This is a genomic window from Blautia sp. aa_0143 (assembly GCF_004167315.1).
GTDB classification, from domain to species: domain Bacteria; phylum Bacillota; class Clostridia; order Lachnospirales; family Lachnospiraceae; genus Blautia_A; species Blautia_A fusiformis.
Map to the genome: position 1 here is coordinate 1 of NZ_RCXU01000025.1, position 55352 is coordinate 55352.

At 44.5% G+C, this 55352-nt stretch carries 48 protein-coding genes, 5 tRNA genes and 1 riboswitch; of the genes, 40 read left to right on the forward strand and 13 right to left on the reverse strand.

Going from position 1 to position 55352, the window contains the following annotated elements; translation table 11 throughout:
• Positions 1-2 precede the first annotated feature (2 nt).
• From EAI83_RS12740 to EAI83_RS12750, 3 genes are all read left to right on the forward strand, one after another.
• Positions 3-75: transfer RNA gene (locus EAI83_RS12740), tRNA-Gly, on the forward strand.
• A gap of 35 nt (positions 76-110) precedes the next feature.
• Positions 111-181: transfer RNA gene (locus EAI83_RS12745), tRNA-Gly, on the forward strand.
• A 3-nt stretch (positions 182-184) separates the two neighbouring features.
• Positions 185-257: transfer RNA gene (locus EAI83_RS12750), tRNA-Gly, on the forward strand.
• A gap of 105 nt (positions 258-362) precedes the next feature.
• Here the strand turns inward: EAI83_RS12750 and EAI83_RS12755 are convergent.
• Both EAI83_RS12755 and EAI83_RS12760 read right to left on the reverse strand, forming a co-directional pair.
• Positions 363-578 carry a DUF378 domain-containing protein gene (locus tag EAI83_RS12755; RefSeq protein WP_015524323.1) on the reverse strand — a complete coding sequence of 72 codons (216 nt, stop codon included), beginning with the start codon at positions 576-578 and terminating at the stop codon, positions 363-365.
• Positions 579-789: 211 nt separating this feature from the next.
• Positions 790-1953, reverse strand: coding sequence for a DUF5067 domain-containing protein (locus EAI83_RS12760; protein WP_242872605.1), 1164 nt, complete (start codon positions 1951-1953; stop codon positions 790-792).
• 240 nt (positions 1954-2193) lie between these two features.
• Here EAI83_RS12760 and EAI83_RS12765 point away from each other — a divergent pair, with 240 nt between their 5' ends.
• The 3 genes from EAI83_RS12765 to EAI83_RS12775 all read left to right on the forward strand — a co-directional run bounded on the left by EAI83_RS12765 (position 2194) and on the right by EAI83_RS12775 (position 5240).
• A complete protein-coding gene (locus tag EAI83_RS12765) occupies positions 2194-3132 on the forward strand; it encodes an alpha/beta fold hydrolase (protein WP_092071513.1) in 939 nt (312 codons plus the stop codon).
• A 97-nt stretch (positions 3133-3229) separates the two neighbouring features.
• Positions 3230-4774 (forward strand): 4-alpha-glucanotransferase, encoded by a 1545-nt coding sequence (malQ, locus tag EAI83_RS12770; protein WP_092071385.1) that lies wholly within the window; start codon positions 3230-3232, stop codon positions 4772-4774.
• Between the two features lie 37 nt (positions 4775-4811).
• On the forward strand, positions 4812-5240 hold the full coding sequence (locus tag EAI83_RS12775) for a hypothetical protein (protein WP_092071388.1): 429 nt from the start codon (positions 4812-4814) through the stop codon (positions 5238-5240).
• 129 nt (positions 5241-5369) lie between these two features.
• On the opposite strand, the gene EAI83_RS12780 is transcribed toward EAI83_RS12775, so the two are convergent.
• The gene (locus tag EAI83_RS12780) at positions 5370-5900 is read right to left on the reverse strand and encodes a VanZ family protein (RefSeq protein ID WP_092071392.1); all 531 of its coding nucleotides are present in this window, start codon (positions 5898-5900) and stop codon (positions 5370-5372) included.
• A gap of 224 nt (positions 5901-6124) precedes the next feature.
• Here EAI83_RS12780 and thyA point away from each other — a divergent pair, with 224 nt between their 5' ends.
• Together thyA and EAI83_RS12790 are read left to right on the forward strand one after the other, a co-directional pair.
• A complete protein-coding gene (gene thyA / locus EAI83_RS12785) occupies positions 6125-6973 on the forward strand; it encodes a thymidylate synthase (protein WP_092071400.1) in 849 nt (282 codons plus the stop codon).
• Positions 6974-6996: 23 nt separating this feature from the next.
• Positions 6997-7491 carry a dihydrofolate reductase gene (locus tag EAI83_RS12790; protein WP_015524334.1) on the forward strand — a complete coding sequence of 165 codons (495 nt, stop codon included), beginning with the start codon at positions 6997-6999 and terminating at the stop codon, positions 7489-7491.
• Between the two features lie 147 nt (positions 7492-7638).
• On the opposite strand, the gene EAI83_RS12795 is transcribed toward EAI83_RS12790, so the two are convergent.
• Positions 7639-8664, reverse strand: a complete 1026-nt coding sequence (locus EAI83_RS12795) for a branched-chain amino acid aminotransferase (RefSeq protein ID WP_059085425.1) — start codon at positions 8662-8664, stop codon at positions 7639-7641.
• A gap of 149 nt (positions 8665-8813) precedes the next feature.
• Between EAI83_RS12795 and EAI83_RS12800 the strand changes: the two genes are divergently transcribed.
• From EAI83_RS12800 to EAI83_RS12825, 6 genes are all read left to right on the forward strand, one after another.
• The gene (locus tag EAI83_RS12800) at positions 8814-10049 is read left to right on the forward strand and encodes a 5-bromo-4-chloroindolyl phosphate hydrolysis family protein (RefSeq protein ID WP_129975631.1); all 1236 of its coding nucleotides are present in this window, start codon (positions 8814-8816) and stop codon (positions 10047-10049) included.
• Between the two features lie 71 nt (positions 10050-10120).
• A complete protein-coding gene (locus tag EAI83_RS12805) occupies positions 10121-11269 on the forward strand; it encodes a toxic anion resistance protein (protein ID WP_059085427.1) in 1149 nt (382 codons plus the stop codon).
• 84 nt (positions 11270-11353) lie between these two features.
• The gene (gene ispG / locus EAI83_RS12810; RefSeq protein WP_129975633.1) at positions 11354-12418 is read left to right on the forward strand and encodes a flavodoxin-dependent (E)-4-hydroxy-3-methylbut-2-enyl-diphosphate synthase; all 1065 of its coding nucleotides are present in this window, start codon (positions 11354-11356) and stop codon (positions 12416-12418) included.
• The gene (locus EAI83_RS12815; protein ID WP_129975635.1) at positions 12418-16911 is read left to right on the forward strand and encodes a PolC-type DNA polymerase III; all 4494 of its coding nucleotides are present in this window, start codon (positions 12418-12420) and stop codon (positions 16909-16911) included. The genes ispG and EAI83_RS12815 overlap by 1 nt, the downstream gene beginning before the upstream one ends.
• Positions 16912-17009: 98 nt before the next feature.
• Complete coding sequence (locus tag EAI83_RS12820) at positions 17010-18968, forward strand: fructose-1,6-bisphosphatase (protein WP_129975637.1); 1959 nt, start codon at positions 17010-17012, stop codon at positions 18966-18968.
• A gap of 60 nt (positions 18969-19028) precedes the next feature.
• Positions 19029-19787 (forward strand): hypothetical protein, encoded by a 759-nt coding sequence (locus EAI83_RS12825; RefSeq protein WP_110103452.1) that lies wholly within the window; start codon positions 19029-19031, stop codon positions 19785-19787.
• A gap of 105 nt (positions 19788-19892) precedes the next feature.
• Here EAI83_RS12825 and EAI83_RS12830 read toward each other — a convergent pair whose 3' ends face one another.
• Entirely contained in the window at positions 19893-20108 is a 216-nt protein-coding gene (locus tag EAI83_RS12830) for a helix-turn-helix domain-containing protein (RefSeq protein ID WP_015524345.1), read from the reverse strand.
• A 220-nt stretch (positions 20109-20328) separates the two neighbouring features.
• Here EAI83_RS12830 and EAI83_RS12835 point away from each other — a divergent pair, with 220 nt between their 5' ends.
• The 11 genes from EAI83_RS12835 to EAI83_RS12885 all read left to right on the forward strand — a co-directional run bounded on the left by EAI83_RS12835 (position 20329) and on the right by EAI83_RS12885 (position 33280).
• Positions 20329-21864 carry a YifB family Mg chelatase-like AAA ATPase gene (locus EAI83_RS12835; protein ID WP_243113497.1) on the forward strand — a complete coding sequence of 512 codons (1536 nt, stop codon included), beginning with the start codon at positions 20329-20331 and terminating at the stop codon, positions 21862-21864.
• Between the two features lie 25 nt (positions 21865-21889).
• On the forward strand, positions 21890-22777 hold the full coding sequence (gene dprA / locus EAI83_RS12840) for a DNA-processing protein DprA (protein ID WP_110103465.1): 888 nt from the start codon (positions 21890-21892) through the stop codon (positions 22775-22777).
• Between the two features lie 75 nt (positions 22778-22852).
• Complete coding sequence (gene topA, locus EAI83_RS12845; protein ID WP_021651815.1) at positions 22853-24925, forward strand: type I DNA topoisomerase; 2073 nt, start codon at positions 22853-22855, stop codon at positions 24923-24925.
• Positions 24926-25071: 146 nt separating this feature from the next.
• Positions 25072-25857, forward strand: coding sequence for a GTP-sensing pleiotropic transcriptional regulator CodY (gene codY, locus EAI83_RS12850; RefSeq protein ID WP_015524350.1), 786 nt, complete (start codon positions 25072-25074; stop codon positions 25855-25857).
• Between the two features lie 297 nt (positions 25858-26154).
• On the forward strand, positions 26155-26439 hold the full coding sequence (gene groES / locus EAI83_RS12855) for a co-chaperone GroES (RefSeq protein ID WP_021651813.1): 285 nt from the start codon (positions 26155-26157) through the stop codon (positions 26437-26439).
• A gap of 47 nt (positions 26440-26486) precedes the next feature.
• Positions 26487-28106 (forward strand): chaperonin GroEL, encoded by a 1620-nt coding sequence (gene groL, locus EAI83_RS12860; RefSeq protein ID WP_021975898.1) that lies wholly within the window; start codon positions 26487-26489, stop codon positions 28104-28106.
• Positions 28107-28223: 117 nt separating this feature from the next.
• Positions 28224-28727, forward strand: a complete 504-nt coding sequence (locus EAI83_RS12865; RefSeq protein ID WP_021975899.1) for a DUF6106 family protein — start codon at positions 28224-28226, stop codon at positions 28725-28727.
• Positions 28728-28794: 67 nt separating this feature from the next.
• On the forward strand, positions 28795-30249 hold the full coding sequence (guaB, locus tag EAI83_RS12870; RefSeq protein ID WP_021975900.1) for an IMP dehydrogenase: 1455 nt from the start codon (positions 28795-28797) through the stop codon (positions 30247-30249).
• Between the two features lie 112 nt (positions 30250-30361).
• Positions 30362-31078, forward strand: a complete 717-nt coding sequence (locus EAI83_RS12875) for a peptidoglycan recognition protein family protein (RefSeq protein WP_243113499.1) — start codon at positions 30362-30364, stop codon at positions 31076-31078.
• Between the two features lie 97 nt (positions 31079-31175).
• A riboswitch (ZMP/ZTP riboswitch) is annotated at positions 31176-31257 on the forward strand.
• Positions 31258-31343: 86 nt separating this feature from the next.
• A complete protein-coding gene (locus EAI83_RS12880; RefSeq protein ID WP_015524355.1) occupies positions 31344-32057 on the forward strand; it encodes an IMP cyclohydrolase in 714 nt (237 codons plus the stop codon).
• 38 nt (positions 32058-32095) lie between these two features.
• Entirely contained in the window at positions 32096-33280 is a 1185-nt protein-coding gene (locus tag EAI83_RS12885; protein ID WP_015524356.1) for a phosphoribosylaminoimidazolecarboxamide formyltransferase, read from the forward strand.
• Positions 33281-33444: 164 nt separating this feature from the next.
• On the opposite strand, the gene EAI83_RS12890 is transcribed toward EAI83_RS12885, so the two are convergent.
• Both EAI83_RS12890 and EAI83_RS12895 read right to left on the reverse strand, forming a co-directional pair.
• Positions 33445-33517 (reverse strand) — tRNA-Gly (locus EAI83_RS12890).
• A gap of 166 nt (positions 33518-33683) precedes the next feature.
• A complete protein-coding gene (locus EAI83_RS12895) occupies positions 33684-34373 on the reverse strand; it encodes a lysozyme family protein (protein WP_044961647.1) in 690 nt (229 codons plus the stop codon).
• 162 nt (positions 34374-34535) lie between these two features.
• Here EAI83_RS12895 and EAI83_RS12900 point away from each other — a divergent pair, with 162 nt between their 5' ends.
• Positions 34536-35615, forward strand: a complete 1080-nt coding sequence (locus EAI83_RS12900) for a 3D domain-containing protein (protein ID WP_044961645.1) — start codon at positions 34536-34538, stop codon at positions 35613-35615.
• 104 nt (positions 35616-35719) lie between these two features.
• Here EAI83_RS12900 and EAI83_RS12905 read toward each other — a convergent pair.
• Both EAI83_RS12905 and EAI83_RS12910 read right to left on the reverse strand, forming a co-directional pair.
• Positions 35720-35792: transfer RNA gene (locus EAI83_RS12905), tRNA-Phe, on the reverse strand.
• 130 nt (positions 35793-35922) lie between these two features.
• The gene (locus EAI83_RS12910) at positions 35923-37107 is read right to left on the reverse strand and encodes an iron-containing alcohol dehydrogenase (protein ID WP_015524359.1); all 1185 of its coding nucleotides are present in this window, start codon (positions 37105-37107) and stop codon (positions 35923-35925) included.
• 312 nt (positions 37108-37419) lie between these two features.
• Here EAI83_RS12910 and EAI83_RS12915 point away from each other — a divergent pair, with 312 nt between their 5' ends.
• From EAI83_RS12915 to EAI83_RS12925, 3 genes are all read left to right on the forward strand, one after another.
• Positions 37420-38322, forward strand: coding sequence for an NAD(P)/FAD-dependent oxidoreductase (locus tag EAI83_RS12915; protein WP_021651805.1), 903 nt, complete (start codon positions 37420-37422; stop codon positions 38320-38322).
• A 49-nt stretch (positions 38323-38371) separates the two neighbouring features.
• Positions 38372-38671, forward strand: coding sequence for a thioredoxin (gene trxA / locus EAI83_RS12920; RefSeq protein ID WP_021651804.1), 300 nt, complete (start codon positions 38372-38374; stop codon positions 38669-38671).
• Between the two features lie 102 nt (positions 38672-38773).
• Positions 38774-40597, forward strand: coding sequence for a DUF6020 family protein (locus EAI83_RS12925; protein ID WP_129975639.1), 1824 nt, complete (start codon positions 38774-38776; stop codon positions 40595-40597).
• Here the strand turns inward: EAI83_RS12925 and EAI83_RS12930 are convergent.
• Positions 40594-41274: a Crp/Fnr family transcriptional regulator gene (locus EAI83_RS12930; RefSeq protein WP_022426649.1), complete on the reverse strand. Its 681-nt coding sequence runs from the start codon at positions 41272-41274 to the stop codon at positions 40594-40596. The genes EAI83_RS12925 and EAI83_RS12930 overlap by 4 nt on opposite strands.
• 376 nt (positions 41275-41650) lie before the next feature.
• Between EAI83_RS12930 and EAI83_RS12935 the strand changes: the two genes are divergently transcribed.
• The 3 genes from EAI83_RS12935 (at position 41651) to trmL (ending at position 44623) form a co-directional block, all read left to right on the forward strand.
• Positions 41651-43336, forward strand: coding sequence for a B12-binding domain-containing radical SAM protein (locus EAI83_RS12935; protein WP_022426650.1), 1686 nt, complete (start codon positions 41651-41653; stop codon positions 43334-43336).
• A 104-nt stretch (positions 43337-43440) separates the two neighbouring features.
• Positions 43441-44052: an AIR synthase-related protein gene (locus EAI83_RS12940; RefSeq protein WP_022426652.1), complete on the forward strand. Its 612-nt coding sequence runs from the start codon at positions 43441-43443 to the stop codon at positions 44050-44052.
• A gap of 70 nt (positions 44053-44122) precedes the next feature.
• The gene (gene trmL, locus EAI83_RS12945; protein WP_015524365.1) at positions 44123-44623 is read left to right on the forward strand and encodes a tRNA (uridine(34)/cytosine(34)/5-carboxymethylaminomethyluridine(34)-2'-O)-methyltransferase TrmL; all 501 of its coding nucleotides are present in this window, start codon (positions 44123-44125) and stop codon (positions 44621-44623) included.
• Positions 44624-44724: 101 nt separating this feature from the next.
• On the opposite strand, the gene EAI83_RS12950 is transcribed toward trmL, so the two are convergent.
• The 3 genes from EAI83_RS12950 to EAI83_RS12960 are packed head-to-tail and all read right to left on the reverse strand — an operon-like array spanning position 44725 to position 49229.
• Complete coding sequence (locus EAI83_RS12950; protein WP_022426653.1) at positions 44725-46134, reverse strand: sensor histidine kinase; 1410 nt, start codon at positions 46132-46134, stop codon at positions 44725-44727.
• Positions 46131-46832 (reverse strand): response regulator transcription factor, encoded by a 702-nt coding sequence (locus EAI83_RS12955; RefSeq protein WP_022426654.1) that lies wholly within the window; start codon positions 46830-46832, stop codon positions 46131-46133. Before EAI83_RS12955 ends, EAI83_RS12950 begins: the two co-directional genes overlap by 4 nt.
• Positions 46833-46847: 15 nt before the next feature.
• The gene (locus tag EAI83_RS12960; protein WP_129975641.1) at positions 46848-49229 is read right to left on the reverse strand and encodes an endonuclease MutS2; all 2382 of its coding nucleotides are present in this window, start codon (positions 49227-49229) and stop codon (positions 46848-46850) included.
• 307 nt (positions 49230-49536) lie between these two features.
• On the opposite strand from EAI83_RS12960, the gene EAI83_RS12965 reads away from it, so the two are divergent.
• The 8 genes from EAI83_RS12965 to EAI83_RS12995 all read left to right on the forward strand — a co-directional run bounded on the left by EAI83_RS12965 (position 49537) and on the right by EAI83_RS12995 (position 55277).
• Positions 49537-50484: a 3'-5' exoribonuclease YhaM family protein gene (locus tag EAI83_RS12965; RefSeq protein ID WP_022426377.1), complete on the forward strand. Its 948-nt coding sequence runs from the start codon at positions 49537-49539 to the stop codon at positions 50482-50484.
• 3 nt (positions 50485-50487) lie between these two features.
• On the forward strand, positions 50488-51858 hold the full coding sequence (rlmD, locus tag EAI83_RS12970; RefSeq protein ID WP_129975644.1) for a 23S rRNA (uracil(1939)-C(5))-methyltransferase RlmD: 1371 nt from the start codon (positions 50488-50490) through the stop codon (positions 51856-51858).
• A 246-nt stretch (positions 51859-52104) separates the two neighbouring features.
• Positions 52105-52380, forward strand: a complete 276-nt coding sequence (locus tag EAI83_RS12975) for a helix-turn-helix domain-containing protein (protein ID WP_334295243.1) — start codon at positions 52105-52107, stop codon at positions 52378-52380.
• A gap of 44 nt (positions 52381-52424) precedes the next feature.
• The gene (locus tag EAI83_RS17300; protein WP_161206374.1) at positions 52425-52592 is read left to right on the forward strand and encodes a hypothetical protein; all 168 of its coding nucleotides are present in this window, start codon (positions 52425-52427) and stop codon (positions 52590-52592) included.
• 8 nt (positions 52593-52600) lie between these two features.
• The gene (locus tag EAI83_RS12980) at positions 52601-53257 is read left to right on the forward strand and encodes a type I restriction endonuclease (protein WP_129975646.1); all 657 of its coding nucleotides are present in this window, start codon (positions 52601-52603) and stop codon (positions 53255-53257) included.
• Between the two features lie 12 nt (positions 53258-53269).
• Positions 53270-53851 carry a hypothetical protein gene (locus EAI83_RS12985; protein ID WP_173723178.1) on the forward strand — a complete coding sequence of 194 codons (582 nt, stop codon included), beginning with the start codon at positions 53270-53272 and terminating at the stop codon, positions 53849-53851.
• Between the two features lie 287 nt (positions 53852-54138).
• Positions 54139-54867 carry a hypothetical protein gene (locus tag EAI83_RS12990; RefSeq protein ID WP_129975648.1) on the forward strand — a complete coding sequence of 243 codons (729 nt, stop codon included), beginning with the start codon at positions 54139-54141 and terminating at the stop codon, positions 54865-54867.
• Positions 54864-55277, forward strand: a complete 414-nt coding sequence (locus EAI83_RS12995) for a hypothetical protein (protein ID WP_243113500.1) — start codon at positions 54864-54866, stop codon at positions 55275-55277. Before EAI83_RS12990 ends, EAI83_RS12995 begins: the two co-directional genes overlap by 4 nt.
• Positions 55278-55352 lie beyond the last annotated feature (75 nt).

The following is a 55352-nucleotide window of genomic DNA, read 5'->3' on the forward strand; positions in this document are numbered from 1 at the left end:
ATGCGATAGTGGCGTAGTTGGTAACGCGCGACCTTGCCAAGGTCGAGACCGCGGGTTCGAGCCCCGTCTATCGCTCTCATCGAAGGATGAAGATTTATAATTTCATAACTGCGGGTGTAGTTCAATGGTAGAACACCAGCCTTCCAAGCTGGATACGTGGGTTCGATTCCCATCACCCGCTTGTGCGATAGTGGCGTAGTTGGTAACGCGCGACCTTGCCAAGGTCGAGACCGCGGGTTCGAGCCCCGTCTATCGCTCTTCGGAACTCTGAGGATGATCAGAGTTCTTTTTTGTTGCGAAAAAATCCTCTGCTTTATTTTTATGCAGCAGAGGATTTTTCGCGTTATGTGTTACTGCGTAGCTTATTCAGTTGTTTCACCCTGATCGATCAGAGTATAGAAGGTCAGAAGATAAAGCCCGCATAAGCCTACAAGTCCGTAGATGATCCGGGAGAGCCAGCTCATGCTTCCGAACAGGAATGCTACCAGATTAAAATTAAAGAAGCCGATCAGACCCCAGTTTATGGCACCGACCACAGCAATGGTCAGGGTGAAGTACTGCAGACATTTATTTGACATAAGTCACCATCCTTTCGTTATACATGAAATAGTTTTTCATAGAATCGAAAAAATATACACAGGAATGAGAAAAAGAAAAACGGAAATTTCTGCCAGCCATGAAAAAATCATGAAGGAGAAATTTCCGTTTTCCTTTCATATGCAAGATAAAATGTAAATTTCCGGTTTATCGAATTTGGATCGTAAATATCCGCCAGGCGATTCCGATATCTTACTTCAGCTTCAGAATCTGAGAGGTTGTCTGTCCGCCGCTTACATTCAGAGTTTCTTTGCCCTGAAGCGTTACATCACTGGTAGTATCCTTCAGAAGAAATACCTGGCATACAGTGACGGTTTTTCCGGGATCAATGGTGCTCATGTAGTTATCTACAGCATCATCGCTGGCTTCCGGATAAGTTCCTTCCAGAACTTCTCCGTTCTGGGAAGCCTGTAGGGTGAAGTCTACAAATGCACTGGACTGGGAATCACCGGAGTTTGTATAGTCGTAGTAGATCATCAGACAGGGATTTCCGCCGTAGTCCTTGGAAATCGCAAACTGTTTGAAACGGACGGAGAATTTGTCAGTTGTAATATCAATGGATGCACTTGTGCCCTCAGCAGAAGCCGTGCTGTCTGGGGTGGAAGAATCCTCTGCAGCGGCAGAACTGCTATCTGTGCTGTCATCCGTAAGCTGGGATGATATTTCGTCTTTTACGCTTTTGAAGTTTGCACACATAACCTTGACTGTGGTGTCATCCAGAGAAACGATCTTCCAGTCGCTGCCGATTTTGATCAGAGGATAGGTAATATCGATCTCACTGTATTTCTCATCAGCTGTGGAAGCATTTTCGGCAAGAAGTGCAGCGAGCATTTCCTGGATATCATCCTGTGTCATTTCCTTTCCGGCATAGGCTGCGACAGCAACCTTACGGGTGTATTCCTGAATAGTTGCTGCATAGATATTGGTTCCGTCAATATATTTCATGTGAACCGTTATCCTGGCAGTTCCGTTCTGGATGTCAAATTTGTTTTTGGTGATCTTGTAGGTCATTTTTTTGTTGACGGTAGTGAAGAAATCTGTGTAAGCAGAATCACGGATATCTGCATCATCCAGAGCACTGAGATCATGACTCTGGAGAAGGTTCTCCATTGTGGTAAAATCCATGTTCTGCATGCCTGTGAGAAATTCTTCTGTGGCTTCTACCGGTTTATGGCGCTGCATCATATACCAGGCGGTTCCGCCGGCTGTGGCAGCGATCAGAAGGATGATCAGACAGATCACGAGAGGCTTTTTGCTTTTTTTCTTTCTGTGGGGAGTGTCGCCTTCAAAATCATTGGAGATCAATGATCTGGAGAGCTCATCGTCATAAAAATCATTATTGTCTTCTGTATTCATTATTCCTCCTTACAATAAGTCATTCTGGTTTTCGGGTGGGTAAGTCAGAGGATATCTGTTTGCATTTGCGGGCAAACAGCATCACCCTATGTTACCGTAACGATTATATCATAGGTTTACTGTTTGAGAAACCCCCTGTGTTATGATATACTGGAAGACACAGAAAAAGTGGTTGAGTACAGGTGACAAAGCGGAATGCGAATGCCCGCTTTATGCAGCAGAAAAGGTGAGGTGAAATATATGTTACGGACAATTCAGTATTCATTTCCTTCAAAAGCAGACGGATTGGAAATTTCCTGCTTAGCAGTAGTGCCGGAGTTGGAACGTAATGAGAAATACCGTGGGATCATACAGATCGTTCACGGAATGAGTGAGTACAAGGAACGCTACATTCCTTTTATGGAATATATGGCAGAGCGAAAATATATAAGTGTGATCCATGATCACCGTGGCCATGGGAAAAGCGTACGCAGTAAAGAGGATCTTGGGTATATGTACGGTGGTGGGGCGGATGCCATGCTGCAGGATATCCATACGGTGAACTGCTTGATCAAGGATCATTTCCCGGGTATTCCGCTGATCCTTTTCGGACACAGCATGGGCTCTCTGGCAGTTCGTGCCTATGCAGCTCATCATGACAGCTGTATGGATATGCTGATCGTCTGCGGCTCACCCAGCTATAATGTATTTCGTCCGGTCGGAGTAGCTCTGGCAAAAGCGGGAAAGACTGTTTTCGGGCCTAAACACAGTGCGGGTCTGATCGAGATGATGTCTTTTGGAAGCTATGCAATGCACTTTAAAAAAGAAAAAAACCGTTTTTCCTGGATTTGCTCTGATCCGCAGGTTGTGCAGGATTATTCGGATTCAGAATACTGTGGATTTACATTTACGGATGATGCATATCTGGCACTTTTTGACCTGATGAAAAGAGCCTATGATGTGAAGCACTGGAAGTGTACAAAGCCGGAAATGCCGGTGCTGTTTATCAGTGGGGCGGAGGATCCCTGCATGGGAAATGTGAGACAGTTTGCGAAGGCTGTCCGTGCTATGCGTTGTGCAGGATACCGGGATGTCCGGGGAAAATTATATCCGGGAATGCGCCACGAGATCCTGAATGAGAAAGACAGGGAAAAGGTTTATCATGATATATTTACATATATCTGCAAAAAAGGACTTTGAACGCTCTGTGACAGAGTGATATAATAAAAATCTGAGTGCTCCTGCAGACATCTGTGAGAGGGCGCAACTACTGAGAAAACAGGAGGATTCGTAAATTATGAGAGCAAGTGGGATTTTACTTCCAGTGTCCAGTCTGCCATCGAAATATGGGATCGGATGCTTTTCTGAGGAAGCATATGAGTTTGTAGACCAGCTGGCAAGAGCAGGACAGAAATACTGGCAGATTCTTCCTCTCGGACCTACCGGATATGGAGATTCACCATACCAGTCTTTTTCTACCTTTGCGGGAAATCCGTATTTTATTGATCTGGAGGCTTTTGTAAAAGAGGGATATCTGGATAAAAGTGATTGCGAGGACTGTGACTGGGGTACAAACGAGAGCTATGTGGATTATGAGAAGATTTATAATTCCAGATTTCGGCTTTTGAGAAAAGCCTTTGAAAATTATGACTGTGAGACAGATCAGGAGTACCGGAAGTTTGTAAAAGAAAATGCTGCCTGGCTGGAAGATTACAGCCTGTATATGGCAATCAAGGACAGCCTGAATGGGATCAGCTGGATCGAATGGCCTACGGAACTCAAAAACAGAGAAAAAGCTGCATTGGCTGAAGAAAGAGAGAAGCTTGCAAAAGAAGTGGGATTTTACTGTTTCCAGCAGTTCTGCTTTTTTAAACAGTGGACAGCACTGAAAGCTTATGCAAATGCTAAGGGAGTGGAGATGATCGGAGATATCCCGATCTACGTTGCGTTTGACAGTGCGGATGCCTGGGCACAGCCGGAATTGTTCCAGTTTGATAAGGAAAATATTCCGATCGGCGTTGCTGGATGTCCGCCGGATGCTTTTTCCGCTACGGGGCAGCTCTGGGGAAATCCGCTTTATGACTGGGAATATCACAAGAAAACAGGCTATGCATGGTGGACACGCCGAATGGCAAATTGTATGAAGCTTTATGATGTGGTAAGGATCGACCATTTCAGAGGCTTTGATGAGTATTATTCCATTCCGTACGGAGATAAAACTGCGGAGTTCGGTCACTGGGAAAAGGGACCGGGAATGGATCTGTTCCGTGCGCTTGAAAAGAATCTTGGAAAGCTGGATGTGATCGCAGAGGATCTTGGTCTCCTTACAGACAGTGTGATCGAGATGGTGGAAGAATCCGGATTCCCGGGAATGAAGGTATTGCAGTTTGCTTTTGACGAGAATGAGGACAGTCCGTATCTGACGCACAGATATGAAAGGAATTGCATTGTTTACACAGGTACTCATGACAATGAGACAACAAGAGGATGGTTCCGCAATCTGAGCCAGCATGACCGAAATTTTGCCAGGGCCTATATTGGCTGTGAGGGCAAGCATGAGACTGCGGCAGTGTGGAGCATGATACGTGCGGCGATGTCCAGTGTTGCAGATCGCTGTGTGATCCCGGTACAGGATTATCTCTGCCTTGGAAATGAGGCAAGGATCAATGAACCGTCAACTCTTGGTGACAACTGGAAGTGGCGTATGAAAAAAGGCCAGCTCAATGAAACAATTATTCAGAAGATTTATAAAATGACAAAGCTTTATGGAAGACTTGTAAAAGAAGAAACGGAAGAGAAGGAAAAAACAGAAGCTGACAGGGAAAAGATATCTGACAAATAGAGAAATATAAGGATATCAGAAAGGACAGAAATACATCATGGAAGAACAGAAAAGAGAAAATAAGGAAGAGCTGCAGCAGGAAACTGCTGAGGAAAAGAATTCCGGACAGGGAAATTCTTCCACAAGAAGCAGTCTTCTGTGGATCTTTGCAGGAGGCTATCTTGTGTATACAGGATATCGTCTCTGCGCCAGTGTCATAAGCGGAGCAGAAGACTCCGGTGTGGTATTTCTGGCAGCGGGAGGTATTTTTGTTGTGATCGGAGCAGTGCTTCTGATCATGGCGATCCGTAATCTTGCAAAGGCTGGCGCACAGAAACATGAGCTGGAAGAAGCTGCTGCGAAAAAAGCGGCAGAGGAAGCTTCTCAAAATCCGGAAACCGTGGCAAAGAAAAAAATGTCAATTGCGGAGCGGGCGCATCTTGCGGAAAATCTGGATGATGCACCGGAGGAGAAAGACGAAAAATAAAGCCGGATGCAGGTGAGAGTAAAATGCCTGCTGAGATATGACGATTAGTAATAGCAAAAACGGAACATCATAAGGCAAAAAAATCCTTATGTATGTTCCGTTTTTTAGATCAGGCAGATCGCAAAATAGTTATCTGCGTCTTTGCGCGTTTCTGCGTTTTTTTCGAGATTTTTTTCTGTTGGGGGTATGTAAGGTAGACCAGCAGAATGCCTGTACCAGCAAAATTCCGATCATTGCTCCGCAGCTGTCGATCCCTACATCCCTTACGGAAGGTCCGCGGGCCTCTACAAAAGACTGGTGGTATTCATCAAGTCCGGCAAATCCCACACATACAAATCCGGCAAGGAGCATCAGCCAGATTCCCCGAACTCCGTATACATAGAGGGGAAAGGAAATAGATATGGCCAACAGGCAGTATTCTGTCATGTGAGCAGCCTTACGGACATAAAATTCGATACCGGCAGCTTCCTGGGAAAGCTGTTCCAGGCTTTTGCCGGAAGCTAATATTTCGTTTTTGATTTCTACGATCTGGTAGCTGATCTTGTAGCTCAAGGCACCGGAAACATCTCCGGTCTGTGCGGAAAAAGAGTAGATTACGCACATCATCAGGATCGCAGGTGCAAAAGAAAAAGGTTTTAATAATGTAATCAGTATTTTCATGGCTCTTAATATAGCACTCCCGCATGGAAAAGTCCAGAAAAATACAGAAAAAGAACAGGGAAAAGGAAAAACAGGGAGAGAAGGTTAAATGGGATAGGAGGTTAAAGGGGAAGTGGACAGTAAGGACTGAAATGTGTTAGAATATAAAATAAATTTCAGGGGCATTTTTAAGAAAAAAGCAGCCCGGGATCGAATAGAAGAAAATTACAGGAGGAAATCAACAAATGAGTCTTGCAGATAATATATTCATTGACATGTGCAAAGATGTCATAGAGAACGGAACCAGCACAGAAGGTGAGAAGGTACGTCCTGTGTGGGAGGATGGAACTCCGGCTTATACCATCAAGAGATTTGGTGTTGTGAACCGTTATGATCTCCGGAAGGAGTTTCCGGCACTGACTTTAAGAAAAACAGCGTTAAAGAGTGCAATGGATGAGATTCTATGGATCTGGCAGCAGAAATCCAATAATATCCATGATCTTCACAGCCACATCTGGGACAGCTGGGCAGATGAGAAGGGCTCCATCGGAAAAGCCTACGGCTATCAGTTAGGTGTGAAGCATCAGTATAAAGAGGGAATGATGGATCAGGTAGACAGAGTTCTTTTTGATCTTAAGAACAATCCGTACAGCAGAAGGATCATGACCAATATTTATGTACATCAGGATCTCCACGAGATGAATCTTTACCCATGTGCCTATTCCATGACTTTCAATGTAACCAAGGAACCCGGAAAAGACAAGCTGGTCCTTAATGCGGTGCTGAACCAGAGATCTCAGGATATCCTGGCTGCAAACAACTGGAATGTGTGTCAGTATTCTCTTCTTCTCATGATGATCGCACAGGCCTGCGATATGGAAGCCGGAGAGCTTGTTCATGTGATCGCAGACTGCCATATTTATGATCGTCATATTCCGGTAATTAAAGAACTGATCTCCAGAAAACCGTATCCTGCACCGACAGTAAAACTGAATCCGGAGATAAAGGATTTTTATAAATTCACCACCGATGATCTGATCGTGGAGAATTATGAGACATGGCCACAGATCAAAAATATTCCCATTGCAGTATAATTGCATAAAGAAAGGAAGAAAGAATGAATATTATTGTTGCAGCAGATAAAAACTGGGGAATCGGAAGAAATAATGAACTTCTGGTAAGTATTCCGGCAGATATGAAGATGTTCCGTGAGGAAACTACAGGAAAAGTGGTTGTTATGGGAAGAAAAACACTGGAGTCTTTTCCAAATGGACTTCCTCTGAAAAACAGAACCAACATTGTGATCACCGGCAACAGGGATTATCAGGTAAAAGGTGCGGTGATCGTTCACAGCATCGAGGAAGCACTGAAGGAAGTGGAGAAATATCCGGCAGAGGATGTGTACTGTATCGGCGGAGACAGTATTTACAAACAGATGCTTCCGTACTGTGATACAGCTCATGTGACAAAAATCGATTTTGCATATGAAGCGGATGCGTATTTCCCAAACCTGGATGAGGACCCGGACTGGGAGATCACAGCGGAGAGTGAAGAACAGACATACTTTGATCTGGAATATGCGTTTGTAAAATACGAGAGAAAAGATAGATAATGTGAGCACAGATCATAAAGCAGAATGAGAATGCCCGCTTTGTACAGAAAAACAATGAAGAAATAATAAAAAAACAGACCACCGAAAAAAATACGGCGGTCTGTTTTTTTGTGCTTAATGTTATGTATAATGACGAAAATCCGGTAATTACTCGATTACGTGGATCCATCCCTTCGGTGCTTCGATGCGTCCCATCTGGATACCGGTCAGTGTGTCGTACAGCTTCTGGATAACCGGTCCCATCTTCTCCATTCCGCTTGGGAAGCAGATTTCCTTGCCGTGATCATTGATCTTTCCGACAGGAGAGATAACTGCAGCAGTACCGCAAAGACCACACTCTGCAAAATCTTTAACCTCATCGAAGTAGACCTCACGCTCTTCAGCTTCCAGTCCAAGGTACTCCTTTGCAACGTAGATCAGAGAACGACGTGTGATGGAAGGAAGGATGCTGTCAGACTTCGGTGTTACAACCTTGCCGTCTTTAGTAACGAAGATGAAGTTTGCTCCGCCTGTCTCCTCAACTTTTGTACGAGTCTTGGGATCAAGGTACATGTTCTCATCAAAGCCCTGTTTGTGAGCATCTACGATAGCATGAAGGCTCATTGCGTAGTTCAGGCCAGCCTTGATGTTACCGGTTCCGCAAGGTGCGGCACGGTCATAGTCGCTGACACGGATCGTGATCGGTTTGGCGCCGCCTTTAAAGTACGGACCAACCGGTGTTGTAAGGATACGGAACTGATATTCGTCAGCCGGTTTAACACCGATCACGGCGTTGGAACCAAACATGTACGGGCGAAGATAAAGTGTTGCGCCGGAACCATATGGCGGAACCCATGCAGCATTTGCCTTAACAACCTGCTCAACAGCGTCGATAAATCTTTCCTTCGGGAATACCGGCATTTCAAGTCTTGCTGCAGATGCAGCCATGCGCTCTGCGTTCAGGTCAGGACGGAAAGTAACGATATGTCCGTCTTCTGTTGTGTATGCCTTCAGACCCTCGAATACACTCTGAGAATACTGAAGCACACCAGCACACTCGTTGAGTACGATATTAGGGTCTGTGCTTAAAGTACCCTCATCCCATTTTCCATCTTTAAAATTAGACACGTATCTGTAGTCGGTTGGCATGTAAGCGAATCCGATGCTGGACCAGTCGATGTTCTTTTTTTCCATAACGATTCCTCCGTTTACAATTTTTACTTTTTACCATTGTAAAACTTTTAAGTGATGACTTCAATAGTTTTTTGTTCCTTTTTTTCATTTGCTTGTAATTTTAATATGATTTCGATATAATAAAAATTATCTATGGACTGGAGGGAAAAATGGACAATCACGAATTTGAAGACCTTGGAAAAAAGATTCAGGATATTGTAGATAATGCAGTGAATTCAAACAGCTATCACGAATTAAGCCATACGATCAACCAGACAGTAAATAAGGCCATTGATTCCGGAAGCGAAGCGCTAAAAAATGCGCTGAATTCCGTGTTTGATCCGGGTGCTGATCCGGAATTCCGTAAGAAAAGCTATACATACCAGAGCCCTTATTACGGAAGAAGCAGAAAAGCAAAGCAGCAGGCTGCAAGGAAACAGTCGGAATTGCTCTACGGAAAGACTACCGGTGAAAATCTCAAAGGTATGATGATGGCAGTTTCCGGTGGGATACTTTTAAGTGGCATGGGGCTTGGAGCCATGGTGCTTCTGATCTGGATGGGCATTGGACACAGCGGTGCACTTGCAGCAGGTGTGCTTGGAGTGATGTGTGCAGGCGCAGCAGGTGGCGGTGCTCTTTTGGGAGCAGGAACAAGCCGTCTCGGAAGACTGGGACGTTTCCAGAAATATATCCGTGCGCTGGGAGACCACACCTACTGTAATTTTCAGAAGCTTGCCCAGGCAGCAGGAAAGAACGAGAAATTTGTAAAAAAAGATATCAGCAGAATGATCCAGAAGGGCTGGTTTCTGGAAGGCCATGTGGATGAGCAGGGAACCTGTCTGATCACCAGTAATGAGACCTATCAGCAGTATCTGGAAACACAGAAGCAGCTGGAGCTTCGTAAACAGGAAGCAGATCCTAAGGTTCAGCTGGAGGAGAATATGAGTCCGGAAGCCCAGGAAGTCCTGAGAAAAGGAAATGAATTTCTGGTAAAGATCCGTGAGAGCAATGACGCCATTCCCGGGGAAGAAATTTCCGCAAAGATTTCCAGGATGGAAATGATCGTTCAGAAAATTTTTGAGCGTGCAGGAGAGCATCCGGAGGTGATTCCGGATCTTAAGAAAATGATGGATTACTATCTGCCCATGACTGTGAAGCTGCTGGATGCTTATGAGGATATGGATGGACAGCCTGTACAGGGCGAGAATATCACGGCTTCCAAGAAAGAAATTGAAGAAACCATTGATACATTGAATATTGCTTTTGAGAAACTTCTGGATTCCATATTCCGGGATACCGCATGGGATGTATCCACCGATATTTCTGTGCTGCATACGGTTCTGGCACAGGAAGGGCTGACAGAGGATGATTTCGAAAAAATGAAACAGAATGCGGAAATGAAATAAGTACAACGAGCAGATCAGAAGCTGGAATACAGACATCTGCCGGAAGGTACAGCTGATCAAGGAGAATGCTTATGGGAGAAGAATTTAAAGACTTTGAGGTAGAAGCACCGGTGCTGACTTTGGAACCGGATCTCACGGAAGAAAAAGAAGAAATTGCAAAAAAAGAACCGGAGAAACCCCAGGAGCCTGCAGTAGAGGAACCGGTGTTATCTCCCCAGGAACAGAAAATCGTAGAAGATTTTGCAGCAAAGATCGATATTGAAAATACAAACCAGATCCTGCAGTACGGAGCCGGCACTCAGAAGAAGATGGCAGATTTTTCTGATGCAGCGCTGGTAAATGTGAAGACACAGGATCTTGGGGAGGCAGGAGAGCTTCTTGCAAATGTGGTAGGAGAATTGAAGGATTTTGATGCCACAGAGGAAAAGGGATTTTTCGGCTTTTTCAAAAAACAGACAGCGAAGGTGGAAACTCTGAAAAACCGTTACACAAAGGCCGAGGGAAATGTGACGAAGATCACGGAAGCTCTGGAGCAGCACCAGATGCGTCTGATGAAAGATTCTGCCGTGCTGGATAAAATGTATGAGCAGAACCTTGCATACTTTAAAGAACTTTCCATGTACATTCTTGCGGGTAAAAAGAAGCTTAGGGAAGTCAGAGAAGGCAAGCTCAACGAATTGCATCAGAAGGCAGCGGCAAGCGGACTTCCGGAAGATGCACAGGCTGCCAATGATCTGGAAAGCAAATGTGACCGCTTTGAGAAAAAGCTTCATGATTTGGAGCTTACCAGAACCATTTCTATGCAGACTGCACCGCAGATCCGCATGATCCAGAACAATGATACGACGATGATCGAGAAGATCCAGACAACCATTGTAAATACCATTCCTCTCTGGAAAAGCCAGATGGTGCTGGCTCTAGGGATCGCGCACTCCACAGAAGCCGCACAGGCACAACGGCAGGTTACGGATTTTACCAATGAACTTTTGAAGAAAAATGCGGAAACGCTTCACCTGGCATCTGTGGAAACTGCAAAGGAATCCCAGCGTGGTATTGTAGATATTGAAACTCTGAAAAAAACCAATCAGGAACTGATCCAGACACTGGATGATGTGATGAAGATCCAGCAGGAAGGCCGTGAAAAACGTCAGGCAGCAGAGGCAGATATGAGACGTATGGAAAACGAACTGAAAACAAAGCTGCTGGAGATCCGACGTTAGGAGTAAGAGTAAAAAGATAGTTCGGAAAGGAAAGGCAGGGCGTTTGAAGACACCTGCCTTTCAGGATTCATAAAGGAGATTTTTATGTACAGAGATCATACAAAAGTAATAAAAATTGGAAATCGTGTTATCGGAGGAGGAAATCCGATCCTTATCCAGTCCATGACCAATACGAAAACTGAAGATGTGGAAGCAACGGTTGCGCAGATCCTTTCACTGGAAAAAGCAGGCTGTGATATTATCCGCTGCGCAGTTCCTACTATGGAAGCTGCGAAGGCTTTATCCCAGATCAAAAAACAGATCCATATTCCGCTGGTTGCGGACATCCATTTTGATTATCGCCTTGCCATTGCAGCCATGGAGAACGGTGCGGACAAGATCCGTATCAATCCGGGAAATATCGGTTCCAAAGAGAGAATCCAGGCAGTTGTGGATACAGCAAAGGAACGGAATATCCCTATTCGTGTAGGAGTAAACAGCGGTTCCCTTGAAAAAGAACTGGTAGAAAAATATCACGGTGTTACAGCCGAAGGACTTGTGGAGAGTGCTCTTGATAAGGTGCACATCATTGAAGAGATGGGATATGACAATCTTGTGATCAGCATCAAATCTTCTGATGTTCTCATGTGCGCCAGAGCCCATGAACTGATCGCAGAAAAAACACAGTATCCTCTTCATGTGGGAATTACAGAAGCAGGAACTCTGTATTCGGGAAATATCAAATCAGCTATCGGACTTGGGCTCATCCTGTATCAGGGAATCGGAGATACCATCCGTGTTTCTCTGACAGGCGCGCCGCTGGAAGAAGTGAAATCAGCCAAAAGGATCCTGAAAACGCTGGGACTTCGCAAAGGAGGCGTGGAGGTTGTTTCCTGTCCGACCTGCGGAAGAACAAAAATCGATCTGATCGGCCTTGCAAACCAGGTAGAGACTATGGTACAGGATATTCCTCTTGATATCAAGGTTGCGGTTATGGGCTGTGTGGTAAACGGACCGGGAGAGGCAAAGGAAGCAGATCTCGGAATTGCAGGAGGCGATGGTGTTGGTCTTCTGATCCGGCATGGAGAGGTTGTAAAAAAAGTACCGGAAACGGATCTTCTGGATACACTTCGTCAGGAACTTCTTACCTGGAATGAGCAGGAGTCATAATGGAGAAAGATTTTTTTGATGTATTTCCGCATCTTAAAGTGAAGAAAGAGCTGGAAGAACTTCTGGACATGGTATTTGTGACAAAGGTTTCCATGAACCCCGGAAGAACTCATCTGAGGGTTTATATCGAAAGCAGCCGCTGGATACACAAGAAGAATATTTTTGCGCTGGAGGATGAGATCGAACGGCAGTGCTTTCCGGGGATTCCCATGACTGTAACAGTTGTGGAAAAATTTCATCTTTCCGAGCAGTATACACCGGAGAACTTTCTGGAAAGCTACCGTTCCAGTATGGAGATGGAGCTGCGCAACTATAACATGCTGGAGTACAATCTGTTCCGTAGATCAAAAATCATTTTTACAGGAAAAGATACCTTGCGTATGGAGCTTCCGGATACGGTTATTTCCAGACAGAAAAGCGAAATACTTGTTGAATATTTTCATAAGGTTTTCTGTGAACGCTGCGGTATGGATCTGAAAGTGGAACTGGATTTTGTGGAAGTGAAAGAGAGTAAATACCGGAAAAATGCTGCACTTCAGATCAAACAGGAAGTGGAAAATGTCCTGAAGCATGCCAAACTCAGCGGGGATCAGGAAAGCGAACCGAAGCAGGAGGATACAGCCAAGGAAGAGACAAAGAAAACCTCTGGAGATAAGAGCGGCGAAAAGACAAACGAGAAGAAATCCGTTGACAAAAAACAGCAGAAGGTTCAGAAGGGGGATTTCCGCGGCAGCTTCGGATTCCGCAGGGACAGCAATCCGGATGTGGTTTACGGCAGAGATTTTGATGGAGAAACGATTCCGCTGGAGAGCATTACCGGTGAGATGGGTGAGGTTATCATCCGATGTCAGGTTATGGATGTGGAAGCTCGTGAGATCCGAAATGAGAAAACGATCCTGATCTTCCCTGTGACCGATTTTACGGACAGTATTGTTGTGAAGATGTTTCTGCGTAACGAGCAGGTTCCGGAAGTGACGGAAAGTGTAAAAAAAGGCGCATTCCTGAAGCTGAAGGGAGTTACCACCATTGACCGTTTTGATAGTGAGCTTACTATTGGAAATATTACAGGTATCAAGAAAATCGCCAATTTTACCAGCACAAGAATGGATACCAGTCCTCAGAAGCGTGTGGAGCTTCACTGTCACACCAAGATGAGCGATATGGATGGTGTCAGCGATGCAAAGGCATTGGTAAAACGTGCCTATGAGTGGGGACATAAGGCTATCGCTATCACGGATCATGGCGTGGTGCAGTCCTTCCCGGAGGCAAATCACTGCTTTGATGCCTGGGGCGGTTGTGTTCCAAAGGAGTCTGATTTTAAGGTGCTCTATGGAATGGAAGCGTATCTGGTAGACGATCTGAAGGGTATGGTCACCAATTCCAAAGGGCAGCGGCTGGATGGAGATTTTGTTGTTTTTGATATTGAGACTACGGGATTCTCAGCACTAACCTGCAGGATCATTGAGATTGGCGCGGTAAAAGTGGAAAAAGGACAGATCACAGATCGTTTTTCCACCTTTGTAAACCCGGAAGTGCCCATTCCGTTCCGTATTGAGCAGCTGACAAGCATCAATGATTCCATGGTCCTGGATGCACCTGTGATAGAGGAAGTACTGCCGAAATTCCTGGAATTCTGTGAGGGCTGCGCGATGGTGGCCCATAATGCGGACTTTGATATGAGCTTTATTATTGAAAACTGTAAACGGCAGGGGATTTCGGATGATTTTACTTATGTGGATACCGTTGGTATGGCTAGATTCCTTCTTCCTGCCCTGAACCGTTTTAAACTGGACACGGTAGCCAAGGCAGTAGGTGTTTCTCTTGATCATCACCACAGAGCTGTGGATGATGCGGCATGTACCGCAGAGATTTTTGTGCGGTTTGTAAAGATGCTGGAAGAAAGAGATATTTTTGATGTGGATGAGATGAACAGGCAGGGTGCGGTTTCACCGGATACCATCCGAAAGCTGCCCACATACCATGCTATTGTTTTTGCAAGAAATGAGACCGGAAGGATCAATCTGTACAAGCTGGTAAGCCAGTCCCATTTAAAGTACTATCACAGAAGACCAAGGGTTCCCAAAAGTGTGCTGGAAAAATACAGGGAAGGCCTTCTGGTGGGAAGTGCCTGCGAGGCAGGAGAGCTTTATCAGGCACTTCTTCGCAATGCACCGGATCAGGAGATCGCCAGACTGGTAAATTTTTATGACTATCTGGAAATCCAGCCTCTTGGGAACAATGCGTTTATGCTTGCGGATGAAAAACATGATATGATCAATTCTGAGGAAGACTTAAAAGAGATAAACCGGAAGATCGTAAAACTTGGAGAACAGTTCAAAAAACCGGTGGTTGCCACCTGTGATGTGCATTTTATGGATCCTCAGGACGAGGTTTACCGACGGATCATCATGGCAGGAAACGGATTTTCTGATGCAGATAACCAGGCCCCGCTTTATCTTCGTACAACGGAGGAAATGCTGGAGGAATTTTCCTATCTGGGAAGTGAAAAGGCGGAAGAGGTGGTGATCACCAATACCAATAAGATCGCGGATATGATCGAGAAGATATCACCGATCCATCCGGATAAATTTCCACCGGTCATTGAGAACTCCGAGCAGGATCTTAAGAATATCTGTTTTACGAAGGCCCACGAAATGTACGGAGATCCGTTGCCGAAGATCGTGGAGGACCGTCTGGACAGGGAGCTGAATTCTATTATCTCCAATGGTTATGCGGTAATGTATATCATTGCACAGAAGCTTGTGTGGAAGTCCAATGAGGACGGCTATCTGGTTGGATCCCGTGGTTCTGTAGGTTCTTCTCTGGCAGCGACCATGTCCGGTATCACGGAGGTAAACCCTCTGCCGCCTCATTATCTCTGTCCGAATCCAGACTGTAAATACAGTGATTTTGATTCCCCTGAGGTGAAAAAATACGCGGGTATGGCAGGATGTGATATGCCGGATAAGATCTGTCCGAAATGCGGTGCCAGGATGAACAAGGAAGGCTTTGATATTCCTTTTGAGACATTCCTTGGTTTTAAAGGTGATAAGGAGCCGGATATCGACCTGAACTTTTCCGGTGAATATCAGGCCAATGCTCACCGGTATACAGAGGTTATCTTCGGAAAAGGGCAGACCTTTAAGGCGGGAACCATTGGTACCCTTGCGGAAAAAACCGCATTTGGTTATGTGAAGAACTATTATGAGGAACGGGGGCAGCACAAGCGTTACTGTGAGATCAACCGTATCGTGAAGGGCTGTACCGGTGTCCGCCGTACCACTGGCCAGCATCCGGGAGGTATCATCGTACTGCCTATGGGTGAGGAGATTGAGAAATTTACACCTGTGCAGCACCCGGCCAATGATGTGAACAGTGATATCATCACCACACATTTTGATTACCATTCCATTGACGGAAATCTTCTGAAACTTGATATACTTGGACACGATGATCCGACCATGATCCGTATGCTGGAGGATCTGACCGGCATCAGTGCAAGAACAGTTCCGCTGGACCAGAGAGATGTCATGTCCCTGTTTGCGGGAACGCAGGCTCTGGGGATCAGCCCGGAGGATATCGGCGGCTGCAGGCTGGGATGCCTCGGGATCCCGGAGTTTGGTACAGACTTTGCCATGCAGATGTTGATCGATACCAAGCCGAAATATTTTTCCGACCTGGTACGTATTGCTGGACTTTCCCACGGCACGGATGTATGGCTTGGAAATGCCCAGGTATTGATCCAGAATGGTACAGCTACCATTTCCACAGCAATCTGTACGCGAGATGATATTATGATCTATCTCATCGGAAAAGGAGTGGAAAGTGGTCTGGCGTTTACCATCATGGAGAGTGTCCGTAAGGGAAAGGGGCTTCGTGAGGAATGGATCCAGACTATGAAAGAGCATGATGTTCCGGACTGGTATATCTGGTCCTGTAAGCTGATCAAGTACATGTTCCCGAAAGCCCATGCGGCAGCCTATGTTATGATGGCGTATCGTATCGCCTGGTATAAAGTGTTTCATCCACTGGCTTATTATGCAGCATTTTTCAGTATCCGTGCCACTTCCTTTTCCTATGAACTGATGTGCATGGGAAAAGAACGTCTGGAATATTATATGGCGGAGATCCGGAAAAAAGGTGATGAGGCATCCAAGAAGGAACAGGATACACTGAAGGATATGAGGATCGTACAGGAAATGTACGCCAGAGGTTTTGATTTTGTGCCGATCGATCTTTATAAGGCAAAGGCACACCGGTTCCAGATCATCGGAGATAAACTGATGCCTGCTCTGGATACCATAGAGGGTCTTGGAGATAAGGCAGCAGAGGCAGTTGTGGATGCTGCCGCAAAAGGCAGATTCCTTTCCAAGGATGATTTCCGTGATCGTACCAAGGTCAGCAAGACCGTTATCGATCTGATGGATGATATGGATCTTTTTGGAGATATCCCGCAGTCCAATCAGATGTCACTGTTTGATTTTACGGGTTGATATATGATACCGGAAGGGCTTACAATAAATAAAAAATACTGCCGTTTATCCTGAAGGCTGATCTGGCAGTGAGAACTCCCAGGAGGATACCAGATACTATGAAAAAAGAAGAATTAAGATACCTGCAGCGACTTGCGGAGCTATATCCTACTATAGCAAAGGCTTCAACAGAGATCATCAATCTGCAGTCTATATTAAACCTTCCGAAAGGTACCGAGCATTTCATGTCGGACATTCATGGAGAATACGATGCGTTTTCCCATGTTCTTCGGAATGGATCAGGGGCTGTACGAAAAAAGATCGATGATGTATTCGGACATACCTTAAGCAACAGCGACAAACGTTCTCTTGCCACACTGATCTATTATCCGAAGGAAAAGATGGAGGTTGTAAAAAAACAGGAAGAAGACATGGAGAACTGGTACAAGATCACACTTTATCGTCTGATCGAAGTATGCAAGACAACGGCATCCAAATATACCCGTTCCAAGGTCCGTAAGGCACTTCCTGCAGACTATGCATATGTGATCGAGGAGTTGATCACAGAGAAAGCGGAAGTTCTGGACAAAGAAGCATATTACGATGCCATCGTCAATACGATCATTGAGATCGGCCGGGCAGAGAATTTTATCATTGCCCTGGCAGAACTGATCCAGCGTCTTGTTGTGGATCATCTTCATGTGCTGGGAGATATTTATGACAGAGGTCCGGGCCCGCATTTCATCATGGATCGTTTGATGAAATATCATTCGCTGGATATCCAGTGGGGAAATCATGATGTGGTCTGGATGGGAGCTGCTACAGGACAGAAAGCCTGCATTGCAACGGTGATCCGGAACAGCATCCGTTACCGAAATATGGATATTCTTGAGGATGGATATGGGATCAATCTCATGCCTCTGGCAACCTTTGCAATGGAGGCTTATAAGGATGATCCATGTACTGCTTTTGAGATGAAGGGAGATGCCAATAACTATAGTATTCTGGAAGAAGAGCTTGGACGGAAAATGCACAAGGCTATTGCCATTATCCAGTTTAAGCTGGAGGGGCAGCTGATCCGCCGGCACAAAGAATTCCATATGGAAAAGCGTTGTTTGCTTCATAGGATCGATCCGAAAAAGGGAATGATCACACTTCCGGACGGAAAAGAATATCCGCTGACCGATACATATTTTCCTACTATTGACTGGAAAAAGCCATATGAACTTACTACAGAGGAAAAGGATGTAATGGAACGCTTGGATTCCGCGTTCCGAAACTGCGAGAAACTGCAGAATCATGTCCGGCTTCTTCTGGACAAGGGAGGCCTTTATAAAACTTATAATGGAAATCTTCTGTTCCATGGAAGTATTCCACTTAATGAGGATGGAAGTCTGAAAGAAGTCCAGATTTATGGAAAAACCTACAAAGGAAAAGAATTGTACGATGTTCTTGAGACTTATGTGCGCCGGGCGTTTTTCTCTGTAAATGAGGATGAAAAGCGTAAAGGCAGGGATATTATGTGGTATATCTGGGCAGCTCCGAATTCACCGCTGTTCGGAAAAGACAAGATGACCACCTTTGAACGTTATTTTATTAAAGATAAGGAAACACATAAAGAAACTAAAAATGCCTACTATCATCTTCTGGAAAATGAGGAGGTTGTAGATGAACTGCTCCGTGAATTCGGACTGGATCCGGAAAAGGGTCACATCATCAACGGGCATGTGCCGGTTCACCAGAGTGAGGGAGAGAGTCCTGTAAAATGCAATGGCAAAGTTCTTGTGATCGACGGCGGCTTTTCCAGACCATATCAGAAGGTTACGGGGATTGCCGGCTATACACTGGTTTATAACTCCTACGGGCTGATCCTGTCTGCTCATGAGCCTTTTACTTCTGCGGAAGAAGCGGTAGCCAAGGAGCAGGATATTGTTTCCAACAGGGTGGCAGTTCACTACAATAACAAACGTACTCTGGTCGGTGATACCGATACCGGAACTGCTCTGAAGGAAAGGATCAGTGAGCTGATCCAGCTTCTGGAAGCTTACAGAAAAGGTATCATCAAAGAGAAAAAATAAGCAGAATTGAGAAATACAAGAAGAGTTTCCTGTATGCTATAGTAAACAGAGGTGATGCAGATGAGAAAAAACAAAAAAAGAAAAAAACGGCTGAGAGCGGTTCTGGTCCTGTTGATCATCCTGTTTATTCTGGCAGGACTTGGAGGGATGCTGTATGTTTCCCACAGGGATAAGGTGGAAAAAGAACAACGAAGAGAGGCCGCATTGGCTGCATTGGACAGTATTCCGGAGGTGACAGCAACTCCGGCAGCAACAGCAACACCGGTTCCGACAGCGACACCGACACCGTCATTGACACCGGTCCCGACAATCCTTCCGGCATTTGAACCGGAAAATTATCAGGGGATCTGGTACAGCGAAGACGGGCTGACAACGATCGATATTTATGATATCAGTCTGAAATCTGTTTCCTTTACCTATAAGAGAGTGAATGGAAAAGATCCTTCCATGACCGCAGAAGCAGATGTGACTGCAGAGGTAGCAGGAAATGCCACACAGTTCCGTTTTAAGGATTCCGAAGGGAATAAGGCAAAAGGAGAGTTTGTTTTCGATAAAAGTGGTGAGCTTTATGTGAAGGTAAAAACATATGAACGGGGAGATGGATCTCTGACCTATCCGAAAACAGAGTCTATTATGACCCGGCAGGAGTCATCCCTGGAAGTATCCGAAAATTCCGAAGAAGATGCTTCCTATAATGAAAGCAACGAAAATTCCTATGAACAGGAATCCTACAGCGAGAGCAGTGAAGATTCTTCTGATGAGAATACAGAAGAATATGAGATTCCCTACGGAGAAGAAGAAACCTATTATACGGAATGATCAAAAAAAATAAAACACGGTAAAATAAAGAATCCCCGGATTTTGGCAATCAGGGAATCCCGATACAGGAATTCCCGAAACTGTTCCACATTTCCGGGGATCTCTTTATTTGATCATTTTTTTGCGGTCTGTGCGGCCGACGAGATAATCGATGCTGGTGTCGTAATAATTTGCCAGCCGGATAAGCATTTCGATAGGAATATTACGGGATCCCGTTTCATAATGGGAATAAGAACGCTGACTGATATGAAGAATCTCACTTAATTCTCTCTGGGACAGATCCGCGTCTGTACGTAAATCCTGAATACGCTGAAATTTCATTGTGCTCACCTCTTCTTTCTATTGAAAGTATAAAACAGAACGAAATGCACCCTTGCAAAAGAGAGCAAAATGGACTATACTAAATTTATTATCTTCTAAAATTCAGAAAATGTCTATCTGAAAATTCCCTTGTTTTTAACCAATGCGGATTTCGAATATCCGACTGACCTGAAAAGACGAAAAGATGGAAGATCGGGATCCGTTTTTTTCGCAGAAAGGAATGTATTTGTTTGCGAGTGTTTTATCAGCAGCGATCTACGGAATGGAAGTACGTGAGATCCAGGTTGAGGCAGATGTCAGTGATGGTCTGCCTTCTTTTGCTATGGTAGGATTTCCCTCTGCCCAGGTGAGAGAGGCCCAGGAAAGAGTCCGGACTGCATTTAAGAACAACCGGCTTTGTCTGCCACCAAAAAAAGTAACTGTAAATTTTGCACCTGCCGATATGAAAAAGGAAGGAGCCGGTTTTGATCTGCCTGTGGCGGCTGCAGTACTTGCGGCTGCCGGAATTCTGGAACCGGATCTTCTGGAAGGAGTTATGATCGTAGGAGAGATCAGTCTGAATGGAGAGATCCATGGGGTTGCCGGAGTTTTGCCTCGGGTGATCCGCGCAAGAGAGCTGGGCTTACGCTTTTGCGTTATTCCGGAGGAAAATATCCGGGAGGGGAATCTGGTGAAGGATATGCCGGTGTTTGGAGTAAAAAGTCTGAATGACATGATCCGGTGTCTGAGAGACCCAATCACTTATACAGCTGCGTATCAGGAAAAAGAAAAAATAGAAAACAAACCGGAAATACCAAAGGTTGATTTTGCGGACATCTGCGGGCAGGAAGGAGCCAGGCGGGCGGCAGAGATCGCAGTGAGCGGTTTTCATAATATTCTTTTTATCGGACCGCCAGGATCCGGAAAGACCATGCTGGCAAGACGTCTGCCTACCATTATGCCGGAGATGACATTTGAGGAAAGCCTGGAGATCACCAAGGTATACAGTGTGGCAGGACTTCTCACGGAAAAAGATCCGCTGATCCGGCAGAGGCCTTTTCGAAGTCCGCATCATACCAGTTCCCCTCAGGCTTTGGCAGGTGGCGGCAGGATACCGGGGCCGGGGGAGATCACTCTTGCACACAGAGGTGTTCTTTTTCTGGATGAGATGCCGGAATTTTCCAGAAAAAGCCTGGAGATCCTGCGTCAGCCGCTGGAAGATAAGGAGATCCATCTGTCCAGAGCTGCCGGAACCTATGTTTTTCCGGCCAGTTTTATGCTGGCGGCAGCGATGAATCCCTGTCCCTGCGGATTTTACCCGGATATGAACAGATGTCGCTGTACATCAGGGGAGATCACGCATTATCTTGGAAAGATCAGCCAGCCTCTCCTGGAGCGTATTGATATCTGCACGGAAGTTCCGGCAGTGAGTTTTTCAAAAATGAAAAAGAAAATTGCAGGGGAATCCTCTGCTCAAATAAGAAAGAGGGTGGAAGCAGTACAGGAGATCCAGAGAGAACGTTACAAAAAGGAAAAATTTTGCTTCAATGGGGAGCTTGACGGAAGAAAACTGGAAAAATACTGTGTAATGACGGGAGGGGCAGACAAACTTCTGGAGCAGGCATATGAGCAGTTTCAATTCAGTACCAGAGCATATCATAAGATCCTGAAAACGGCCAGGACCATCGCGGATATGGAATCTTCCGAAAAGATAAAGGAAGAACATATCTGCGAGGCGTTGGCTTACCGGGCATATGATAAGAAATACTGGTCATAAAACAGAAAAAAGGAAGGTATTTTATATGGAAGAAATACAGCAAACAAGGATCCGGTGTGCCCGGAAGGACAGTAGTGTTTATCCGGCAAGACTTAAGGAACTTCCCGGTATGCCAAAACAATTATATTACATTGGAAGCTTTCCGGATGATGCCAAACCTACAGCGGCGATCGTGGGAGCAAGGCTGTGCAGTCCTTACGGACGGATACAGGCCTTTAATTACGGAAAATTCTTAAGCGAACATGGGGTACAGGTGATCAGCGGTATGGCGGCCGGCATTGATGCTGAGGGCCACAAGGGTGCTCTGGAAGGTGGTACCCCGACCTTTGCCGTGCTGGGAAATGGTGTGGACATCTGTTATCCTTCATCCAGCAGAGGTATTTACCGGAGGATCCCCGAAAAAAACGGAGGGATTATCAGCGAATATGAACCAGGTACCAAAGGCAGGGCATATTATTTTCCGGCAAGGAACCGGATCATCAGCGGACTGGCAGATCTGGTGCTTGTGGTGGAAGCAAAAGAAAAGAGCGGATCACTGATCACAGCTGCCTGTGCACTGGAACAGGGGAAGATGGTATACGCCATTCCAGGAGCGGTAAATGATGCGCTGAGCAGAGGCTGTCACAAGCTGATCTACGACGGAGCAGGAATTGCATACTCTCCGGAAATACTTCTGGATGAGTGGGGATTATCTGTGAAAAAAAAGACAAATTTGTCTGAAAAAAGCAAGTTGGGACTTGCAACGGATTTGGATTTGGTGTATAGTTGTCTCGATTTACGACCAAAAAATCTGGATCATATTATCAGAAAAACCGGTTTTTCACCGGGAAAAACAGCCGGGATCCTGGGACAGCTTATTTTGATGGGGCTTGTGAAGGAAACCGGGAGACAGTATTATATCAGACTTGAATAAATGCTTTTTTGCCCGGAGATTTAGCAGGAGTTTTTAAGCCGGACAGGAAGGCAGAATGAGATTAGGAGAGGTAAAATGGCCAAAAATCTGGTGATAGTAGAGTCACCTGCTAAAATGAAGACAGTAAAGAAATTTCTGGGGGCAAATTATACAGTAGAAGCGTCCAACGGTCATGTGAGGGATTTTCCCAAGAGCCAGTTTGGTATTGACGTGGACAATGATTTTGAACCGAAGTATATCACAATACGAGGAAAAGGTGAGCTTCTTGCAAAACTTCGTAAAGAAGCAAAAAAAGCAGATAAGATCTATCTTGCAACTGACCCTGACCGTGAGGGAGAAGCAATTTCCTGGCATCTGATGCAGGCTTTGAAGACAGATACTGCAAAGATGCACAGGATCACATTTAATGAAGTAACAAAAACAGCAGTTAAGGCGTCCATCAAGCAGGCCAGGGAACTGGACATGAATCTGGTAGATGCACAGCAGGCAAGGCGTATGTTGGATCGTATGGTAGGTTATACCATCAGTCCGCTGCTCTGGGCCAAGGTAAAAAGAGGTTTAAGTGCAGGCCGTGTACAGTCTGTGGCACTGCGTATCATCTGTGACAGAGAAGATGAGATCAATGCATTCATTCCTGAAGAATATTGGAGCCTGGAGGGTGAATTTCAGGTAAAGGGTGAGAAGAAACCGTTGACAGCCAAGTTCTATGGAACAGATAAAAAACTTCCGATCAGAAACCGTCAGGAAATGGATGAGATTCTGAAAAGTCTGGAAGACTGTAAATATGAGATCACAGAAGTAAAAAAAGGTGAGAGGATCAAAAACGCTCCCCTTCCGTTTACCACAAGTACTCTGCAGCAGGAAGCTGCCAAGACACTGAATTTTTCTACGCAGAAGACTATGCGCCTGGCACAGCAGTTATATGAAGGTGTGGATGTAAAAGGCAGTGGTACGGTAGGTCTGATCTCCTATCTGCGTACAGATTCTACTCGAATTTCAGAGGAAGCAGATGCAGCAGCAAGAACTTATATTTCTGAGCAGTATGGTTTGGATTATGTTTCTCAGACAGAGAAGGCAATCAAAAACGGACAGAAGATACAGGATGCTCATGAGGCGATCCGTCCTACAGATATTGCGAGGACACCAGTTCTGGTGAAGGAATCCCTGACCAGGGATCAGTTCCGTTTATATCAGCTGATCTGGAGACGTTTTGCGGCGAGCAGAATGGCACCGGCACGTTATGAGACCACGTCTGTCAAGATCGGAGCAGGTGAGTATGTGTTCACGGTTGCAGCATCCAAGGTTGCCTTTGATGGCTTTATGTCTGTGTACACAGAAGAGGGCGATGACAAAAAGGGCAATGTTTTAAGTCAAAGTCTTGAAAAGGGTATGGAGCTGAAGCTGAAAGAACTGAAGCCGGAGCAGCATTTTACACAGCCGCCGGCACATTACACAGAGGCTTCACTTGTAAAGACTATGGAAGAGCTTGGAATTGGACGTCCGAGTACGTATGCGCCGACCATCACAACGATCATCAGCAGACGCTATGTATCCAAGGAACAGAAAAATCTTTACGTCACAGAGCTTGGAGAGGTTGTTAATAATATTATGAAACAGGCTTTTCCAAGTATTGTGGATGTAAACTTTACAGCAACTATGGAGGGGCTTTTGGACTGCGTGGAAGCAGGTACCGTACAGTGGAAAACGGTTGTACGTAACTTCTATCCGGATCTGAAGCATGATGTGGATGAGGCTGAGAAAGAGCTTGAGAAAGTTGATATACAGGATGAGGTTACGGATGTGATCTGTGACAACTGTGGCCGCAACATGGTGATCAAGTACGGTCCTCATGGAAGATTTCTTGCATGCCCCGGATTTCCGGACTGCCGTAATACAAAACCATATTATGAGAAGATCGGTGTTGCATGTCCGAAGTGCGGCGGCGAAATTGTCATGAAAAAAACGAAAAAAGGCAGAAAATATTACGGATGTGAGAATAATCCGGAATGTGATTTTATGTCCTGGCAGAAACCTTCTGCAAAGAAATGTCCGAAATGTGGTAATTATATGCTCGAAAAGGGAAATAAGCTGGTTTGCAGCCAGGAAACCTGCGGATATGTGGAACAAAAACCAAAAGATGAAGATTGATTGAATAAATGCTTTTCTATTAATTTTCAGAAAATCCCGTTAAAAATAAAAAAAATATAAAAATGTCTTGTAAATTTCCAGAATAACGTGTAATATTAGACTAGAAAAACGATTTCTTTCAAGGTACGAAAGTGAAAGGAGGAAAAATGAGCGTTCAGTTGCTAGATAAAACTAGAAAAATCAATAAGCTTCTGCATAACAGCAGCTCAAGCAAGGTAGTGTTTAACGACATTTGCCAGGTGCTCATGGAAACCTTAAGTTCCAATATCCTGGTACTCAGTAAGAAAGGTAAGGTTCTGGGAGTCAGTATCTGCCCGGGTGTGGATGAGATCACAGAGCTGATCGATGACAAGATCGGCGGACATATCGACCCGTTATTGAATGAGAGATTTCTTGGTGTTCTTTCCACAAAGGAGAATGTCAATCTCCAGACACTTGGCTTTGAGCATGTACCCGGAAATTATCAGGGAATCGTGAATCCGATCGATATTGCAGGTGAGAGACTGGGAACGTTATTCATGTACCGCAATGATCATCCCTATGATATTGAGGATATTATCGTCAGCGAGTATGGTACAACAGTTGTTGGCCTGGAAATGATGCGTGCGGTTCATGACGAGAACGCAGAAGAAGACAGAAAACAGCAGATCGTTAAATCGGCATTCAGTACACTGTCCTTCTCAGAACTTGAGGCGATCATCCATATTTTTGATGAGCTGGATGGGGATGAGGGTATCCTGGTTGCCAGCAAGATCGCTGACCGTGTAGGTATCACCAGATCCGTGATCGTAAATGCACTGCGTAAATTCGAGAGTGCAGGTGTGATCGAATCCCGTTCATCCGGTATGAAGGGAACTTACATTAAAGTTCTTAATGAAGTGATCTTTGATGAGCTTGAGGAGATAAAAGCACAGAGAAGCAAGAAGGCATAATGTGATCAGCACTGTCAGATGCTTGATATAAGATAAAGAACGTGACAAAAGAGACTTCCCGCTAGCGTGGGAGTCTCTTTTTTGTCTGTTTCATAAAATTAAAATAAATAATGAAATTAAGAAAACAAGAGAAAACAAGAGCATAAAAGAGATAAAACCAGAATAATATAGAAAAACCATATCTTAAAAGGGTTGCGAAAATATGTGAAATTCACTAATATAGCCATAGTGATTAGCACTCGTATAAAGTGAGTGCTAGCAGACGAAGATGAAACTTATAAAGGAGGAACATAGATCATGAAGTTAGTACCTTTAGGCGACAGAGTAGTATTAAAACAGGTTGAAGCAGAAGAGACAACAGCATCCGGAATCGTACTTCCGGGACAGGCACAGGAGAAACCACAGCAGGCAGAAGTTATCGCAGTTGGTCCTGGCGGAGTTGTAAATGGCAAAGAAGTAAAGATGGAAGTAGAAGTCGGAAACACTGTTATTTACTCCAAATATGCAGGAACAGAAGTTAAGATGGATGGTACGGATTACATCATTGTAAAACAGGAAGATATCCTGGCAGTTATTAAATAATATAAACATCTTATCGTATATCAATATAAATAGGAGGTCATTTTATCATGGCAAAAGAAATTAAATATGGCGCAGAAGCAAGAGCAGCACTTGAAGCTGGTGTAAATAAACTTGCAGATACAGTAAGAGTAACACTTGGACCGAAAGGAAGAAACGTAGTACTTGACAAATCTTTCGGTGCTCCGCTTATCACAAACGATGGTGTTTCCATCGCAAAAGAGATCGAGCTTGAGGACGGATTCGAGAACATGGGTGCTCAGATCATCAAGGAAGTTGCATCCAAGACAAACGATGTAGCAGGTGATGGTACTACAACAGCGACTGTACTTGCTCAGGCAATGGTTCATGAGGGAATGAAGAACCTGGCAGCAGGTGCCAACCCGATCATCCTCAGAAAAGGTATGAAAAAAGCAACAGATGTTGCAGTAGAAGCGATCAAGAACATGAGCCAGGCAATCAACGGCAAAGAGCAGATCGCTAACGTAGCAGCAATCTCTGCAAGTGATGAGCAGGTTGGACAGCTTGTTGCTGATGCTATGGAGAAAGTTTCCAAAGACGGTGTTATCACTGTTGAGGAGTCCAAGACCATGCATACAGAGCTTGACCTTGTAGAAGGTATGCAGTTTGACCGTGGATATATTTCCGCATACATGTCCACAGATATGGAGAAAATGGAGGCAACTCTTGATGATCCGTACATCCTGATCACAGACAAGAAGATCAGCAATATCCAGGAGATCCTTCCACTTCTTGAGCAGGTTGTTCAGGCCGGTGCGAAACTTCTCATCATCGCTGAGGATGTTGAGGGTGAGGCCCTTACAACTCTGATCGTCAACAAACTGAGAGGAACCTTCCAGGTAGTAGCTGTAAAAGCTCCTGGCTATGGTGACAGAAGAAAAGAGATGCTTCAGGATATCGCGATCCTGACAGGCGGACAGGTGATCTCCGATGAGCTTGGTCTTGACCTGAAAGAAGCTAAGATGGAGCAGCTTGGACGTGCAAAATCTGTTAAAGTTGCAAAAGAGAACACAGTTATCGTTGATGGTCTCGGTGACAAAGATGCCATTGCAAAACGTGTTGCACAGATCCGTGCGCAGATCGAGGAGACAAAATCCGAGTTTGATAAAGAGAAACTTCAGGAGAGACTTGCAAAACTGGCTGGCGGCGTAGCTGTTATCCGTGTAGGTGCTGCTACTGAGACAGAGATGAAAGAAGCAAAACTTCGTCTTGAGGATGCTCTTGCAGCAACAAGAGCAGCTGTTGAGGAAGGTATCATCGCAGGTGGCGGATCTGCTTACATCCATGCTTCCAAAGAGGTTGCAAAACTTGCAACAACACTTGAAGGAGATGAGAAGACAGGTGCTTATGTGATCCTGAAAGCTCTTGAGGCTCCGCTGTTCCACATCGCTGCAAACGCAGGACTGGAAGGCGCTGTTATTATCAACAAAGTAAGAGAGTCTGAGATCGGTACAGGCTTCGATGCTCTCAATGAGAAATACGTAAACATGGTTGAGAACGGAATCCTTGATCCGGCTAAGGTTACAAGAAGTGCTCTTCAGAATGCTACAAGTGTTGCATCTACACTCCTTACAACAGAGGCTGTAGTTTCCACAATCAAAGAAGATACTCCGGCTCCGGCTGCAAACCCGGGAATGGGAATGATGTAATTATCAGCTGAGCAGGTGAAATAATTAATTCACAAAATGAGAGGGCCTGCGCCATAGACGCGGCTCTCTTTTTGTGTTATAATCAAAAAGTCAGTAAATTACGAAAGGAAGAAACAAATGAGTGACTTATATTCAGAGCTTCTGGTAAAAAAGAAGCAGACAGCGAAAGATCTGGTTGTGAAATACGGTCTGATAGCGCTGACGGTGATCATGGTCCTGGGAGGCCTTGTGCTGAATGTACTTTTGCTGGTACCGGCTATTGCACTTGGTATTGCATGTTATTTTGTAATACCGAAGACAGATCTGGAGTACGAGTATCTGTTTGTTAACGGAGAACTGGACATTGATATGATCATGTCAAAATCAAAAAGGAAAAGAGTGAAATCGCTCCAGCTTGCGGAGGCAGACCTTGTGGCACCATTAAAGTCCCACAGAATGGACTATTATAATGGCAATCAGAAGATGAAAGAGTATGATTTTTCATCAGGAATTGAGGATCATAAACGCTATGCAATGATCATAAGAGACAGTGGAGAAACCTGCAAAGTGATCCTGGAACTGGATGACGCACTTGCAAATACCATGAAAAATTCTGCACCAAGTAAAGTTTTTTTGGATTGACATGAATCTTGTTTTTTGTTACACTAGTTCACAAATTTAAAATATCTTACACAAGGGAGGAAATGCAATGGGTACTATTATTGGTGAAGGCATTACGTTTGATGACGTCCTTCTGGTTCCGGCTTATTCTAAAGTGATTCCGAATCAGGTAGATGTTTCAACGTATTTAACCAAGAAAGTAAAGCTGAATATCCCCATGATGAGTGCGGGAATGGACACAGTTACAGAGCACAGAATGGCAATTGCCATGGCCAGACAGGGTGGTATCGGTATCATCCACAAGAATATGTCCATCGAAGCACAGGCAGAAGAGGTTGATAAGGTTAAACGTTCTGAGAACGGTGTTATTACAGATCCATTTTATCTTTCACCGGAGCATACACTGAAAGATGCCAATGATCTGATGGCGAAATACCGTATTTCCGGTGTTCCGATCACAGAAGGCAGAAAGCTTGTAGGTATTATCACAAACCGTGATCTTAAATTTGAGACAGATTTCAGCAGAAAGATCAAGGAGTGCATGACTTCTGAAGGACTGATCACAGCCAAGGAAGGAATCACACTTGAGGATGCCAAGAAGATCCTTGCGAAATCCCGTAAGGAGAAATTACCCATTGTAGATGACGACTTTAATTTAAAAGGACTCATTACCATCAAGGATATCGAGAAACAGATCAAATATCCGCTTGCAGCCAAGGATGCACAGGGACGTCTTCTCTGTGGTGCGGCAGTTGGTATCACAGCCAATGTACTTGCACGTGTAGATGCACTTGTGAAAGCGAATGTGGATGTAATCGTAATTGATTCCGCACATGGTCATTCTGAGAATATCTTAAAAGCAGTCCGCGAGATCAAGGCTGCATATCCGGAACTTCAGGTTATCGCAGGTAACGTTGCAACAGGAGCAGCTACCAAGGCACTGATCGAAGCTGGTGTAGATGCAGTTAAAGTTGGTATCGGACCTGGATCTATCTGTACCACACGTGTTGTTGCAGGTATCGGTGTACCGCAGGTTACTGCTGTTATGGATTGCTATGAAGTAGCCAACAGCTACGGAATCCCGATCATCGCAGATGGTGGAATCAAGTATTCCGGAGACATCACCAAGGCTATCGCGGCAGGCGCCAATGTCTGCATGATGGGCAGCATGTTTGCTGGATGCGATGAGAGCCCGGGAACATTCGAGCTCTATCAGGGAAGAAAATATAAAGTATACCGTGGAATGGGATCTATTGCAGCTATGGAGAACGGCAGCAAGGATCGTTACTTCCAGGAGAACGCCAAGAAGCTTGTTCCAGAAGGTGTTGAAGGACGTGTTGCATACAAAGGACACGTTGAGGATACCGTATTCCAGTTAATTGGCGGTTTAAGATCCGGTATGGGTTACTGCGGAGCAGAGAACATTGAGAAGCTGAAAACAACAGGCAGATTCATTAAGATCTCCGCTGCATCTCTCAAGGAGTCACATCCACATGACATCCATATCACAAAAGAGGCTCCAAACTACAGTGTAGATGAATAATAAAGGAAAAAAAGGTAAGACCGGTAAAAAGTCACCCAGGCCGTCCCATAGCGGGCGGCCTGTTTCCGTAAAGAAAACTTCCTCCGGGTCTTCCAGAAGAAAAAAGAAGTCTTTGAGAAAAAAGAACCCGATCAAGATCCTGCAGAGGATTGTGCTGATATGTATCATTGTGATCGTTGCTTTTGCTGCGTGTGCGTTAGGATACGCATTTTTTGAGATGCGCATGGAACAGAGTGAAACTCAGTCCGGACAGGAAGAAATATCCGGGAATGCCAGCGGAAATGGCGGACCGGAACAATGGCAGGCAGAAGGAGCACCTTTTATTGATGTGGAGCTTCTGACACCGAATTCCTATTCCAGACCACAGATTTCTATCGAACAGGTAAATTATATAGCCATTCATTATACGGCCAATCCGGGATCTACTGCCGTATCCAACCGGAATTATTTTGAAAATCTTGCGACAACGCAGGACAACAAAGTCAGCAGTCATTTTGTGGTAGGGTTGGAGGGAGAAGTGGTACAATGTATTCCCACTTCGGAAATATCCTATGCCACAAATTCCAGAAATGTAGATACCATATCCATTGAATGCTGCCATCCGGATGAAACAGGGCAGTTTAATACAGCAACCTATGATTCAGCGGTAAAGCTGACAGCGTGGCTTTGTACACGCTTTGGACTGACTTCGGATCAGGTGATCCGTCATTATGATGTCACAGGTAAAGACTGTCCGAAGTATTACGTGGAAAATCCCGATGCATGGATCCAGATGAAATCAGACATTGCAGCACAGATCCAGACAGATTATGCATTACAGGGGAAATAAAGTGTTACTGTTTATTTTGTGAGCAACAAGAAGTCTGGAAAAATAATTTCTGAAAATAGGGGCTTGAAAATTAAGAAGAAGTATTGTAGTATAACAGCAGAAGCTGCATGACTGGCGGAAAGTAGGATTACCTACAGGGAGTGCAGTGAAGTGAGAAGCCGACCGCCTGGGCAGCCTGATAAGGGGTGTCCAGGCGGTTTTTTGTTACCGTTCATATCCTGGGATAAGCCCCGGGCCTTACATTAGACAAGGAGGACTGTGAAAAATGACGACATTTTCACTTGAAAAAGAACTGAAAGAAAATTCCTATCCGGGAAGAGGAATTGTGATCGGACGTTCCGCTGACGGGAAACATGCAGTTACTGCATATTTTATTATGGGAAGAAGCGAGAACAGCAGAAACCGTATTTTTGTTGAGGATGGGGAAGGAATCCGTACACAGGCTTTTGATCCGTCCAAGCTTACAGACCCGAGCCTGATCATTTATGCACCGGTACGTGTCCTTGGAAATAAGACCATCGTAACAAACGGTGATCAGACAGATACGATCTATGAGGGAATGGACAGACAGCTCACCTTTGAACAGTCTCTCCGCAGCAGAGAGTTTGAGCCGGATGCGCCGAACTATACACCTCGTATTTCAGGTGTTCTTCATGTTGAAGACGGTAAATTCAATTATGCGATGTCTATTTTAAAGAGCAATAACGGAAATCCGGATTCCTGTCTTCGTTATACATTTGCCTATGAGAATGCGGCGGCAGGACAGGGACGTTTTATCCATACTTATAAATGCGATGGAAATCCACTTCCAAGTTTCGAGGGAGAGCCGAAGCTGGTAGAGATCCCAAGCGATATTGATGAGTTTACGGATCTCCTCTGGAAGAGCCTGAACCAGGATAATAAAGTTTCTCTCTTTGTTCGTTTTATTGACATTGAGACAGGAAAATATGAATCCAGGATCGTAAACAAGAATAAATAAGAAAATAGGGATATCACAGAGAACGGAGGAGCTTTTTCATGAAAGAATTACAGTTAAAATACGGATGTAACCCAAATCAGAAACCATCAAAGATCTATATGGCAGATGGAAGTGAGCTTCCGATCCAGGTACTCTCCGGAAGACCAGGATACATCAACTTCCTGGATGCCTTTAATGGCTGGCAGCTGGTACGTGACCTTAAGAAAGCAACCGGACTTCCGGCAGCAACTTCATTTAAGCATGTATCTCCGGCAGGTGCTTCCATCGGACTTCCGCTGAATGAGACACTGGCAAAGATCTACTGGGTAGATGATATGGACTGGAAGAATTTTTCCCCGCTTGCATGTGCGTATGCAAGAGCAAGAGGTGCAGATCGTATGTCATCATTTGGTGATTTTATTTCTCTTTCTGATGTCTGCGACAAAGATACCGCAATGCTGATCAAGAGAGAGGTTTCTGATGGTGTGATCGCACCAGGATATACAGAGGAGGCTCTTGAAATTCTGAAGCAGAAGAAAAAAGGCAATTACAATGTGATCCAGATCGATGAAAACTATGTTCCAGAACCTTTGGAGCACAAACAGGTATTTGGAGTCACCTTTGAGCAGGGCCGCCAGGAGCTGGCAATTGATGATGCGCTGATCTCCAATATTGTAACAGAGAATAAAGAGCTTACGGAAGAAGCCAAGAGAGATATGAAGGTTTCTCTGATCATCCTGAAATATACACAGTCCAATTCTGTATGCTTTGTTAAGGACGGACAGGCTATCGGCGTTGGTGCAGGACAGCAGTCCCGTGTACATTGTACACGCCTTGCAGGTCAGAAGGCAGATAACTGGTATCTCCGTCAGTGTCCGAAAGTACTGGAGCTTCCGTTTAAAGACACGATCACACGTGCGGAGAGAGATAATGCCATTGATGTTTACATTGGTGAGGAATATATGGATGTCCTTGCAGATGGTGCATGGGAAAAGACATTCACAGAGAAGCCGGAAGTGTTCACAAAAGAAGAGAAGAGAGCATGGCTGGATGGTCTTACCGGCGTGACACTGGGATCCGATGCATTCTTCCCATTCAGTGATAATATCGAGCGCGCATATAAGAGCGGTGTAAAATATATTGCAGAGCCGGGTGGATCTGTACGTGATGACGCAGTTATCGATACATGTAATAAGTATGGAATGGTGATGGCATTTACAGGAATCCGCCTTTTCCACCACTAAAAGATGCATGCCTTGGCCATGATATGCAGCTGAAATAAAAGATAAAAAATATAAAGTCCCGAATCTGAATTTCTGGAAAAAAGAGATCAGACCCGGGACTTTTTGATCGAAAAAGGATAGTTTTAAAAATAAAAAAGAACTCTGAAAAACTCAGAGTTCTGAAGAGCGATAGACGGGGCTCGAACCCGCGGTCTCGACCTTGGCAAGGTCGCGCGTTACCAACTACGCCACTATCGCATATGTCTTATCGTTTCAAGTGTTTCCCTCAGCGACAAGACATATATTAGCATAGATTTTATATTCTGTCAAATGTTTTTTGGAATTTTTTTGAAATTATACACAACATATAAAGTTTATTCCAGACGTCTGAAATAGAACTTGTATATGACAATATTTCGGTGGTTTATGAGTTATTGTCTAAGTGGTAATAGCGCAAAACATGATCCGGATAGTATTGGTCACCATAGTCCCATGGACCGGCAGGATCATGAAGGGGATCATCTTCATCACGTTGTGTGCCGCCGCTTGCCATCTGAGCAAAGGCCTGAGCACTTTGGGCCGTCCACACAGTCTGACCGTTTTCTTCCAGATAAGCAAAATAGGAATCGGCTCCGAAATTGTATGCCTGCAGAGCCAGACGGATTTTGGAAAGATCAGTCGGACCGGTACAGACGGCCTTTTCCAGAGCATATTTCAGTTCCTGGATGCCACAGGAAATAGAGTAAGAAGGATCTGTGATACCATTGGGCTGCTGAGGATATCTGGTGTTGTAGGCTCCTTCTGAGGACTGCATGGGATCGGTACCCTGTCCGGAGCTTTCCTGCATCATCACAGCCAGGATCAGGTCTACATAGTCGGACATATCATATTGTGCTGCTTCGCTGGAAACCTCATCGCGATAAGCTTCACAGGCTGCATTGATCTGATGGGTTTCCTTCTGCCTGCCGGAAAATTTGGAAAAACGCAGAAGGATACAGCCCACGATCAGCAGAAAAAGACATGTCAGAAAGATCTTCTGCCTTCGCACCTGCTGTACACGGAGTTTGTGGCGCTGTTTTTTAGTAAGGGTTGGTTTCTTGTGTTTTGTATTCATATAAGTATTGTATCCGTTATGGATAGATTTGACCAGTTAAAAAATATGATCTTTTTGTTAAAAATTTCTGAAGACTGTCCTGTGAAATTGCAAAATATGATCTGATATGCTATGATAGTCGGGACAAACCGTAGAATGCCGGAAGAAAGGAGGCAAGATTTCATGCGAAAAAAGCTTCTGGCAATTATTTTATGTGCTTCTATGCTTTTCCCTGCATCCGTATCAGCAGAGGTACTGGGATATGAAGCAACACTGGATACATATACAAAGGAGAAAAAAACACCTCAGCAGTTTCAGATCGATGATGGGGCGGGAAATACAGTAAATGTTTTGGCGAAGAGTGATACGCTTTATGTTACAGCGAAAAATACGGAAATCCGGTCCAATCCGGGAGACAGTGGTACAGAGCTGCGTTCTGTGATCCTGGGAACGAAACTTGAAAGAATTGCAGTCTGTGACAATGGCTGGAGCAAGGTGACCTTCCAAAAGAAAGGTGAGGACAAGATCATCGGTTATGTTTCGGACAGCGTGCTCAGTGATACGGAGATCGTAAATAAATTTACAGATACAGTTACAGCGGCACAGGACAGTGATATCCTGGATTATCCCGGCAAGAAGGACGGAGAGGTTGTAGGAGAGGTCCTTCAGGATGATGAGCTGAAAAGAACAGGTACGGTAGATGCTATCTGGAGCAGGATCGTTTACACAGATGACAGTGGTTCAGATCACGTCGGCTATATTCCGACCAGCTGCCTGGAAGGTTATCAGGCTACGGAAGTGGCCAAGGCAGAGCAGGAAAAGAATACAAAAGCAGGATCCCTTACTAAGAGTTCCGGGGAGGGCGTTTTTGCGGATGCGGTAGATGGTGTAACTTCCACAGGTGGTTCCGGAAGTACCGCATCTGGCGTACAGATCGGAACGCCGGTATCAGTATCTTCTGACGCGACACTGAAACCACTGGGAACATTCCGGATCACGCATTATTGTCCGTGCAGCATCTGTTGCGGACCATGGGCGAATGGAATTACTTCCACAGGAGTAACGGCCACTACCAACCGTACGATCGCAGTGGATCCGAGTCAGATCCCATACGGTTCCAAAGTAGTGATCAATGGACAGGTTTATGTTGCAGAGGACTGCGGAGGAGCGATCCGGACCAATTGCATTGATGTATATGTGGCAACACACTCCGAAGCAGAGCAGAAGGGCGTGTTTTATACAGAAGTTTATTTGCTTCAGTGATCAGAAAAAGACTGCTGTAGATTCCACAAGGGATTTGCAGCAGTTTTTTGTATAAAAAAACTCTGACCAGCAGAGGCTATTCTGCGATCAGAGTAAAAAAATAATGCCCAGAGCCGGAATCGAACCAGCGACACGAGGATTTTCAGTCCTCTGCTCTACCAACTGAGCTATCTGGACATGTCTCTTTCGAGTACTTTGTTACTTTAACACATTTATGTAGAGAATGCAAGGAAAAAATAAAAAAAGCAGATGTTTTTCTGAAAAATCTGATTTTCAAAAAAACATCTGCAATATTATGGCTACAGATTTATCTGGCAGCAAGATAGATTTTTTCCATATCTTTCATGTTCAGCTGTTTGAACACACCGATGGTACGGGTGTCTTCAAAGCTGCATTTAAACGCCAGATCATGAATCTCCTTTTCTGTAAGATCAAGACCAAGCTCATGAAGGCTGGTAGGCATCTGGATGGAACGGAAATAGTCTTCCATGGCTTCTATGCCGGCAAGAGCAGTTTTGTTGAAGTCGGTACTGCAGGGAATGTCAAAGATATTGACTGCAAACTGGGCAAAGCGTTCCGGATTTGCATCATAAACGTAACGTGCCCAGCTTCCCCACAAAGCGGCAAGACCGGCTCCGTGAGCCACATCGTAGGTGCCGCCCAGTTCATGCTCCAGCTGGTGACAGGCCCAGTCACCACCGCCGGTTCCGCAGCCGGTAAGTCCATTGTGGGAAAGACTGCCGGCCCACATGATCTCTGCCCGTGCAGTATAATTATCCGTCTCCTTCATCAGGATCCGGGAGTTATAGATCACGGTCTGCATCAGAGATTCGCTGATACTGTCGGTGATCTCCATGGTTTCGATATTTACAAAGTACCGTTCCATAGTATGCATCAGGATATCCACACAGCCGCTTTCGGTCTGATATTGCGGCAGGGTATAGGTGAGGCGGGGATTTAAAATAGCAAAACGTGGGCGGCACAGATCGTTGCGGGCACTACTTCGTTTCAGCCAGCCCTCTTCATTGGTGATCACACAGGATCCGCTCATTTCACTTCCGGAAGCTGCGATCGTCAGGATAACGCCTACAGGAAGACAGGCTTTTGGGGTTTCGGTGCGGAGAAAAAAGTTCCATACATCTGTATCCGGATTGGCAAGTCCATAGCCGATGGCCTTGCAGGAATCAATAACGCTGCCACCGCCAACAGCCAAAAGAAAATCAACCTGTTCTTTGCGGCAAAGCTCAATACCTTCACGTACCTTGGAGAGACGGGGATTGGGAACCACACCGCCAAGAGTGACATAGGAAATTCCAGCTTCATCCAGAGAAGATCGGATCTCATCGATCAGACCGGAGCTTACTGCACTGTGGCTGCCATAATGGATCAGTACTTTGCTGCAGTTCTGCTCTTTTAGAACAGTGCCGATCTTAAGGTGTGTATCTTTTCCGAAAATAACCCGGGTAGGGGTAAAATATTCAAAATTTCTCATAGAGATTAGGCTCCTTTTTATGATTCATGATCTATTGATAAATATAAGGAATCTGTTTCCTTACAGGTCAAGCAGATATTTATGATCCCGCAGGGGTATCATCTTGATTCATTTAATTGGTTTAAAGTCGTTATAATAATAGCATAGAAGAGAAACAGACGCAAATAAAAGCTATTGAAAAAAAGGTGTAATTTTGGGGGAATGTGATATAATGACTTCTGTGAAGGAAAAGTGACCTGATCACAGAAACAGACCAATGCGAAGCGTATATTATAGAACAGATCCAAACGAAGAAGAAAGCAGGTGTCTGAAATGGAGAATATCATTATCATAGGAGCAGGTCCGGCCGGGATCTCGGCAGCACTTTATGCGGCAAGAGGAAATATGGATCCGCTGATCATAAATACAGGAATCGGTTCACTGGAAAAAGCGGAGAAGATCGAGAACTATTACGGACTGGAGCAGCCGCTGTCCGGCAGAGAACTTTTCGAAAGAGGTCTTGCCCAGGCAAGAGCACTTGGAGTACGGATCTTGGATGCCCAGGTTGTGGGAATGGGTGGTTTTGATACTTTTGAGGTGAAAACTACCGCAGGAGATTTTGAGGCACGCAGCGTGATCCTGGCAACCGGAAGCAGGAGAGCTTCTGCCAGGATTCCGGGAGTAAAGGAATTTGAGGGAAAAGGTGTCAGCTACTGCGCAGTATGTGACGCATTTTTTTACAGAGGAAAAGAAGTGGCAGTGCTTGGAAACAGTGATTTTGCTCTTCATGAAGCAGAAGAACTTTCTCATACCGCTTCCCGTGTGACGATCTTTACAGATGGAAAGAAACCGGAATTTTCAAGAGAAAATCCGCTTCCGGTTAACACCATGAAGATCCAGGCGATCGAAGGGGATGAGCGTGTTTCCGGCATCCGCCTGAAAAGTGATGTGTCCATGCAGGAAGCAGGTACCGGAGCAGATTCTTTTGTGCCGGCAGAGGGAGTCTTTGTAGCACTTGGTACAGCCGGAAGCTCGGAGATGGCCCGCCAGATCGGAGCGGAATTGAATGAAAAAGGAAATATCCGGGTCAATGAAGAGATGGAGACTACAGTTCCGGGACTGTATGCAGCAGGTGATTGCACCGGTGGACTTCTCCAGGTGGCAAAAGCTGTTCATGACGGTGCCCAGGCAGGACTTTCCGCCTGTCAGTATGTGCGGAAGCTTCTGAAGGCGTAAGCATAAGCTGATACTAAAAATAAATACAGGATCAAGGAGGAATTTTATCATGGCAAAAGTTTTTACAACAGACAATTTTGAAACTGAGGTATTAAAGGCAGAAAAGCCGGTACTGGTAGATTTTTGGGCAACCTGGTGCGGACCATGCAGACGTCAGGCTCCGGTCGTGGAAGAGCTTGCAGAAGCCGGATATGAGGTTGGCAAGGTTGACGTAGACAAAGAGCCATCACTGGCACAGCAGTACAAGATCATGAGTATCCCCACACTGCTGGTATTCAAAGAAGGAAAAGAGACCGCACGTTTTGTGGGACTGACATCAAAGACAGAGCTTGAGGCAGCGCTTCAGTAACCAAAACAGAAAACAGAAAAAACAGATACAGCTCTGGGAACCGAAATGGTTTCCGGAGCATTGTTGGTTTACTGAAAATTTTAGACAAGGGTTAATAAAAATATGGATGAGAAAATAATAAAAAAGAATGCAGTGCCTGTGATCGCGGCAATGATCACAGCGCTGGCCTTTTCTTTTACGGGCCTTCCAATGGATGGAAATACTTCTGTAGAGAAAATGAGCGATGTTTATAATGGATTGGGATGCACGAGCTTGCTTGCATGGATCCTGCTTCTTATTTTATACGTGAAAGGATGGGAGGGCTACCGGAAATACAGAAACTGGCAGGCACATGTTTTGGCAGTGATCTTTTCGGCGGGAATGCTTCTTGGAACTTCTTATTTTACAAATGGAAACTGGGATTTTCTGTTTGGCGCAAAGAAACAGATCCTGATCTCAGCCGGATGTTTTATAGGATTTTATATTATCTGTGATATGGGAATCACTTATTTTTGGAGGATTCCTGAGATGGAGTTTTTCCGAAAGGCCTGTGGGCGTATCCCGGCCAGAGAGGAAGAAGTAATGTGGTTCCGCCTGGCAAAGATATCTATGATCATTGGATGGACACCGTTTATCCTGGCATTTCTCCCAGGTTCGATCCCGGCAGATGGATTTCGGCAGCTGGATGTATTTTTGGGAGCTATGCCGCTGGACAATCATCATCCATGGGTCCTGACGATGATCATGGGTGGACTGCTGACACTTGGAAAAACTATCTGGTGTTATAATTTTGGAGTATTTTTGATCGTCATTGTGTTTACTTCTGTGGAAATCTGGTGTTACAGTGCGGTAGTCCGCTATCTGTACAGATGGAAGGCTCCAAAATGGATACTTTTTGGTACTGTTCTGCTGTTTGCATTTGTTCCCATATTTGGAAGCTATGCCCAGGCAGTGATCAAAGACGGATTGTATACGGCAGTCATTACTTTGTATTTTGCAGTGTATATAGATATTTGTCATTCCTTTTCCAAGAGAAAGGCAGTATATTTATTTCTTCTGGGAATCAGTGTTTGTCTTACCCGAAATAATGGCATTCATCTGGTCCTGCCTTCTTTGATCCTTTTGTTTTTCTTCCTGGTAAAGGGTGCGAGGAAATATGCATTTATTGTGGCTGTCTGTGTTTTTGCCTGCTATCTGGGCGTAGAAAAGGGGGCAGCACCTGCCCTTGGCGTGGCACCTGGATCCCGATGTGAAATGCTTTCGGTACCGTTTCAGCAGACTGCCCGATATCTGAGAGAATATCCGGATGATGTAACCGCAAGTGAGAAGAAAGCGATAAACAGGATCCTGGATTATGATGTTCTTGCCGAGAAGTATAATCCGGAACTGTCGGATCCTGTGAAAATTACATTTAGGTTCAGAGATGATGATAATGATCCTAAATTGGATGGATACATGAAAGATTATTTTAAAGCCTGGTTTGCCATGTTCCGTCGTCATCCGGGAGTATATGTCCAGGCGACATTGAATAACACCTACAGCTATAATGATCCGTTCCATATGGGAAGAGGACAGCAGGGCGTGTACCGGTTTTACATAGATAAACTGTATCAGAAAAAATCCGGGATCGATGTCAGCTATGTGGGCCCAAAAAAGATCCAGTATCTATTCAGGCTTTATGATGAATTATGGATGCGTGCACCTGGGCTGGGACTTATCTTAAGTGCAGGAACGTATACCTGGCTTACTCTGTTGCTGATGGGATATCTTCTGGTGAAGAAGCAATGGAAAAAACTCCTGATCTTTGCCATACCTGTGCTGAATATACTGATATGTCTTGTGTCTCCTGTAAATGGGATGATCCGTTATATGTGGCCGGTAATGACTATTATGCCGATGCTGTTCTGGTGGATCTTGCAGCCGGCACCTAAAACATCTTCAAATTAAAAAGTATTCATCATTTCATAAAGACGTCTTTTATCCAGAATGCGGATCGATCCCCGTGAGATCTGGATAGAGCCGTCTTTATTCATTTTTTTAAGGCTGCGGCTGACAGCTTCTCTGGCACTCCCGATGGAGCGGGCGATGGCTTCCTGTGTGAGAGTGAGCTCATCGGAACCGGTATCTGCAGCTTCATCCAGAAGAAAGGCTGCGATTCTCTGAGTCAGAGTCATAAAAAATGTCCGTTCGATTCCTGCGATCACATCTGAGAAATGTTCAGTTGTCCGTTTGTAGATGAAATTTTCCAGATAGATATTGTTTTTCATCAGCCGGGAAAAAGGAACTGCCGGAAGCAGAAGCAGATCACAATCTGTTTCTGCATCGATCTGTACATCAAATGTAATGGCAGAAAGCATGCAGGAGGCGGAAAGAGTGCAGATGTCACTGTCCTTTAAACGGTACAGGGTTGCCTCTTTTCCCTGAGCGGACAGTAGATAAACACGGAGAACTCCCTTCAGAAGAAAAAGAGTTCCTAGGCACTGGCGCTCTTCAGACTGTATGGCAGCACCTGCCGGGTAATGAAGCTCGCGAATGTTATCAAGAAGAAAATTCCGATCTTCTTCCGTCATATGTTCCCAGAAGGGAAACGCCTGAAAATAATTCAGACAGCTGTTTCGATCCATAAAAAGATTACTCCTTTATAAAAATATATAGTACTCATTTTAACGCTGTTTGGATGGAAATACAACAAAAACGGCATTTTTGCGGCAGGAGGGAAATCCCTGTTTGTTACTGTTCACTCCGTTCTCAGCAACACGCTTCGCGATGCACAGAATTTATGCTGATCGCATAAATTCGCGCGGTATGTCTCGGGTTTTCTGTGACCTTCGCTCACAAAAAACACCTCGCGGAATATTACCAGTGAACAGTAACCCCTGTTTTTCTATTTACATCCGGTGGCGGGAACGTTATAATCATAAAGCGAAAAGGATCAACAGAGAAATAATGAAAACTGCCGGGGAAAGAAATTATCCGACAGAAGTTAGGAGAATATAAAATTTGAAAATCTTACTTGCAGCATGCAATGCAAAATATATCCATTCCAATCTTGCGGTATATAACCTGAAATCCTGTTCCGGAGAATACAGCTCCAGGGTTGTGGTCAAAGAGTATACGATCAATCAGATCAGGGATGACATTTTAAAAGATATTTATCTGGAGCAACCGGATGTGGTCTGCTTTTCCTGCTATATCTGGAATATTTCTTTTGTCAGGGAGCTGGTGCCGGATCTTAAGAAAATCCTTCCACAGGTGGAGTTTTGGGCAGGAGGCCCGGAGGTATCCTACGATGCGGTGGAATTTCTGAAAAAGAATCCTGCGTTTTTTGGAGTGATGGTGGGAGAAGGAGAGGAAACCTTCCATGAACTGGCAGGTTATTATATAGAAAGAAAACCGGAAACTTTGAGCGGGATCCGCGGAGTGGCTTTTCGTGATGAAAACAAAGGCAGGGATATTGTACACACGGGCTGGCGGGAATTGATGGATTTAAGTAAAGTTCCGTTTGCATACAGCAATCTTACAGAGTTTAAAAACCGCATTATTTATTATGAGAGCAGCAGGGGATGCCCCTTTTCCTGCAGTTACTGCCTTTCTTCCATAGATAAGAAGCTTCGGTTCCGTGATATTGAGCTTGTAAAAAAGGAATTGCAGTTTTTTATTGATAATAAAGTTCCTCAGGTCAAATTTGTGGATCGTACCTTCAACTGCAAGCATGACCATGCCATGGAGATCTGGAGGTATATTACGGAGAATGATAACGGAATCACCAATTTTCATTTTGAGATTTCAGCAGATCTTCTCCGTGCGGAGGAGCTGGCGCTGATGAAAACCATGCGTCCGGGACTGATCCAGCTGGAGATTGGTGTACAGTCCACCAATCCTCAGACCATCAAAGCCATTCGGAGAACCATGGATTTTGAAAAGCTGAAAGGGATTGTAGAGCAGATCCACAGCTTTGGAAATATCCACCAGCATCTGGATCTGATCGCAGGACTTCCCTATGAGGGATACGACAGCTTCCACAAGTCCTTCTGCGATGTTTACGCACTGCGTCCGGAACAGTTTCAGCTTGGTTTTCTGAAGGTGCTGAAGGGTTCACACATGATGGAAATGACAGGGGAATATCAGATTCTTTACAAGGATCGGGAACCCTATGAGGTACTTTCCACAGCCTGGATGACCTACGGGGAGATTTTAAGGCTGAAAATGGTGGAAAGTATGGTGGAAGTGTATTATAATAGTGGGCAGTTCAAAAATACCCTTGTATTTCTGGAGAAGTATTTTGACGATCCTTTCCGGATGTATGAGGCACTTGGCAGATTTTATGAGAAAAAAGGATACTCGGAGATCTCTCATTCCAGGATGAGGCGCTATGAGATCCTTATGGAGTTTGCCGGAGAACAGAAAGAGATCCCGTCGGAAGCACTTTCCGATGTAATGCTCCTGGATCTTTATCTTCGAGAGAATTTAAAGAGCAGGCCATCCTTTGCTTCAGACCAGAAGCCGTATGAGCGGCTGATCTGGGATTACCGGAAAGCGAAAAAAATCCCGAAAACCGCCCATATCGAGGTGTTCCGGGATGGAAAGAAGCTTCTTTTTGATTATACAGACAGGGATCCTTTGACCAACAATGCGCAATTAACGGATATTACAGATGAGGTGAATGATAATTATGGGAATGTTTGATCCGAAAAAAAGAAAAGTGATCACAGCGATCATCGCAGTTATTCTGGTACTGGCAATGGTAGTTCCGACAGTGCTTTCGCTTATCCTTTATTAAGGCGGCAGTTATGAAACTTGGAAAAAAAGCACTGGAGGCGCTTCAGGCAGAGATAGACGGACGGCTTATGCCGGGAGACGAGCTGATCGTGGCAGGCCCTGTGGCAGCAGAAGGAACTGCATGGATCACAAAGAATTATTATGACAGGCTGCGGGAGTTTTTTGCAGAACGGTTTCTCGAGGATGCTGTAAAGCTTCCTGAGGTTTACGGAACAGGAACAGAGAATGATAAAATTTGGAAAATGGCGGAAGAATCCGGAGCCAGTGCCCGATATCGGATGGGAGAAGGCGGCTTTCTTGCTGCCCTCTGGAAAATGGCGGAGGCATCCGGAGTAGGTCTTAGTGCAGATCTTCGAAGTGTGCCCATCCGACAGGAAACCATAGAGATCTGTGAGATCTTTGATGTGAATCCGTACAAGCTGCTTTCCGGCGGAAGTATTCTTATGGGAATCCATGGCGGTGATGCGTTTGTGCAGCAGTTGCGGCGAGAGGGGATCATGGCAGCAGTGATCGGGCAGACCGATTCCGGAAATAACAGGCTTCTTTACAGCGGCGGAAATGCCAGATATCTGGAACGCCCGGCAGAAGATGAGACCAAAAAGCTTGGCTTTTTGATCTCATGAGCAAGCAGCGAAGCGGATTGCGAATGCATATTTTGTATATTTAATGCTATGTAGAAAAGAGGAAAAATAAATGGGAGTTTTGAACATTGTGCTCCATGAGCCGGAAATTCCGGCAAATACAGGAAATATCGGAAGAACCTGTGTGGCAACAGGAACCAGGCTGCATCTGATCGAACCGCTTGGTTTTCGCCTGAATGAAAAGGCCATCAAGCGTGCAGGTATGGATTATTGGGAACATCTGGATGTGACCAGATATCTGGACTATGAGGATTTTCTCAAAAAGAATCCGGGAGCAAAGATTTATTACGCAACCACCAAGGCACCTCAGACTTATACAGATGTGCAGTATGAGGATGACTGTTTCATTATGTTTGGCAAGGAGAGTGCGGGAATCCCGGAGGATATCCTGGTAAACAATCAGGAAACCTGCGTGCGGATCCCGATGATCGGAGATATCCGTTCCCTGAATTTAAGCAATTCAGTTGCCATTGTGCTTTATGAGGCGCTGCGACAGCATAATTTTACGCATATGAATCTGGAAGGCCATCTGAGAAATTACGACTGGAAATAAGCCTGCAAAGAGTAAATAAAAACCTCTGATCCGGAAATACTGTAGGAGATATTGAGAGATATTTCTTTTACAGCCTTCCGGATCAGAGGTTTTTTGATGTTTTATTTTGCTTTTTCCAGTGTAAAGATAAATTCTGTTCCAACACCTACGGTGCTGATCACATTGATATTCTGCTTATGAGCGTTGATGATCTCTTTTACAATGGCAAGGCCAAGCCCGGTACCCTTGCGGTCTTTTCCACGGGAGGCATCGATCTTATAGAAACGATCCCAGATCCTGGAAAGACTTTCCTTTGGAATTCCGCTTCCATGGTCTTTGACTGAGACAAAAACCTTGCCATGATTGACTGTGGTTTCCAGTGTGATAGAAGAATTGTCGTTGCTGAATTTTACTGCATTGTCCAATAAATTGTATAGTACCTGCTGGATCTGTTCCATATCTGCACGGACAAAAAGCTCTTTTCCCGCAAGGAGGAGCTCCAGACGGATGTTTCGTTCCGAACAGGTTCCCTCAAAGGTGGCGGCTGTGGTACGGATTGTTTCATTGATATCAAAACGCCGCATATGCATCATACGCTTTTTGACATCCAGTTCGTTTAAGGTAAGGAGACTTCGAGTAAGCTTCTCCAGACGGGTGGATTCAAAAGCAATGACTTTCAGATAACGTTCCTGCATTTCCGGTGGGATGGTACCGTCCAGCATGGCTTCCACATAGCCTTTGATGGAGGTCAGAGGCGAGCGGAAATCATGGGACACATTGGAAATGAATTGTCGTTGATACTCTCCGTTTTTGTTCAGCTTGTCTGCCATGTAATTCAGGGAGTGGGAAAGATATCCCATCTCATCTTCAGAATCTACTGGGATCGTGTAGGTAAGATTTCCGTTGGCAAATTCCAGGGCACCCTTTAAGATTTCTTTCAGAGGTTTGTGGACCCTGTAAAAATAGATCAGAAGAAAACTGAAAAAAAGTGCATAGATCACAATAAAGATCAGGATCATAACCTCTACGATATTGCTGCGGCTTTCGTAGAGGTTTTTCATAGGGTAGTGGATCACCAGATAACCAGTCACCAGATCCGTATCTTTTATGGGAACGACTGTGCTTAGCTGTGGGGTTTTTAATGTCCCGTAAAACGTACCGGAGGAATAGCAGGTATCTTCGTAATCTTCCGGTCGGAAGTTCCTGACGGTGATATCACCGGAATCAGAGGACTGCTGGTTTGTGTTTATCAGAACGTTCCCATCTGTATCCATAACCCAGAAATCTGCATTTTGAAAGGCTGCTGCAGAGGAAAGAGCCAGGGTGAGGGATTCGTTTTTGGGGTTTTTTACAGCCTGACGAAGTTCATTTTTGGAAACCAGCTGGCTGGCAGTGCGGTAAAGGGACTCTCCGGTAGAGCGCTCCAGCCTTTTTTCTACCAGGTAGGAGCCACCGGAGGAAAGCAGCAGAAAGCAGATTCCGCCCAGCATAAAGTACAGGATCAGCAGTTTAGTATAAAGATGCTGTTTCATGAATCCTTTACCTCAAATTTGTAACCGATTCCCCAGACTGTGGAAAGAGCCCAGTTTGGGTTATCCTTGATCTTCTCACGTAGACGTTTGATGTGAACGTCTACGGTTCTGGTATCGCCAATGTATTCATAGCCCCAGATGTGATCCAGAAGCTGTTCTCTTGTGAAAACCTGATTGGGAGAAGCTGCCAGGAAATAGAGAAGCTCCAGCTCCTTTGGCGGCATATCGATCTGGTGTCCCATATAAGTTACAGAATAGTTGGTCAGGTTGATCACCAGATCCGGATAGGAAACACATTTTTCCTTTGGCGCGGCAGACGGAGATTTTACATGAAATCTGCGCAGTACCGCACGGACACGTGCCACCAGCTCTTTGGAGTCAAAAGGCTTGATGATGTAATCATCTGCTCCAAGTTCCAGTCCCAGGACTTTGTCAAAGGTTTCTCCCTTGGCGGAAAGCATAATGATCGGTATATCGGAGGTGTGACGGATCTCACGGCATACCTGGTATCCGTCAATGCCCGGAAGCATGAGATCCAGAAGGATCAGATCCGGATGAAAAATATGGAACTGCTTCAGGGCTTCCTCGCCGTCATTTACGATCTTAGTCTCAAAGCATTCTTTTGTGAGATAGAGAGCAACCAGCTCTGCAATGTTGTTGTCATCGTCAACAATGAGGATTTTCTGTTTTGTAGCCATGGCTTCAGCTCCTTTTTATTTCTTGAATTCTACAATGGTCACGCCGGCATCGCCTTCTCCGAATTCGCCGAGACGGAAGGAAGCTACGTGCTTTTGACGCTTCAGGTAATTGTGGACACCTTTGCGGAGGGCACCGGTACCTTTTCCGTGAACGATACGGACGGATTTCATGTGTGCGATATAGGCGTCATCCAGATATTTATCCAGCTCTGCAACTGCCTCATCTACGGTTTTTCCCAGAAGATTGATCTCTGTGGAAATGCTGGCTGCCTTGGACATACGGATCTTTCCGGCGCCGGTACGCTGCATGGACGGAGTGGTGATCACCGGCTCGTCCACAAGCTCCAGATCGGAGATATGAACCTTGGAACGGATGATACCCATCTGCACAAAGAGATATCCTCTGGAATCCGGATGACTGGAAACTGTTCCTTTCAGATTCAGGCTGAGCACCTTTACGGTATCGCCAAGAGAAAGATCGGATGGCTTCAGCTGTTTCTTTGGCTTTTGCTTCTGCTGTCTGGAAGACATTCCATTTTCGGCTTTTGACATACGTTTTTTCAGGTTCTGGCGTTCTTTTTCCACGGAAGCGGTATCTATGTGATCCTTCTGGAATTTATGGAAAAGCTTCATGGTCTGATCTGCGTATTCCTTGGTATCGCGGAGAATCGCATGTGCCTGTTCATTGGCTTCTCTGAGAATCCGCTCTTTACGTTCATCCAGTTTTTCTTCTTTTTCCTGAAGGGATTTTTTCAGCTCTTCTACCTGCTCTTTGTAACGGGCAATTTCAGCACGCTCGTTTTCGATGGTGACACGGCTCTGCTCCAGGGATGTCAGAACATCTTCAAAAGATTCATCCTGCTCGCTGATCTGTTCCTTTGCTTTGTCGATGATGAAATCCGGAAGCCCCAGCTTGGAAGAAATGGCAAATGCGTTACTTTTTCCCGGAACACCGATCAGAAGGCGGTAGGTCGGACGTAAGGTTTCCACATCGAATTCACAGCAGGCATTTTCCACACCTGGAGTGGAGAGGGCATAGATCTTCAGTTCGCTGTAATGGGTGGTTGCCATGGTACGGATACCCTGCTCGTGAAGATGTGACAGGATCGCAATGGCAAGAGCGGCACCCTCTGTAGGGTCCGTACCTGCACCAAGCTCATCGAAGAGGACCAGGGAATCCTGATCTGCGGATTTCAGGAAGGAAACCACGTTTGTCATATGAGAGGAGAAGGTACTTAAGGACTGTTCAATGCTCTGCTCATCTCCGATATCAGCATAAACCTCGCGGAAAAGTGCAAGTTCGGAACGATCCAGCGCCGGGATATGGAGACCCGACTGTCCCATCATGGTAAGAAGACCTACGGTTTTCAGAGAAACAGTTTTACCACCGGTGTTTGGTCCGGTGACAACCAGGAGGTCAAAATCATCCCCGAGACGGATGTCAATAGGAACGGCTTTTTTCTTATCGATCAGTGGATGACGGGCCTGGCGAAGCCGGATCCGGCCTTCTGTGTTGAAAACAGGTTCACTGGCGTTCATGTCCATGGCAAGTGCGGCACGGGCAAAAATAAAGTCCAGCTGTACCATGATGGAAAGATCTGCGTGAATAGCCTCCAGCTCAGCAGCTACCTGCTGGCTTAAGGATGCAAGGATCACTTCGATCTCTTTCTGCTCTTTCAGCTCCAGCTCGCGGATGTCGTTGTTCAGCTTGACAACAGCCATAGGCTCAATGAAAAGAGTGGAACCTGTGGCGGACTGGTCGTGGATCATACCGGGAACCTGGCCTTTATATTCAGCTTTTACCGGGATACAGTAGCGACCGTCGCGCATGGTGATAACGGAATCCTGAAGATAATTCCTGGCACTTCCTGCAACCAGAGAAGAAAGCTGGGTGTGTATCCGGTCGTTGGTGGCTTTGATGCTGCGGCGGATCTGGCGAAGCGTGCTGCTGGCATCGTCGCTGATCTCATCCTCAGAAAGGATACAGCGGCGGATCTCTGTGCTGAGGGGTGTCAGAGGTTCCAGTGCCGCAAACATTCCGTCAAGGGAATCGGTCATTCCGTCATCACGGTCACTTCTGGAATAGGCCTTTACACGACCGGTATTCTCAAGAAGACTGCAGACAGAAAGCAGCTCCGGTGCATTCAGGGCGCTGCCAACAGTAAGACGTTTTAATGTGCCGCGGATGTCCTTGACGCTGCCGAAGGAAATGCCGCCTTTTTTGAACAGGCGTGCAAGGGCATCGTGTGTCTGCAGCTGCATGGACCGGATCTCTTCAATGTCTGTGGAAGGGGTAAGCTTCCGACAGAGATCCTTTCCCATGGGGGAGGATGCCTTGTCTGTGAGCAGATCTATGATTTTATAGTATTCAAGTGCTTTGTATGCTTTTTTGTTCATTGTTGCTATAGTTACTCCTTTTTGTTACTTCTGTTACTTCTGTGCTTTTCTGCGTAACACAGGATATGCAAAAAAACACTTCGTTTCCTATTTTACATGATTTCCATAGCAAAGGAAAGTAAAATGTGTTATGATACTGAATAAAGCCCGGAAGTAAGTGGAAACTGTGCAGAAATGCCAGAAAGCCTGGACCGGGATGCGGCCAAAGATCATAAAGAAAGTCTGGCTATGAATGCAAAGTGTGAAGCGGATGTGTTCGTGAGTATGTCTGCTTTGAAAGTAAAAAGAACAGAAAGGCAAGAATTTTATGCGTTTTTTAAATGAATTACATGAGGGAGACAGAGTAAACGGGATCTATCTCTGCAAACAGAAACAGGCAGCTACAACGAAGAATGGTAAGCCCTATGAGAATCTGATCCTTCAGGATAAAACAGGTGTGATCGATGGTAAGATCTGGGATCCCAATTCTCTGGGAATTGATGAGTTTGATGCGTTGGATTACATTGAGATCATGGGAGATGTGACAAGCTTTGCAGGCGCCATGCAGCTGAATATCAAGAGAGCACGCAAGGCAGGAGAAGGGGAGTATGATCCGGCAGATTATCTTCCTACCAGTGAGAACAGTGTGGATGATATGCAGAGCCAGCTGCGAGAGCTTATCAACAGTGTGAAGAATCCCTATCTTTCCCAGCTTCTGAAGAAGCTTTTTGTAGAAGATCAGGAATTTATGAAGATATTTGAGGGACATTCTGCAGCCAAGACCGTACATCACGGCTTTATCGGCGGACTGATGGAGCACACTCTTGGAGTGACCCGTCTCTGCGATTATATGGCGAATGCATATCCGCTATTGAACCGAGATCTTCTGATCACAACCGCACTTCTTCATGATGTGGGCAAAACGAAGGAGCTTTCTGCTTTTCCGATGAATGATTATACAGATGAGGGACAGCTTCTTGGACATATTGTGATCGGGGCACAGATGGTACATGATCTTGCAAAAGAGATTCCGGATTTTCCGGAGAAGCTTGAAAATCAGGTGATCCACTGTATTCTTGCACATCATGGTGAGCTGGAGTACGGTTCTCCCAAGAAGCCGGCACTTGCAGAGGCAGTTGCCCTGAATCTGGCAGACAATACAGATGCAAGGATGGAGACACTGACAGAAATTTTCCACGCAGACAAAGGCAAAAAAGAATGGCTTGGTTTCAACCGGCTTTTTGAGTCCAATTTAAGAAGAACAGGAGATATTTAATACATGGAATTCCGTAAAAACGATATACTCACTTTAGATATAGAGGATTGCGGAGTTGACGGTGAAGGTATCGGGAAAGCCGATGGCTTCACCGTTTTTGTGAAAGACGCCGTGATCGGAGACCGGATCAAAGCCAAGATCATCAAGGCAAAAAAGAACTATGGCTATGGCCGCCTGATGGAGGTGATCACACCGTCTCCATACCGTGTGAAACCTGCCTGCTCCATTGCCCGCCAGTGCGGAGGATGCCAGCTTCAGGCATTATCCTACGAGCAGCAGCTGAAATTTAAAGAGAAAAAGGTTCGTGGACATCTGGAAAGAATCGGAGGTTTTCAGAATCTTGATATGGAAACGATTATGGGGATGGAAGACCCCTATCATTATCGAAACAAGGCACAGTTTCCGGTAGGAAAAAATAAAGACGGAAAGATCATCACAGGCTTTTATGCAGGAAGAACCCACTCCATCATTGATAACCGAGAATGTATTCTGGGAGTGAAACAGAATAAAGAGGTTTTGGACCGTGTGATCGGACACATGGAAAAATATCATGTACAGCCCTACGATGAGGCCACGGGAAAAGGTCTTGTACGTCATATTATGATTCGTTACGGCTTCCATACAGATGAGATGATGGTCTGTCTGATCTTAAACGGAGATAAGATCCCTGCAGAAAAGGCTCTTGTGGAATCACTCTGTGAAATTCCGGAAATGACCAGCATTACCATCAATGTTAATAAAAAACGGAACAATGTGATCCTGGGTGATCAGCTTCGCCTCCTTTGGGGACAGTCCTATATAACGGACAGCATCGGAGATATTTCCTATCAGATCTCTCCCCTGTCCTTTTTCCAGGTCAATCCCATCCAGACCGAAAAACTGTATGGAAAGGCTCTGGAGTACGCCGGCCTTACGGGAAATGAAACTGTCTGGGATCTGTACTGCGGAATCGGAACTATCTCCCTGTTCCTGGCCCAGAAAGCAAAATTCGTCCGCGGCGTGGAGATCGTACCACAGGCCATTGACAATGCAAGAGAGAATGCGAAGCTCAATGGCATTGAGAATGTAGAGTTTTTTGTCGGAAAAGCAGAGGAAGTGCTGCCGAGAGAGTATGAGAAGAATGGCGTTTATGCAGACGTTATCGTGGTAGACCCGCCACGGAAGGGCTGTGATGAGGTACTTCTGAATACGATCCTTAAAATGAAGCCGGAGAGGGTTGTGTATGTGAGCTGTGACAGTGCGACACTGGCGAGGGATCTGAAGGTGCTGTGTGCGGAGGATTATGAACTGGTGCGGGTTTCTACTACTGATATGTTTCCGCAAGGAGTCCATGTGGAGACGGTATGCTTACTCTCTAAGAAATGCCCAGTTTAAGCGGGTTTGAGAGCTATTTTTAAGGAAACATATCATAGAAATTTAATGAATAAAAATGTGCATGAAAAAATAAATTGAATATATGCACAAGGGCGAAGTACCTTTTAGCGAGAAAATACATCTGCTTGCTAAAAGGTATTTTTTATATAAATTTGTACGCGGTAGAGTATAGATTGTTCGCGGATAAATAATATTGAAAATAATTGATATTCGGCGCTTGACCGCTTATCATATAGGAGGAGTATTTTGGCACTTTATAGAACAAAAATGGAGAGAAAATTTATGGAATTTATGACTGTAAAAGAAGCAGCCACAAAGTGGGGATTGTCAGAGAGAAGACTTCAAACTATATGCAATGAAGGAATGATTCCGGGGGTTATAAAATTTGGGCGATCATGGGCAATTCCAGTAAATGCGCAAAAACCTGTTGATAAAAGAATCAAGTCGGGAAAGTACGTGAAGTCCTGTTTTTGGGACATTTGTTATGAGAAAATTATGTCTGGGTATCGAATACTGGTATAAATTATTGTGCACTTGGATTATGTCAAGAAGGAGGCAGATTTTATATGAATGCAGGTTTTTTAGAAATAATAAACCATGGTCAGGAAGAAAAAATCAGACTTTTGCAAAATAAAGTTGATCTATATAGTGCTAATTTAGAACAATATAAACAGAAGTCATATAATGAAACTCAGGTTAGAGTTGATTTTGTGAATTCCTTTTTCAATTATTAGGTTGGGATGTGCTTAATGAAAATGGTTTGCCTCAACATTTGAGAGAGGTTACGCATGAGGCTAATGTAACTGTTGAAGAAGATGGGGAAAGTAAAAATAAAAAACCAGATTACGCATTTAGAATAGGTACAGAATTATTGTTTTATTTAGAGACGAAGAAACCAGCCGTGGATATCACATCAGACATTCTTCCAGCTTTTCAGTTAAGAAGATACGGATGGAGTGGTAATCTAAAAATTTCTGTTTTAACAAATTTTACAGATTTGTATATTTATGATTGTAGTGTAAGACCAGTTGAAGATGATGATATAGGTGTAGCTCTTATCGCGCATTATAATTATACAGAATATGTTGAAAAGTTTAATGAAATATATGGAATGCTTTCAAAAGAAGCTGTTATCACGGGAGAATTTGAAAAGAAGTTCGCGTTGCTTTTAGGACCTTATAGAAGAGAACCGTTTGATGAGTATTTTTTAAAGCAGATTAAGGAATGGAGATTAGTATTTGGAAACAGCATAATGAAAAATAATCCATCAATTAATATAAATACATTGAATATTGTTGTTCAGAGAATTCTTAATAGGATTATTTTTTTGAGAATATGCGAAGATAGAAGTTTTGAAGATTATGAAACATTAAAACATGTAATGAATGATAATAAATAGAGGTGAGCCTTGATGACAACTGAAAATTACGTCTATAAAAAAGAAGTAGACTGGTCTTTGTTGCAGGAAGGGCTCACTTTGCCCTTTGACAATCAGGTTATATTTGGGCAGGTAATGGGGCGTTTTTTAAATAGAGGTGAGTCTAAAGATATCACGCTTTATCTGAATGGAAAATCTTATAAGGCTCAGATTAGAAATGTGAATTTTGATCCAAAATTTAAGAGAAAAAAGGACACATTGCAAATACGATATTCTAAGAATGGTGAACTTGCAAAGGCGTTGCAGACATACTTTTCAAAGAGCTATCAGTTTATAAAGACCACACGAGAAATGCGTGAACCAGGTGACAGAACAATGATAAGGTTGCCTGAAGAGTGTAAGGAATACCTTGCAATATATACAACAGAATATGATGATTCTTACGTATTAGAGACCATTGTTGCGGATGATATTGTTTCTTTAAGGCAGACAGTTTCTGGTCAGAAAGAACGAATCATGGAAGCAGAATTTAACTATGATGTAGAGGACTCAACATCCACAATTCTTGAAATAGAGAGGATTGTAAAGATTAGAAAGCTTAACAAGAAGATTTGAGACAATTTAAAGCTTTTATATGGTTACAGATGCCAAATCTGTGGTCAATTGATTGGTGAGGAGTTTGGCTCACATATTGTGGAGGCAATCACATCGATTATTTTGTATCAAGCCTTAATAATGATGCGAGTAAACAGCTTATTGTGTGTCCAAATCATCATAGCATAATACATGACACAAATCCGGTATTTGATAGGCGTAGGTTACTATACATATACAAAAATGGGTTTGAACAGAAGCTAGTTTTGAATCAGCATTTATAGATTAGACGAGGAGATGATTAGTAAATGGATTTGGTATCAGCAATTGGATTGATTAGCTCTTTTGTCACTTTAGAAGAAGCGGGAAGAAGCTGGATATTAATTATTAAGGACAAGATAAAAAGAAAAGAAATTGATATCAATAATTGGGATTCAGATGATCCTTTAGTTCAGGTTTGTCTTGATAGATTTAAAACTGATATGGGGGATAAATATAAGGATCATATTTTTTCAGAGGAAGAAATCCAAGATATCATTCTGGGCTTTTTTGAGCAGAATAGAGAGCTGCGTATAGGGCATGAGGAACAGAAGCAAATGACTCAGATTATTGAGGATATTTTATACGCATATAATGAGTATGCGAAGTCCCTTATGTCGAGCGGCGAAAGAACACTACATAATACGCTATCATCGGATTTTTCCAAGATAATGGATAAGCTGGGGGTGATAGAAGAACAGCCTCGTAAGGAAAACATTAAGAAGTTTTTGCATGCGATTGAAGTAAGTAAAGAAATTGAACTTGAAAATATTGAAGAGCTTATTAACGGTGAATATGAAATTGACAGGTCAGAAATTATAGAAACAATACAGGCAGCACGAGAAAAATTAGTATCAATACAGGGAAATGCTGGTTCGGGTAAATCAGTTGTATGCAAAAAACTATTAAAGGGAAAAGAATACGTATTAGTAACGAGAGCAGAGAATTTGTCCACTGGAAAGAAAATGCACTTGTCAGGGCCAATTATAACGATTTGAAAAATGGTGTTCATGAAACAACCGAGTATTTGGAATTGTTTTTAAGAAATTTATTGTTGGATGAGAAGAATGAACTTCATAATCGTACGATGCACATTAGTGGAAGGTTTGCAGAAGTGGACATTGAAAGAGTAAAAGTGGACATTAAGAGTGGAGAAGTGGACATTGAAAGCACAAAAGTGGACATTCGAAATAAATTACTTTCTTTCTCAGATACGATTTCAGAAAAAACAATAAATCATACAGTAGAAATATTTTCAAAATGTGGAAAAGAAAATTGTTTCGGAAGAACGATAGTTGAAGAAATTACTGGATTAAAGCCATCAAGAGCTTCCAAGTTAATAAAACTGTTGGTTGATAGTGAGGTAATCGTACCTGTAACAGGACATGGAAAAGGAGCATTCCTGTAATTCATTAAAAGCGCCAATTGAATAAAAAAGAACCTCAAGGTATGATTGAGTTGCATCTTGGCGGATGTAAACAAA

Bases quoted from the DNA above. Each gene is read 5' to 3' on its own strand.
- EAI83_RS12790 (WP_015524334.1), top strand. From the start codon at position 6,997: ATGAATATTATTGTTGCAGCAGATAAAAACTGGGGAATCGGAAGAAAT.
- EAI83_RS12885 (WP_015524356.1), top strand. From the start codon at position 32,096: ATGAAAGAATTACAGTTAAAATACGGATGTAACCCAAATCAGAAACCA.
- EAI83_RS12910 (WP_015524359.1), bottom strand. From the start codon at position 37,107: ATGAGAAATTTTGAATATTTTACCCCTACCCGGGTTATTTTCGGAAAA.
- EAI83_RS12765 (WP_092071513.1), top strand. From the start codon at position 2,194: ATGTTACGGACAATTCAGTATTCATTTCCTTCAAAAGCAGACGGATTG.
- EAI83_RS12825 (WP_110103452.1), top strand. From the start codon at position 19,029: ATGAGAAAAAACAAAAAAAGAAAAAAACGGCTGAGAGCGGTTCTGGTC.
- EAI83_RS12830 (WP_015524345.1), bottom strand. From the start codon at position 20,108: ATGAAATTTCAGCGTATTCAGGATTTACGTACAGACGCGGATCTGTCC.
- EAI83_RS12930 (WP_022426649.1), bottom strand. From the start codon at position 41,274: ATGGATCGAAACAGCTGTCTGAATTATTTTCAGGCGTTTCCCTTCTGG.
- EAI83_RS12775 (WP_092071388.1), top strand. From the start codon at position 4,812: ATGGAAGAACAGAAAAGAGAAAATAAGGAAGAGCTGCAGCAGGAAACT.
- EAI83_RS12990 (WP_129975648.1), top strand. From the start codon at position 54,139: ATGGATTTGGTATCAGCAATTGGATTGATTAGCTCTTTTGTCACTTTA.
- trmL (WP_015524365.1), top strand. From the start codon at position 44,123: ATGGGAGTTTTGAACATTGTGCTCCATGAGCCGGAAATTCCGGCAAAT.
- EAI83_RS12915 (WP_021651805.1), top strand. From the start codon at position 37,420: ATGGAGAATATCATTATCATAGGAGCAGGTCCGGCCGGGATCTCGGCA.
- EAI83_RS12985 (WP_173723178.1), top strand. From the start codon at position 53,270: ATGACAACTGAAAATTACGTCTATAAAAAAGAAGTAGACTGGTCTTTG.
- EAI83_RS12865 (WP_021975899.1), top strand. From the start codon at position 28,224: ATGAGTGACTTATATTCAGAGCTTCTGGTAAAAAAGAAGCAGACAGCG.
- groES (WP_021651813.1), top strand. From the start codon at position 26,155: ATGAAGTTAGTACCTTTAGGCGACAGAGTAGTATTAAAACAGGTTGAA.
- topA (WP_021651815.1), top strand. From the start codon at position 22,853: ATGGCCAAAAATCTGGTGATAGTAGAGTCACCTGCTAAAATGAAGACA.
- EAI83_RS12800 (WP_129975631.1), top strand. From the start codon at position 8,814: ATGGACAATCACGAATTTGAAGACCTTGGAAAAAAGATTCAGGATATT.
- thyA (WP_092071400.1), top strand. From the start codon at position 6,125: ATGAGTCTTGCAGATAATATATTCATTGACATGTGCAAAGATGTCATA.
- EAI83_RS12780 (WP_092071392.1), bottom strand. From the start codon at position 5,900: ATGAAAATACTGATTACATTATTAAAACCTTTTTCTTTTGCACCTGCG.
- ispG (WP_129975633.1), top strand. From the start codon at position 11,354: ATGTACAGAGATCATACAAAAGTAATAAAAATTGGAAATCGTGTTATC.
- EAI83_RS12820 (WP_129975637.1), top strand. From the start codon at position 17,010: ATGAAAAAAGAAGAATTAAGATACCTGCAGCGACTTGCGGAGCTATAT.
- guaB (WP_021975900.1), top strand. From the start codon at position 28,795: ATGGGTACTATTATTGGTGAAGGCATTACGTTTGATGACGTCCTTCTG.
- EAI83_RS12895 (WP_044961647.1), bottom strand. From the start codon at position 34,373: ATGAATACAAAACACAAGAAACCAACCCTTACTAAAAAACAGCGCCAC.
- EAI83_RS12960 (WP_129975641.1), bottom strand. From the start codon at position 49,229: ATGAACAAAAAAGCATACAAAGCACTTGAATACTATAAAATCATAGAT.
- EAI83_RS12955 (WP_022426654.1), bottom strand. From the start codon at position 46,832: ATGGCTACAAAACAGAAAATCCTCATTGTTGACGATGACAACAACATT.
- EAI83_RS12940 (WP_022426652.1), top strand. From the start codon at position 43,441: ATGAAACTTGGAAAAAAAGCACTGGAGGCGCTTCAGGCAGAGATAGAC.
- trxA (WP_021651804.1), top strand. From the start codon at position 38,372: ATGGCAAAAGTTTTTACAACAGACAATTTTGAAACTGAGGTATTAAAG.
- dprA (WP_110103465.1), top strand. From the start codon at position 21,890: ATGGAAGAAATACAGCAAACAAGGATCCGGTGTGCCCGGAAGGACAGT.
- EAI83_RS12760 (WP_242872605.1), bottom strand. From the start codon at position 1,953: ATGAATACAGAAGACAATAATGATTTTTATGACGATGAGCTCTCCAGA.
- EAI83_RS12755 (WP_015524323.1), bottom strand. From the start codon at position 578: ATGTCAAATAAATGTCTGCAGTACTTCACCCTGACCATTGCTGTGGTC.
- EAI83_RS12805 (WP_059085427.1), top strand. From the start codon at position 10,121: ATGGGAGAAGAATTTAAAGACTTTGAGGTAGAAGCACCGGTGCTGACT.
- EAI83_RS12965 (WP_022426377.1), top strand. From the start codon at position 49,537: ATGCGTTTTTTAAATGAATTACATGAGGGAGACAGAGTAAACGGGATC.
- malQ (WP_092071385.1), top strand. From the start codon at position 3,230: ATGAGAGCAAGTGGGATTTTACTTCCAGTGTCCAGTCTGCCATCGAAA.
- EAI83_RS12815 (WP_129975635.1), top strand. From the start codon at position 12,418: ATGGAGAAAGATTTTTTTGATGTATTTCCGCATCTTAAAGTGAAGAAA.
- codY (WP_015524350.1), top strand. From the start codon at position 25,072: ATGAGCGTTCAGTTGCTAGATAAAACTAGAAAAATCAATAAGCTTCTG.
- EAI83_RS12795 (WP_059085425.1), bottom strand. From the start codon at position 8,664: ATGGAAAAAAAGAACATCGACTGGTCCAGCATCGGATTCGCTTACATG.
- EAI83_RS12925 (WP_129975639.1), top strand. From the start codon at position 38,774: ATGGATGAGAAAATAATAAAAAAGAATGCAGTGCCTGTGATCGCGGCA.
- rlmD (WP_129975644.1), top strand. From the start codon at position 50,488: ATGGAATTCCGTAAAAACGATATACTCACTTTAGATATAGAGGATTGC.
- EAI83_RS12900 (WP_044961645.1), top strand. From the start codon at position 34,536: ATGCGAAAAAAGCTTCTGGCAATTATTTTATGTGCTTCTATGCTTTTC.
- EAI83_RS17300 (WP_161206374.1), top strand. From the start codon at position 52,425: ATGAATGCAGGTTTTTTAGAAATAATAAACCATGGTCAGGAAGAAAAA.
- EAI83_RS12880 (WP_015524355.1), top strand. From the start codon at position 31,344: ATGACGACATTTTCACTTGAAAAAGAACTGAAAGAAAATTCCTATCCG.
- EAI83_RS12835 (WP_243113497.1), top strand. From the start codon at position 20,329: ATGTATTTGTTTGCGAGTGTTTTATCAGCAGCGATCTACGGAATGGAA.
- EAI83_RS12950 (WP_022426653.1), bottom strand. From the start codon at position 46,134: ATGAAACAGCATCTTTATACTAAACTGCTGATCCTGTACTTTATGCTG.
- groL (WP_021975898.1), top strand. From the start codon at position 26,487: ATGGCAAAAGAAATTAAATATGGCGCAGAAGCAAGAGCAGCACTTGAA.